This is a genomic window from Actinoplanes sp. NPDC049599 (assembly GCF_044465625.1).
Classification (GTDB): domain Bacteria; phylum Actinomycetota; class Actinomycetes; order Mycobacteriales; family Micromonosporaceae; genus Actinoplanes.
This window is the reverse complement of the sequence record NZ_JBITLX010000011.1, coordinates 99,215-156,885: the sequence shown is the minus strand read 5'-3', so window position 1 is coordinate 156,885 and position 57,671 is coordinate 99,215. Positions and strand designations below refer to the sequence as shown.

Here is a 57,671-nt window from a genome sequence, read left to right as displayed (position 1 = left end):
GGTGATCTCCAGTTCGCCGGACGCTGGGAGGGTCAGGAACCCGCAGCCTCGAGCCCATTCGCGCCCACTCTCGCCCTGCTCGAGATGGCAGAGGAGGTGTTCGCCTTCCTTGGCGGGTAGGACGAACTCGCCGTCATCGTCGAGGGGGCGATCACCCCGCCGGCCTGGGTCACCTGGTCACGACTGACCCGTGCAGATATGTACCGCAGGTTCTGTTGGTCGATGGGCTTGTTGCCGGTGGCGCTCCACAGGTCGTCGACGGCCGCGGCCGGCACGGCGATGATCCAACCTTTGGTGATTGGCGTGTCGGACCCGCCGATGTCGCTAAGGACGACGGCCGTGCCGGTCAGACCGTCGGCGGGCGGGTCGGTGCACGCGGCCAATAGCGGTGCGAGCAACAGCACTCCTGCAGCTCGCACCACTACGGATGTCCGGAACCGGGGTCGGCTCATTTCAGGGTGAACTCCGCCTCGTACGTGGACCCGTCGACCAGCGTGATCCGGAAGACCCGGCTGGTGGCTGCCCATGTCTTGGGAGTCTGCACGTTGAGGTGCCAGTGCGGGCCGGACTTGACCATCTTGTAGTTCGCGCCGTCGGTCAGGAATCTGACCGAGGTGACGGTGCCGGCGTTCACGCCCGGGCCGGAGATCGACCACTTGAGCGGGATGGTGCTGCCGGCCTCAACCTGTCGCTCAACAACCGGATCCAGCACCTTGCCAACTAAGCCCTGCAATGGCCAACTAACGGTCGCAGTCACAGGGCATCAGTTCCCGGGCTGCTACGAGCCACAACCCGGCGACTTGCCCTTCGGGCAAAAGATGAGCGTCGATCGGTGCAGGCCGCCGCCGATGCCGCTATCAGGCAGAACAGGTCCCGCTATCCGGTGTTGGCGATGGTCGCAGCATGCCCGCGAACCCCTTCGTCGGAAGGCCCGACGTCATGCCAGCACCGCCGCCCGTGCGGCCCAGCGACACCTGCCCGATCCCCGACGACATCACCGACCGGCTGCTCTACGCCCTGGCCGTCGATGTCGCCGCCGCCCACCAGCCGCGCCCGGACGGCACCTGCCCGAACCCGCAATGCCACAGCCGGCAAGGCCCGTGCGCGCCGCTACGCAACGCCTACCGCGCCGCCGACGCCGCCCGCCGCCATCCAGGTCCTGACCGGCCAGTACCGCACCATCCGGCCCGCGGACACGCCCGCGTGCCGGCCATCCTGCCGGTGGAGTCGTCGAGCGGGTTCGCTGCCGAGCCCGAAGCCGGTCAGGTGCCGCACGTCCCGCCCGCTGCCGGGCCTGGGCAGATGCCGCGTCCGTTCGCGGTGTTCCGGCGTCCACCCGCTGCCTGACCACATCCCTCCCGTCCACGGCACCTCACCATTCCGGCCGGCAACAGCGCCACCGCGAGGTGCCTCCACCATCGGAGACGTTCATGAACTTCCTTGCCCACGACACACTCGCCGGATACGCCCGCACCGCCGTCGACCTGCGCAGCCGCATGGTCGACTACCACCGCAGCCCGCTGTCACATGACTGGCTCGACGCCTTCATGAGTACCCGGCTCGCCGACACCGCGCAGCCGCCGACGCCGAAGGTCCTCGACGCCATCCGCCGGATCAGCGCCCTGCCGTGGCGAGACGGCCAGCCGTACGTCGTGGCACCCGCGATGACCGCGGTCGTCACCGCCGCCGCGCAGGCACTCGACCTCACCGGCGAGGTCCTGCCCGACGACATCGCCCCCGACGACCGCGGCGTCCTGCTGCTGCCCGAACCGGTCTACCAACGTGACCGCACCGGCGCGGTCACCTCCATCGGCGCGATCACCTGGGCCAGAACCACCACAGCCACCACCGGCGCCGCCAGCTGGTTCATCTGCGGCTGGGCCGACCACCACGACCCTCTCGACCCCGCCGCCGCCCGCCGCCGCGAGCAGATGGCAGCCCGCCCCGACCTGGCCCGCCAGTTCGGCCCCTACGTCCTGGTCACCCTCGACAGCCTGCCGATCGGCCGGCCCATCGCTGCACGCCCCGACCTGCCGGTCATCGACGACGCCGACATCGACTGGCAGAACGCGCCCGACGGCCGCTACGTGCTCGACGAAGCCGCCATGCACACCAAGGTCAGCGCCGCGCTGGTGTACGCGTTCTGGCGCATCCAGGCCCAGCCCCTGGCCACCGTGGCCGCCGCACCGGCCGACCGTGCCACCCGGCGCCGCGCGGTGCGTGCCTCGATCCGCCACGACACCCGCGTGGTGATGCTGCGCCGCACCAACCCTCTCGCCGAGCCCGGCGACGGCGACCCGAGATGGCACTACCGCGTCCGGTTCTTCGTCCGCGGGCACTGGCGGCGGTTGATCGACCGCGACGGCAACCCGTACCGCATCTGGATCAACGCCCACATCAAGGGCCCCGACGGCGCGCCGCTGCTGCTCGGCGAAAAGGTCGCCGTCCTCGCCCGCTGAACCTCCGCACCATCGCCCACCGGCCGAAGACCGCGCGACGCCCCCCAACCGGCCCCGTCCGCGCGGCCTTCGCCGTGCCGCTAAGCAACTCCCTTGTCACGCCGCCATCGAGGAAGTGAGCCAGCCATGACCACCCGTGCACTCGCCGGAGTCGCCGGCGCGTTCATCGTGATCGTCCTGCTGTGTTCCGGGCTGGCCACCACCGTGATGTTCGGCGGTGGCGACCCCGCGAACGCCGGTTGCACCTCGACGGGAGGTACCGCTGCCGGCGTGTCACCGGCCGGCCCGCCGCCGTCGGGTGGTGTGGGCCCGGTCGGACGCTGGGACGGCGAGCAGGTCGCCAACGCCGCCACCATCATCGCCGTCGGGCAGGCACGGCAGGTACCGGCACGCGGCTGGGTGATCGCCCTGGCCACGGCGATGCAGGAATCCCAGCTGATCAACCTGCCCGGCGGGGCGGACGACTCGATCGGACTGTTCCAGCAGCGACCCTCACAAGGGTGGGGCACCCCGGCCCAGCTGCACGACCCGCAGTACGCGGCCACGAAGTTCTACCAGAAGCTGACGACCATCGACGGCTGGCAGGCGATGCCGCTGACCGTAGCCGCCCAAAGCGTTCAGGTGAGCGCCTACCCGGACGCCTACGCCACGTGGGAATCCGACGCCACCCGGCTCGTCGGCGCCCTGTCGGGTATCACCACCGGCGTCTGCGGAATCGCGGTCAGCGATCAGGGCTGGACCCGGCCGGTGCACGGCACGGTCGGCTCCGGGTTCCGCACCTCCGACCGTCCCGGCCACGACGGTGTCGACCTGATCGCGGGCAAGGGCACCGCGATCCACGCCGCGTCCGCGGGGACGGTCAGCCGGGTGCGGTGCAACGCCGTCGACACCCGCACCGGCGGCGACTGGGGCTGCGACCGCGACGGTGACCCGAACCTGACCGCCGGCTGCGGCTGGTACGTCGACATCGACCACCCCGGCGGCATCGTCACCCGCTACTGCCACCAGCTTGTGCGGCCCTACGTCCACGTCGGTCAGCACGTCAACGCCGGCGACGTCATCGGCATCTCCGGCAGCAGCGGCCATTCCTCCGGGCCACACCTCCACTTCGAAGTCCACCTCGGTGATCACAGCGCGGCGACAGCAATCAACCCGGTGAGATTCATGGCTTCCGTCGGCGCCCCACTGGACCAAGGTGAGCGATGACGCATCGGATGCAACATCCGGCAGCCGCGACGAGAGCGTGCCTGGTGCTACCGGGATCATTGTCTCGGCTCAGGCGCAGGTCATCCTTCCCACCTGGGTCGCATCCGTGCCCGGGAAGCGATCCATCTGGAACACGGCCCAGACGGAGCTGTCACGCCGACTTCACGTCTTGCGAGCAAGCAGGTATCCCTGCGGAGTCGTCTCCTGCTCCTCGGCGGGCCGGCCGCCCCAGAACACCGTCTCGAATCCGGCCTCGGTGACCCGGCGCTCCATCTCCTCCGGCGACAGCCAATAGGCGTCGAACTCGACACCACGGCCGATGCTGCGACCCCGACGCCGGAGCTTGCCGTCTCCGGCCTTGAACGCCGTCACCAGATAACCCCCCGGTTTGACGACACGAGCCAGCTCGCTGAACGCAATCGCCCTGTCAGAAGGCGGCAGGAAGAGCAGCGAATACCAACAGACCACCCCGGCCAGCGAGGTGTCCTCGAAGGGCAAGCCACGCAGGTCGGCAACGTCGAAGGAAAAGTCCGGGTAGTCACGACGCGCGACACGCACCATCTCGGGCGAGAGATCGACCCCGCGGGGGATCAGGCCCTGCGCTGCCAGGTAAGCAGCGAGCCTCCCTGTCCCGCAACCGATGTCCCCGATGTGGACGCCCAAGCCCGCCGCAGCCGTGAGCTCGCAAAACAGGCCGAGCACCGCCCGCTCGATGGGCATGCTCTCCAAAACACCTGCTAGGCGGTCGACATAGAACTCGGCAAGCCCATCGTGCGCGGCCCTCAGCTCTTCGGTCTTGGCGTCCATCGGGCGAACCATAGCGGCCGCACCGGTGACAGGCGCCCAGGGGCCGCCTCGGCGATCGGCGAATACCGCACGGTTGGAATATCGCCGCCTCCCGGCAATAGCCCACCACCGCCGTCTCCCATTGTGCACCGAATAACTCACGAAACCGATGTCCGAGTCCTCGGAAGAGAGGTTCCACCATGCCAGAATCAGAACCCGCCACTCGCGTCGACAACGGGTCCGCACCCACCGGCATCGACTCGTCTGGCGGCGCGGCCGATGCCCGAATCGGCTTGCCGGAGCTCCTCGACGCGTTGCGCATCATCGGTGGCGCCGACGGTCGCGACGCCGCTGAACACTGGATGCGGCACCACCTCGGCGACATCACGGCTCCTATGGCGCAGCGCATCCTCGCCGGAATCGACAGCGACTCCGTGTATCTCGCAACGCTGCCTGACTCGCCGTTGAGTGACGAGAATTGGCCGCCCTCCGACGGCTCCCGGAATATGAGCCTCACACGTCCCGAAGTACTGGACGAACGCGAATGGGAACAGGCGCGTCAAGCCTTCCTCGTCGCGTTCACCACGGCGGCGAACGCCGAACTTGTCGCGGTTCTCCGTCGCATAGCCGACACCGCCTAAAAGGCCACCGGTCAGCAATACCCCGCATCAAAGAGAAGCCCCGCGCGTCCCAGGGACCCGGGCCGCCGTGAATCCCGATGGGAGTTCCACCATGACCGACTATCAGCCGGGGCGACGCGTCGCCCTGGTCCACACCGACGACCCCTACACCGACCTGCGGCCCGGTGACACCGGCACTGTCGTACGCCACGACCAGGATCAGCACACCGTCGGCATCGCCTGGGACCGCGGGTCACGGCTGGCGATGTGCCTCGACGGCGGTGACCGGATCCGGCTGCTCGCGCCCGTACCGGACGATCCCACGCCGGGCTGGACCGCCGTGCTGCGGCAGCTTCGCGTCCGGGGCGCCGAAGCCGGCCGCGATGTCGCCGACGACTGGGCCCAGCAGACTCTCGCCGGGCTGCCCGCCGACGGCGCACAGGCGGTGCGTGCGCACATGCTCGCCGGGATCGACGTCGGCGATGCCGGTGTCCTCGCGCTGCTGCCGACGTTCACCCCGCCGCCGCGCTGGGCCGGGCGCGACACGGCCGAGGTCCGCTACCACGACGCCGTCGCCGACAGCGCCCACCACCTGCCCGCCAATGCCGCGCCGGCACCGGGCTGGAGCGAACTCAACAACGACCAGCGCGCCCAGACCGTCACCGCGTCCCGCGACAGCTTCAACGCCGCCGTCCGCCAGCGCATCAGTGAACTCTGCCGCCCGCAGAACCCTCCGGGATCAGCCCGGCCCGAGTGAAGCCTCCGTGCCGACCTGCCCCCGCCCAGGGCCCCACTGCCCTCGGCGACGTCGGTGACTGCCGCCGACGACCCAACCCCCATTCATGCCCGGCCGGGCACGGCCGTGGCCGACCTGAAAGGACCGTGGTGACCGAATTCCGACCGGGTCAGCGCGTCGCGCTGACCCGCACCCACGACATGACCAACCCGCCGCACGTCGGCCGGCAGGGCACCGTGCTCACCTACGAGCCCGCCGCCCAGACGGTCACCGTCCGCTGGGACGACGGCACCATCACCGAAATCCGGCTGGCCGGCGGAGACGGCCTCGCCATCCAGCCCAGCCCAGTCCCGATCGGCGAGGACATGTGGCAGCAACTCCTGGCGAGCGTCACGGCTCGCGGCGCCGGCGACGGTCTCCGGGCCGCCGACGCCTGGAGTCGTGGCCGGACCGGCTGCAGCCCGGAGCAGGTCCGCGGGACCGCACGACAGATTCTGCAGGTGCTGGACGATGACGAGGACCTCGACGAGACCTTGGCGCCGCAGTACGACGCCAGCGGCTTCGCTCTGCCGCCGACCAGTCGGCAGCTGTCGCGACTGCTCGCCGTCGGCGGGCAGGCCGGGCAGCCGGTCCCACAGACCCGGTGGCGGCAGGCGGCCTGGACGTACCGCGACGCGTTCGAGACCGCGGTGCGCGAGCGTTCCGGTGGCTGGGCCCGGCGCACCCTCATCCCGCGGGCCGGCGGCCGGGACCTGACCGAACTACGCCCGGATCAGGTGCGCGTCGGCCGGGTCGGTGTGTTCTCCGGCGAGTGGATGTGGACCCACCCGGACGACGGCCCCGACTTTCTGCGGATGGGCTTCGTCGGCACCCTGATCGACCGGTGGAACGGCTGGGCGGTGTTCTCCTGCACCCGGCCGGTAGCCGAGGCCATCGTCGCCGAGCAGCAGCACCGGCGCGCCCACGAACTGCAAATCCTGGTGGCAGGCGGGATGACACCGCAGCAAGCCCGCCGGGAGGTCGACACCATGCTGGCCGACCTGCACTTCGACGGCGAGGTCATCGTGGCCGACCAGCGGGTCAGGTCCGACGACCCGGAGGCGATCGAACGGACCGCCCCCGATCCAGATGGCCGGTACGTGGTGATGGGCCGCAACTGGTGCTGGGAAGCGGTCGACCCGTACCGGTGTGACCACATCGTCGGGGAGCTTCCGGACTCCGGCGGCGAGCAGGAGTTCGTGGTGCTGACGCACACGCCGGGGATGCGGCTGCCACACGACCGGCTGCGCCTGCGGGTGGACGGACAATGGCCGGTCGCCGCAGGCATGGCCTTCGTCGGCGGGCTGTGGCTCGACGGGCAGCGGGTCGCCACGATCGGCAACGACGCCGCCGGCGGTGGCGCCGACCTGGTGATAACCGATCCGGCCGCGACCGAACTGTTGCGGGCGTTCCTGGCGGGCTGCCGGTTTCACGGCGGGCCGGTGGATTGGCCGCGGCTGCTGGACGCGTTCGCCGACGAGGCATACCTGACCGGCGCCGTCGGGCAGGCCACCGCCGGGGGTACAACGCTGGTGCGCGAGGTCGACGACGCCGGCTGCACCCGGACGGTGCGGCTGATCGCCGCGCAACCGGCCGGCTGGGACGAGCTCACCGGTCTCGCCGCCGACCTGGCCCGCACGGGTAGCGGCCGGTGGGAGATCTGGACGGGCCGGTCCTGGTTCTCGCTGCCCACCGACATCGGCCACGGGTCATGACCCGGCCGGCGGAGCCGACCGGTGACCCTGCGCACGAGCACTGGGCGCTGCTGCTGACGGGGATGCGTGCCGCCGGCGCCCGCGCCGGTGCGGATGCGGCCGACTGGTGGGCGCAGGACACCATCGGTGGCCGGGCCACCGGCGACACGACGGCGGTGGCCCGGCGGATCGTGGAGAGAATCGACGCCGGTGACCCGCAGATCGGCGACCGGCTTCCCACCTTCGCCGGCAGCGGTGCGTCCGGTGACGTGCCCGGCGAAGCCGATCTGATCTACGAGATCGGCGCGGATCGGCAGCGGTGGACGCCGTCGACCAGCGCGCGGTGGGATCAACTGGTCGCCGCCTACGCGATGAGTTTCGATCAGGCGGTTCTCGACCGGGCCGGGCAGCTGTGCCGTGACGTGCTCGAGCCGGATGACGAGCCCGACTCCGACGACGGCGTCGCGCTGTCGGTCGGCGACCCGGACACGATGCGGACCCGGCTGCTGGCCCGCATGTGTGACACCTGCATCTTCCGGCCCGGCAACCTGATGCACCTGCACCCGGGACGGCTGCACGACCTGATCGCCCAGGCCCGAGACGGTGACGGGTTCATCGTCTGCCACAGCACCCTGCCCGGCATGGCCCCGGACGGGACCGACCCGGCGGTCTGCCGGGGGTTCGCCGACCGCTACGACACCCAGGCCCTGCAGATCATCGGCCGGCTGTTCGGCTTCGACGAGATCGAACCGCCGAACGTCCACCACGGCTGACCGCACCCCGGCACCGACCGAACCTGACCTCGGCCATCGACTTGATCAATCGGTGCGCCGGTGCGTTCATCGTCGGCGACGAACCGACCCGCCGGATCTACCGAGATGTCGCGGCGCCGTACGCGCCGTGACCCAACCACTGGCACCACCCTGCGGGTGTGCGGCCTCTCCGCTGCGCCGGAACCCCTCTTTTGTGACCGGGGGTTCGGGCGAGCGCGGGGTGGACGGCAGCCCGTCTCCGCTGTGCGCGGTTTGTTCACCGCCCGCGCATCCGGAGACGGATGCGCGGGCCTGACCTGCGAAAGGACCCGTCCCATGTCCACACCCACCACACCGCCACCCACCGCCGGCTCGGATGCGACCGCGGCCGCAGGCCGTCGAGGCTCCCTCTATCCCCGCGTCGCCCTGCACCTGGCCGGCCACCCGGACGCCCTGCTGAAGGTCGGCGAGATCACCCGAGCCATCGGCGCCCCCTCCTCCGGAGCGGTGTTCGAGGTGCTGAAGAAGATGGCGGCGGCCGGGCACGCCACCCACGTCCGCGACCCGCACCACCGGTTCCAGATCACCCAGGCCGGCGTCGACGCCGCCGCCGGCATGCCCGCCGGCGTACCCGGCTCCGGCGGCCGGACCGGCAGCCGCAAGCCGCGGCCGGCTCCGGTCGCCCGGCCCAACGGCACCCTGTACCACCCGCGCCGGCTCGGCCAAGGCTGGGACGTCGAGGTCCTGCACGACCTCCGGACGCAGAAGATCCCGGTCCTGCTGTACGGGCCGCCCGGCACAGGCAAGACGGCCATGCTCGAAGCCGCCTTCCCCGACCTGCTCACCGTCGCCGGTACCGGCGACACCGTCGTGGACGACTTCCTCGGCTCCTACAACCCGATCCCCGGCGGCGGCTATGAGTTCGTCCACGGCCCCCTGGTCACCGCCATGCGCGACGGCCGGCCGCTGCTGGTCGACGACGCCACCCTCATCCCGCCCCGGGTCCTGGCGGTGCTGTATCCGGCGATGGACGGCCGCGGCGTCATCACCATCCCCGCCCACGGCAACGAACACGTGCAAGCCGTCGACGGGTTCTACGTGTGCGCCGGGCACAACCCGGGCGTGCACGGCGCCGTGCTGACCGAAGCCCTCGCGTCCCGGTTCACCGTGCACCTGCACGTCAGCACCGACTGGGATCTCGCCCGCCAGCTCGGCGTCCCCAAATCGGTCATCGCCGCGGCGCAGGACCTCAACAAAGACCTGGCCGCCGGACGGGTCGGGTGGGCGCCGCAGCTACGCGAACTGCTCGGCTTCGTGAAAGTCCGCCAGCAGCTCGGCCAGGCCACCGCCCTGGCCAACCTCGCCGGCATCGCCCCCGAGGACGCCCGTGACGACGTGGTCGCCGCTCTGGCCCGCCACACCGGCACCACGATCACCGCCCTCGCTGTCGGCGTCCGCTGACCACACCGGAAGGAGGCACCTGATGTCCGACCCGAGTACGCACCGCTCGACCGGCCGGCCGGTCGCCACAGCCGATGACGCCTGGAAGCCCTGGTCGCAGGCCTGGACCAAGCACATCAAAACCTTGACCGGCCGGACCGACCTGCACGTGCTGGTCGCTCCCGGCGCAGGCGGCGGCGCCCCCGAGTGCTTCTACCCCGCCCTGCGCCGCGTCGAGGTCGACGCCACCTACATCGCCGACAACCCCGCAGTCGCCGACCCCCGGCGGGTCGCGCACCGCAGGGTCGTGCCCACCGGCTACGGGCTGCTCGTGCACGGCGCCGCCCACGCCGCCCACAGCCACTGGACCGCACCGCCCGGCACACCACCGATCCTCGCGCACGTCGCCGACCTGCTCGAGGAATCCCGCGCCGAAGGCCGCCAGCGGCAACGCCGCCGCACCGACCGCCGATGGCTACGGCACACCGCCACCGCCCTGCTCGACCCCGGCACCGCCCCGGTCGACGACCCCTGGCACGCCGGCACCCTCGCCGCACTGCTCCTCGCACGCGTCGACGCCCGCATCATCACCAGCAAAGACGTCCGCACCGTCCGCGCCGCCGTCACCGACGTCCTCGGCCGCCGACGGCTCACAGCACTGCGCGAGATCTGGCAACAAGCCCACACCGTCGACGACACCGACGCCCACACGATGATCGACCTCGCCCGCCGCTGGTGCCAGATCCTAGGCATCGACCCCGACCAGCAGCACACCGTCCCGGCCGCCGATCCCGGCGAGTTCCCGGGCCGGCTGGCCCAAGCCATCACCGACTACCTGGCCACCGTGGACAGGCTCACCCCGAGCCAGCACGCCGCCCGGATCCTGCAACACCGGCACAGCCCACCGAACGACTGGCGGCGCAGCGACCCCACCGAACAGCAACGCCGGGCCGCCCGCGACCTGGCCGCCCGTATCACCCACGCCCGGACCCGCAACCCGGAACCGGGCGCCAAATCGTCACTGATCCCTCCCGGACGGCTCCGCACCCGACACGCGATCACCGCCGACGCGCAGACTGCTCAGGGGCAGCTGCCCACAGCCGCGCCCTGGCAACAGCGCACCCAGCTCCCACCGCCGAAACCGACCCTGCACCTGGGGATCCTGGCGGACCTGTCCGGGTCGATGGAGCCCTACGCCGACGAACTGTCGTCCGCAGCGTGGATCTTCGCGCACGCGGCCCGCCGTTCCGAAGCCGTCACCACGACGATCGGCTTCGGCAGCCACACCAGCGTGCTCGTCGCGCCCGGCGCCAGACCGCAGCAGGTGCTGCACATGATCGCCGACCAGGCCACCTCCACGTTCCCGGAGGCCGTCAAGGTCGCCGACCGGCTGCTCGACCTACGCCACGGGCGCACCCTGCGCATGCTCGTCGTGGTCTCCGACGGCCGGCTCGACGACATTCCCGCCGGCCAGAAACTGATCACCACCCTGCACCGGGCCGGCTGCACCGTGCTCTGGCTGCAACCCGCCAACCTGCCCAGCCACACCTTCACCGACGCCACGACCCTGACCGTCGCTAACCCCGCCGACGCCGTCACCCAGATCGCCAACGCCGCAATCGCCGCACTTGAGCGCACCTGACCGACCCCTGCCTGGAACAACACTGCGGCCGGAGGCTACGGCTGATGCACACGAGCCCGGTTTGTCGGGGGCCAAGATCTAGTCTAGCGCGGCCACACACACGTCTCTTCATCATTTTCAAGGTCGCTTGGAATCACGCTGTGGGCTGAACACCTGGTCGAGGGAGTTGCCGGCCGTCGCCGTACCCGAATTCGGCCCGTCGTCCGGCAGGGATCCGTGATGAGCGGACGGCCACAAGGCAGCAGTCACCCACCCGGGTGAACCGGCGAGCCGCTGGCGACGCTGTTGCTGGCGGTCCCGGCGGTCGGTAGGCGGGATCGACAGTTGATGATCTAAGCCCGTATCGTCCCGGGCGGCATTCACGATCACGGGGGTTCGGCATTGAGCAAGCTTCGTCTTATCGCGATGGCCGCAGTGGCCGGTTCGTTGGTCATGTCCGGGTCGGTGCCCGCCCTGGCCGCTGATTCATTTGCCGATGTCGATGCGCCAGTCGTCACCTCCACCGGTCTGGTGGACGGGCAGCTGGTCGGGCGGAGTCAGCGACTTCGTCCCGTCTGGACGGACGACACCGGCGTCACCCGGGTAGAGGTCATTCTCAACGGTGCAGTGCTGCGCATTTACGCGTCGGGGCAATGGGATCAGGGTGTCCACCTGCCGGTGCCGGCCAGGCTGCACGACACCGACGCCGATGTCACCATCCGGGCGTTTGACGCCCTGGGAAACCACGGCGAGGCGACCAGCCACGTGCGCGTCGACGCCGAGGGCCCGCAGGCCACGCTCTCGCCGCCGTTCGAGTCGATCGTCGGCGGGGTGGTCGCCCTGGTCGCGACCGAGGCGTCGGACGATCTCGCCAAGATCGTCCTGTGGGATCACGCGACCGGCCGCGAGGTGGCGAAGGCGACGAGCGCTCCGTGGACCATGACCTGGGACACGGCCGGGCGCACCGGTGTCGCCCACGTCCATTTCGAGCTCACCGACAGGGTCGGCAACGTCTCCTTCGCGTACGGGTTCTACGGCCTCGACAACACCGGGCCGACCATCACCGGGTTGCGATTCCCGCGGCAGGCGGATCAGACCGTGGTGAACGGACGCATCAGCGGCCGGTCCCGGCTGGCCGCGATGATCGACTCGATCTCGCCGCTGGACCGGGTCGAGTGGTGGGTGGACGGCACGCTGCGCTCGACCTACCCCGTCGGTGGGTCTGGCTCCGGCCCCGAGCCGTTCTTCGACTGGGACACCGGCAAGGCGAACGGCACGGCCGTGCTGGAGGTCCGCGCCTACGACGTCCTGGGCCACCGCGCGTCGATGACGCGCACCATCGTCATCGACAACATCGGCCCGGCGATCACCTCGATCACCCCGGCCAACCGGGCCCTGGTCCGCGGCTCTGAGATCCGGACCACCGTGCAGGGAACGGATCCGTCCGGGATCCGCGAGGCCTATCTGCTGAACGCATCCAGCGTGCTCAAGGCGCCCTACACCGAGTTCGCCTCCGCCGGTAAGGACGGGCTGCGGACGCTGACCTGGACGCTCACCGACAGGCTCGGCAACGACAGCACCGCCAAGCGGACCGTCATCGTCGACAACACCAAACCGAAGCTGACGATCACCAAGGCGCCCGCCAACGGTGCGAAGGTCAAGAAGACGGTCAAGGTCACCGTGTCCGCCACCGACCGCAACGGCATCAACCGGATCGAGCTGCTGATCAACGGCAAGGTCGTCGCCAAGGACACCAAGGCCGCCTACACCTTCAAGGTCAACCCGAAGAAGTACGGCAAGAAGATCAAGGTCCAGGTCCGCGGATACGACAAGGTCGGCAACGTCACCAAGACCGCCACCCGTACCTGGCGGCGCTGAACCCGGTCCCTGCCGAGCGGTCTACGCAGGCGCAGTGCCGCGAATCCAGGCCCAGGCCTCGTCCCGACGTCGTGTCAAGTGCGGCCAAGCAGCGACGGCCATCGGCAGTGGACTGCCGGCCGATCTTGGCTACGCCCCGTGACCGTTCGTCGTCGAGCTGTGATGAAGGGACTTGTGGGCTATAGCCGATGCTCTATATCGTGTGGGCGGCGGTGATCTTGCTGAGGAGTATCGAGTCCTCGGGAGCGGCGCCGCTGACACGGGGGATTTGATGACGCACGGCATTCGGCCGATGGGCCGCCGTTTCTACCTGTCCAGAAGCAGTGCGGCCCTTACGCTGAGGGTTGCGACCGCCGGACTCATCACTGTGACCACTGGTGCTTTCGTCGCACCGCCCGCCTCGGCTGCACCGGTGCCGGTCACCGTCTCCGCGACGGCTCCGACGGAGGCCGCCGACGAGGCCACCGCGATGCATCTCGCGTGGAAGAACCGCAAGCCGGTCGAAATTCTCAGTGAACGAACGGAATCGTCGGAGACATTCGCACAGCCTGATGGCACCCTCAGGGCGAAGACCTTCGCATCTCCCGTTCGCGTGCGCCGCGGCGCGGGGTGGGCCGCGGTGAACACTGATCTCGCAGTGGCCAACGGTGTCGTCGTCCCCAAGGCAGCCACGTTGGACGTCCAGTTCTCCAACGGCGGCCCGGGCCCGTTGCTCACGGTCACCCGCGAGGGCAGATCCCTGACCATGACCTGGCCCGGCACACCGACCTGGTCCGGCACCCTGCCCGCGCCGAAGCTGTCAGGCGACACGGCGACCTACGAGGAGGTCATGCCTGGTGTCGATCTCCAGCTGACCGCTCACGTCGACTCGTTCAGTCAGGTCCTGGTCGTCAAGACGCCGACCGCCGCGGCCAACTCCGAGTTGCAGCACCTGCGGTTCGCGCTGACCACGCGCGGCGTCGCGCTGGAGCAGGACGTCGACGGTTTCATCAGGGCGGAAACGCCGGAGGGTGACCCGGTCTTCGTCTCCGACGGCGCCCGGATGTGGGACAAGCCGCAAATGCCGGGTGGAACGCTCTCCCGACGGACGAGCGCCCTGGGCGCCGATCCGGCCGGCGCGGTCCTTCCGCAAGATCCTGAGCCGCGGCGTGTCGAGGATCTGCCGGTGCACTTGGACGGCAGGTCGCTGACGGTCGTGCCGTCGCAGCAGATGCTGACCGATCCCGCCACGGTGTACCCGGTGTCGATCGACCCGGGGTTCAATGGTGGCAAGGAGATCTGGACGCACGTCAGTCGTAAGAACCCCACCAAGTCGTACTGGAGCGACAAGTCCACCCGGGGTGACATGCGTGTGGGTCAACTCTGGCAGAGCTCGTCCGACGATGACTGGCGCACCATCGTGCAGTTCGACGTGACCAAGCTCAAGGGCTCGACGATCAAGAGCGCGGCCGTACTGGTCAACGTGCGGCACAGCGCCAACTGTTCTCCGTCACCGTTCCAACTGTGGCGTACCAACGCGGTCGACAAGTCGGCGTCGGTGACGTGGAACAGCACCAAGGGCAAGTGGTGGAAGGCGCTGGGTTCGGTCAACGCGACCGCGAACAAGAGCGCGTGTCCGAAGGGCAATGACGAGGTCCGGTTCAACCAGACGGCGGTCAAGTCAGCCTTCCAGGACGCGACGAAGTACACCACCATCACGTTGTCGTTTCGGGCCAAGAGCGAGTCGGACGACTATCAGTGGAAGAAACTGATCCCGGACTCGGCGTACCTCGACATCGTGTACAACCACACCCCCGGCAAGGCGGGCAGCCAGGCATTCAGTCCGTGTTACGCCGCATGCGGCAACGGCACGGCCGTCACGTCGACGCCGAAGCCGACGCTGAGCATGAAGGCAGCCGACGCCGACGGCGGCAAGCTGACATACGTATACGAGGTCTACGCCAGCAACAAGAGCACCCTGAAAGCCACGTCTGCGAAAACCATGACCGGGATCGCGAGTAACAGCCAACGGCCCTGGACACTGAAGACCGCGCTGGCTGACGGACAGTACTACTGGCGCGGCAAGGGCTGTGACAGCTACATCTGCGGCTCGTATTCCGACTGGTTCGGATTCAAGGTCGACACGGCGAACCCGAACAACCCGAAGGTCACCAGCGAGAAGTACCCGGCTGTCGGCTGGAACGGCGGGCCGGGCGTGCCAGGTGTATTCAGATTCGCCCCGGGTGGGTCCACCGACGGTGTGAAGACCTACACCTACTCATTGAACGGCGCCAAGGAGGTGCAGGTGTCCCCGTCGTCGACCACCGGTGAGGTCGAACGGGAACTTGTGCCGACCAAGGACCTGACGAACACGTTGCGCGTCAAGGCGATCGACACAGCCGGGAATCTGTCGGGAGCTGCCGACTACCTGTTCAAGGTTCGCCCGGTGGGCGATGCCTGGTACTGGTCACTCGATGAAGGAACAGGCACGACCGCCGCCTCGGAACCAGTGGGCAACCGCCCGGCCATGATCACGGGTACGGGCACCGCCTGGTCGGAGGCCGGTAAGGAAGGTGAGTCCGGCCTGAATTTCGCGGGCGCTGGTGATGCCGCCACCTCCTCGACGGTGCTCAACACGCTCTCTCCTGCCGGCTTCACCGTCGCCGCATGGGTACGTCTACCCGCCCCACCACCCGCCGACGGCGAATCGGACCCGGGCAGCGACCCGCAGCCCGAACCCGGCCCCGGCACCGGTGACGACCCCGACGAGGAACAGAACCCGCCCGACGACCAGCAAACCGAAGAACCGTCGCCGCTGCCGGCGGGCAACCACACCGCCGTCTCCCAGGACGGAGTCCACACCTCGATGTTCCAACTCGGCTACCGCAGCGATGTGGACACCGACGGCGACACCGTCAAGGACCCCGCCTGGTGCTTCACCGTGGCGGCCACCGACACCACCGGCGCCCCGACGACGAACGCCTGCACCGCCAGCTACGTCGAAGCAGGCGCCTGGGTACACCTGGTCGGCATCGTGAACCCCATGACCAGCCGCATCCAGTTGTACGTCAACGGCACACCGGCCACCGACGGCGTGCTGGTCGAGCAAGCCGGCACCGCCACTTGGGAAGCCACCGGAAAGTTCGCGATCGGCCGCGGCTGGACACTGCCGCTCAACAACCGATGGGTCGGCGAGATCGACGAGGTCCACGCCACTCCACGTGTCTGGACCGAGCAGGAGATCTACCAGAAGGCCCAAGCCGAGGAAACCCCGGAAGCCTGATCCGAACCAGATCCCGTCCCGGGCATCGCCATACGGTGCTGCCCGGGACACCTTCACCGACTTCAAGTGTCATGCCGGCCCGCGTCGGCACATGGGGGACCGCCGCGTCGGCGGCTGACAGGAGACTGATGTGACGGCGAACGCCGCTCTTTCCCGCGCCTACCGGCATGTGTGTCGTGAAGGCGCCCAGCCCTTGCGGATGTTCCTGGCTCTGCTACTGACAGTCGGCATCGTCGGACAGATCCCGGCCACTCCGGCAGCTGCGGCCGCGACAGCTGCCAAGCCCACCGACGTCAAAGGCATCAAGGTGACGCCGGTGGTGGCGAAGCCGCTGCCGGAGTACACCGCCGAGGACCGCGAACTCACCGAGGCTGATCTGCCGCCCGATCCCGAGGTGCCGGCCGAGGAGCAGCTGGTTGACCTCACCCAGCAGGCCTCGACCCGGGTACGAGCCGGTCAGCTGCCCGTCTCGGTCGCACCGGCTGCCAAACTTCCCGCCTCCCAGAGCTCGGCTGCGCGAGACGGCTACAACACCGTACGGAAAGTCCGGGTCAGTTCACTGAGCCGCAGCTCCGCCGAGAAACTCGGTGTGCGCGGTCTTGTCGTTCGTGTCGGTCGCGCCGACGGCGTACAGCAGGCCGGGCAGGTCCGCCTGGCCGTCGACTACAAGGCGGTAGCTGGCCTGTTCAGTCGTGACGCGCTGAGCCGCCTGCGGCTGGTGCAACTGTCCGATGGCCGGCCGGTGCCGTCGACCAACGACGCCCGCAGCTCGACGGTCACCGCCACCGTGTCCCTGGCCGCGGCGGGTGCGGTGTCCTCGTTCGCGGTGGCCGCCGCGCCGGAGGGTGAGAACGGCGACTACAAGGCGACCACGCTCACGCCTGCCTCGACGTGGCAGGTGTCGCAGCAGAACGGCGCGTTCGCCTGGTCGTACCCCATCAAGGCCACGCCGCCGCCCGGCGGCATGGCACCCGATCTCAAGCTGGGCTACTCCTCGGCCGCGATCGACGGGCGCACCTCCGGCAACAACACCCAGGGTTCGTGGATCGGCGACGGCTGGTCACTCGAGCCGGGCTACATCGAGCGCAGCTACCGCTCCTGCGCCGATGACAAGGGCAAGCAGGACGACAACGAAGCCAACAACAAGGACGTCTACGGCGACGACCAGTGCTGGTTCAACGACAACGCCACCATGTCGTTCAACGGTGCGTCGACCGAACTGGTCAAAGACGCGGCCACCGACAGCGGCCCCGGCGACACGAATGTGCGCTACCACGGGGTGGCCGATGATGGCTCGCGCATCGAGCAGGTCAAGGGTGTGGACAACGGCGACGACGACAAGACCTATTGGCGCGTCACCACCGTCGACGGCACCCAGTACTACTTCGGCCGTGGCACCACCGACGGCGGCACCTCCTCCGGTGAGCAGACCAAATCCACCTGGACACTGCCGGTCTACAGCAACCATCCCGACGAGCCCGGCCATGACAAGGACTTCGCCGAGTCGCGGGTGACCCGGGCCTGGCGGTGGAACCTCGACTACGCCGTCGACCCGAACAGGAACACGATCACGTACTTCTACGGCAAGGAGACCGGCGCCTACGCCCGCGAGGGTGACGAGGACAAGCGCACCACCTACGACCGGTCCGGCTACCTCACCAAGGTCGAGTACGGCAGCCGCAGCGACGCCGCCGCCACGGTGTCCCCGGTCAACCGGGTCGTGTTCGACACCGTCGACCGGTGTATCGGCACCTGCCGCACCAGTAGTGACAAGCCGATCGTCAAGCGGTTCCCGGACACGCCCTGGGACCAGTACTGCGACCAGGCGCCCTGCAAGACGCAGTATTCGCCGACGTTCTGGACCAACCGGCGCCTGTCGGAGATCAGGACCCAAGTCTACTCCGGCAGCGGCGCCGCCTACACCACGGTCGGCACCTACAAGCTCGCGCACGCCTACCTGCAGGCCGGTGGTAACGAGAGCACCCCGATGTGGCTCAAGAGCATCACCCACACCGGCAACGTGACCAGCGCCGGCGGCCCCGCGGTCACCGACCCGGCCGTGGTGTTCAACCCGAACGCCGACGTCATGCCGAACCGGGTAGACACCCCCAACGGCCATTCGAGCCTGTTCCGCAGTCGTATCGAGACCATCACCACGGAGTCCGGCGCGCAGATCGGCGTCACCTACTCCCAGCCCGAGTGCGACGACATCACCCTGCCCGAACCGTGGGCCAACACCAAGCGCTGTTTTCCGCAGTACTACGCCGCCGAGGGCGAAGACTCCAAGATCGACTGGTTCAACAAGTACGTTGTGACCCGGGTCGACGTCTACGACAACACCGGTGGCTTCGATCACCAGCAGACCAACTACGACTACCTCGACAGCCCCGCCTGGGCCTACGACAATTCCGAACTGGTCAAGCCGAAGCGCCGCACCTGGGGCCAGTTCCGCGGCTACGGCAGGGTGCAGATTCGTACCGGCGTCGACGACGAGGTCCAGTCTCGGACCGAGTACCGCTACTTCCGCGGCCTCGACGGCGACCCCCAGCCGACCGACGGAGAACTGCCACCCAAGGGCACGCCACGAGACGTAAAGACCGAGGATTCCCTCGGCGGCAAGGTCACCGACCACGAAGCGTTCACCGGCATGCTCCGGGAACAGATCGACTACAACGGCACCGACTGGGTCACCGGCACCCTGAACACGCCGGTCGCGCAAGGCCCCACCGCCTCCGCCGGACCGTTGAAGGCCTGGAAGACCCACCTCGAGACCGTCCGCAAGCGCACCAAGTTGGCCAACGGCACGACCCGGTGGACCAAAACCATCACCAAGGTCAACGACGACAACCTGGTCAGCGAGATCAACGACCTCGGCGACGAAGCCGACGCCGGCGACGACCGCTGCACCCGCACCGAATACACCCGCGATGAACTCGCCTGGATGCTCGACCGGGTCAAGCGCAAGGTCATCGACGGAGCAGGCTGCAGCACCGCCAGCAAACCCGAACACGTCCTCAGCGACATCCGCACCTACTACGACAACCCCGACACCTACGGCGCCGCCCCGACCCGCGGCCTGCCCGTACGCGTCGACCAGGTCGACCGCTTCGACGGCAGCACGCCGATCCTGGTGACCGCCAGCCGCACCGGTTACGACGCCACCGGCCGCGCCACCAAACAGACCGACGCGCTCGGACACGTCACCACCACCGAATTCACCCCCACCATCGGTGGCCCGGTCACCCAGACGAAGAACATCAACGACCTCAAGCAGACAGCGACGCAGACGTTCGACCCCGCGCTGGCCGTGGCGACGAAGGTGACCGACGCCAACGGCCTGGTGACCGAGTCCAGCTACGACGGCAACGGACGGCTGCTGGCCGTGTGGGCGCCGGGACGCGACCGCGCCACGTTCAAGACCGATCCGTCGGTCAGCTACACCTACAACCTCAGCAAGACCGCACCCAGCACCGTCATCACCAAGAACCTGATGCCGTACGGCTCGAAGAACTACCGCACCACCGTCGCGCTGTATGACGGCATGCTGCGGCTCCGGCAGACCCAGACGCAGACCCTCGCCGGCGGCCGGGCCGTCGCCGACACCGTCTACAACACCCGCGGTTTGGTCGACTGGACCAGCAGCCCCTACTACGACATCGACAACTCTGCACCCAGCACCACCCTGGTCACTCCTGTACGGCGTCCTGAAATCCCTGCGGTGACCGCGAACGTCTACGACGGCGCTGGCCGGATCACCGATGCGATCTTCAAGGTCAACGGCGATGAGGAGTGGCGCACCCACACCGACTACGCGGGGGACAAGGTCAACGTCACCCCGCCCGACGGTGGGATCGCCACGACATCGATCACCGACGCCCGCGGAAACCTGGCCGAACTGCGTCAGTACAAGGACCCTGCCAAGGTCGGCGGCGACGACGCGGCGACTTTCGAGAGCACCGTTTACCGTTACAACAACCGCGACGAGCTGACTTCGGTCATCGGACCGGGTAAGAACACCTGGACCTACCGCTATGACCTGCGGGGCCACAAGATCGCCCAAGAAGATCCTGACGCGGGTACGACGACCAGCGGTTACGACGACGCCGGTCAACTGAGCTGGACCAGGGACGCCCGCGGCAAGACGCTGTACTTCGACTACGACGAGCTCGGCCGCAAGACCGCCGAACGGCAAGGCGCCGCGGACGGCCGCAAGCTTGCCGAGTGGAAGTACGACACGCTCCCCTACGGCGTCGGTAAGCAGACCAGCGCCACGCGTTATGAGTACGACCAGGCTGGCAACGCCTCCGCGTACGTCACCGCCACCACCGGATACGACACCGCAGGCCGCCCGAAGGGCACCTCGCTGACCCTCCCCAGCACCGACAGCGACCTGTGCGTGTCCGGGGAGGTCAACCCGTGCACCTTCACCCAGACCCTGGGATACCGACCCAACGGCACCGTCGAGAAGGTCACCACCCCCGCCGTGGCGGGTCTGCCCGCTGAGACGGTCACCACGCTGTTCAACCCGATCGGTCTGCCCAACGGACTGATCGGCAAGCAGATCTACGCCCAGGAGATCGTCTACAACCAGCTCGACCAGCTCATCGGCCAGAACCTCGGCGAACACGGCGCCCGCATCGCGTTGACCTACGGCTACGACGACGCCACTGGACGGCAAAGCACCTTCAACGCCGTCCCTGAGCTGAAGAGTGACGTCTACAACCTCGGCTACCGCTACGACGACGCCGGCACCATCACCGCCATCACCGACACCCCCGACGCCGGGCAGCCGGCCGAGACCCAGTGCTTCCAGTACGACCACCTCAAACGCCTCACCGAAGCCTGGTCCCAGACCGCCGCCACCTGCCCGGACACCATCAACTCCACCGCAATAGGAGGACCCGCCTCATACGGCAGGTCCTACACCTACGACGACTCCGGCAACCGCAAGACCGAGCTCATCCACCAGACGACCAAAACCACCCGGACCTACAACTACCCGGCCTCCGGCGGGCCTGCAGGCAGCAAGCCGCATGCGGTCACCTCGGTAACCGCAACCGGCGGCAGCACCGCCACCCTGCAGTACGCCTACGACGCCACCGGCAACACCCAGTGTCGCCCCACCGGAACCGCAGCCAACATCTGCAACAAGGACGGCACAGCCGGGACCGCAAGCCAGGCGCTGACCTGGAACGACCAGGGCAAGCTCAGCACGAGCACCGACGCTACCGGCACTACCAGCTACAGCTACGACACCACCGGCGACCGGCTGATCCGCCGCGACCCCACCGGCACCACCCTGTACCTGCCCGGCGGCCTGGAGATCCGCAAGCCGAAAACCGGCTCGGCGGTAGGAACCCGCTACTACGGCCACGCCGGTGCCACCATCGCCGTCCGCACGCCGACAGCCCTGACCTGGATGGTCAACGACCACCAAGGCACCGCGACCGCCACGGTCACCAGCAACACCAACCTCACCGTCAACTGGCGCCGAACGATGCCATTCGGCGACGACCGCGGTACCAAACCCTCCACCTGGGCGGGCGACAAGGGCTTCGTCGGCGGCACCCGTGACAACACCGGCCTGACCCACCTCGGCGCCCGCGAATACGACCCCGCACTGGGACGCTTCATCTCCGTCGACCCGATCATGGACCTGGCCGACCCCCAGCAATGGAACCCCTACTCCTACGCCAACAACACCCCGATCAGCGCAGCAGACCCCACCGGCCTCAAAGCCGACTGCGGCACCGGCGGCGTCCACATGCCCTGCACAGGCGGCGGCAACACCGGCGGTAAAGACGACGACGAGGGGGACAAGGGCGGGGACACCGGCAACGGCGGAGACAACGGCGGCGGCAGCAGCGGCGGTAACAACGGCGCCGGTTCATCCAGCGGCAACGTCGCCCAAGCCGTACCCGCCGTCCAACAGAAAGAAAAGTGCGGTTGGTTCGCACCGGTCTGCAACGGCTGGCAACGCTCCATGGAATGGGTCCACGAGAACCAGGACACCCTCGGTCAGATCGCCATCGACCTCGCCGAGATTGAACTCGGCCTCTTCGCCATGGAAGGCGGGGGTGCGCTTGCAGCGTCGGGTGGTATCGCTATAGCGGGTTCTTGGGGAAGCCTGTCTGTCGCTGCTGCACCCGCCGTCGCACTCGGAGTCGGCATCGCCGTCGGCGGAGCTGGGGCTGCCGGACACGGTGCCAAAAACCTCGGGCAACACATCGACGATCTGCACTGGAGCAACAGGGCGACAGGTGCCGGCTCAGGGTCAGGCCAAAGCGCAAAGCCCTCCGGCGCCAAAGCGGTGGAGGATGGCGACTTCGATCACGTCCGGAGCCGCCATCGCGAGGGAGGTGAGGAACAGGGACTTGACGACAAGGCAGGCATATTCACCGGCAAAGAAAAAGATCTTCGTAAAAGACTTGCGGAGGCGGTTGACAGGGGGCGGGGAAGGCCTAATACGCCCGATCCGGCGACTAAAGAACCTCGGCCTGGAACTGTATACGAGTGGGACTTTGGTGTGCCCGTCGGCCGCGCAGGCAGCGGAAATGGAGGTGGGGAACTCACCCGAATCGCTGTAGTCGTCAACGACGGTAAAATGGTAACCGCGTACCCCTACTAGGTTTGAAGGTCAGCATGGTGATCGTAGACTTCGTTGTCCCTGACTTCGATTCAGTATTAGGTCGAAGCTGGGTCAAGGCCCTTGAGGGGGACGCGCAGTCCATCCAGGCCGCAACGCTCCAATACAAGTTGTTCTACTCGCAAGTCGAGTTTTCCATCGATGGCGTAAAGTTTCTATCGAAGGGCAGCTTTGTCCCGCTAGTCGACTTGGCTCTCGGGATGTCGGGCGTTGTCGATCGCCTGGCCGGTAACTCTGATGGCGCCCTCGACTTCACCGAGCATGACGAGGTTATAAGGTTCGTCGTCAGTGGTGAAGACGTGGAAGTCGTCTCGTCGAAAAGTCCGGCCTCTGCCGCTGCGAAAAAAGCGGACACTATTGACGCATTGACCTCCTTTGTGGAGCGGGCATACGACTCGATAGTGGCCTTCCATCCGGCGATATCGGAGAATGCAACTGTGGCTCGTCTACGTCATGCGGACTAGTGCCCACGCCGTTCAATTGTGCGGTCGGGTAGATCGTCAAGGCATGTCTGATACGTAAAGTAGCGGAGCTCCGGTACAGGCGGTGTCGCCCTAAGGCTTCCCCGGCCCTGGAGCTCCGCTGGCTGACAGTCGCCATAACTCGGACGGTGCGGGTCGCAGCGAAGGGCTCGCGCCAGGTCATCTGGGCGAGTTGAACCGGCTGGTGCCGTTCGAAATGGTCGATGGTTCCTGTCCACGAGCAGGCGTACCGAGTCCCGTGTCCGGCTGCTATCGGCCCACTTCGAGGTGTAACTGCTGCGCCAGGAATGCCGGCAGATGTGGTCCGAACTGACCAGCGCATTTGCAGGGCCTGCCGCTGCCGTCGCCGATCGGCAGCGCAGTACGCAGGCCGTTCACTTCGCCTACACGATTGCGGCTCGATGGGTCCGTACCAGAGCCCCAAGATCGGTGTTTCCGGCTCTTCGGTGAGTAGGCTTCGGCGGCCGGCCAGCGGTCACCGAAGGTGATGGTTGTGTCGTTCGGAGGCGCCGGTGTGGCTAGTACGGCAGCCGCCGTTCGTGAGGTGACCTCGGATCCCGCGGAAATGAAGACGGCCACCGCATGATCGTCTGTGCGTTGTGGACACAACATCAGACCTTGCGGTGGCCGAGAGCCACAGCGTAGAGCCTGCCCAGTGGCGACGAACCATCGACCTGGTGACCGGGTCGTTTGCGGGACGGTTCGCCCGGATCGAACCTCGCCGAGCGGCCGCGGGCTTCGTCACCGGCCTGCTCGCCGACCTGGAGATCAAGACATGCTGGCAGTTGGCTGAGCAGGCCGGGCATGCTCGCCCGGATGCGATGCAGCGGCTGCTCTACCGGGCGAAGTGGGACGCCGACGCCGTGCGTGACGATGTGCGCAAGGTCGTCGTCGACCGGCTCGGTGACCCGGACGGGGTCTTGGTCGTCGACGAGACCGGCGATCTGAAAAAGGGTGTGCACACCGTCGGTGTCCAGCGCCAATACACCGGAACCGCGGGACGCATCGAGAATGCCCAGGTCGGTGTGTTCTTGGCTTATGCGAGCCGACACGGTCATACCCTGATCGACCGGCGGGTCTATCTACCGACGTCCTGGACCGGCGACCCCCAGCGGTGCGAACAGGCCGGCGTGCCGGACGACATCGCGTTCGCCACCCGATCCGAACTGGCCGACGACATGATCACCGCAGCCGTCCAGGCCCTGGTCCCGGCCAGGTGGGTCGCCGCGGACGAGGCCTACGGCAACAACACTCGGCTGCGGGGTGCACTGCGCAAACTCCGCCTGGGTTACGTCCTGGCCGTCTCCTGCGATCATCTCGTGCCGATCGACGGCGGCAAGACCCGCTGCCGCGCCGACCGGCTGGTGGAGAACCTGCCCGCCACCGCATGGACCCGCCGCAGCGCCGGCGACGGGTCGAAAGGTCCCCGGTTCTACGACTGGGCCTGGCTGGCCGATGTCGGCGCCGACGGAGATCCCGACGACGACGGCCGGCACAGTCTGCTGATCCGCCGCAACAACACCACCGGCGAGCTGGCTTTCTACCGCTGCTGGACACCCGGCCCGGCTACCCTCGCTCAGCTCGTGCGGGTGGCGGGAGTTCGCTGGATCGTGGAAGAAAGCTTTCAAGCCGGAAAGGGCCAGGTCGGGCTTGACCAGCACCAGGTCCGCCGCTGGACGTCCTGGCATCGGTTCACCACCCTCGCTCTGGCGGCCCTCGCCGTTCTCGCGATCTGCGCCGCCGATGCCCGAGCATCAGATCGCCACGCTCAGCCCGGCATGATCGAGCTGACCGTCAACGAGATCCGCCGCCTGATCAACGTCCTGCTTATCCGGCCGACCCGGAGTATCGCCTACCGTTTGCGCTGGTCAAACTGGCGACGCCGCCACCAAGCCCGAGCCAGACGAGCCCACTACGCCCGCCGCCTCCCCCTCGAACTTCAACCATGATCACGAATGGCGGCTGCCGTACTAGTCATGCCGCCTGTCCCTTCCGGCATACCCGATGGTTGTCAGGCTGATCGCTGCAGGCCGGCGATCAGCTGGTCCGTCAGCGCGACTGTATCGTCGGTGGGCTCGGTCTCGATGTCGGCCAAGGCCCGATCGAGGGCGCGGCGCAAGGTGCGGATGGCGTCGGTGTGGCCGAGGGCGGCGTGGGCGCGCATGGCTTGCCGGTAGAGCTGTTCGTTGCAGGGGCTGTGGCCGATGGCTGCCTCGAGTACCCGGATCTGTGCCGCGGGGGCTTCGGTGAGGGCGTCGGCTAGGGCGAGGTGAGCGTCGAGGGCTTGTTGGCGGATGGCTTCGCGGTAGGGCTCGGCCCATTCGTAGTCGGCGCCGTCGGCGAGCGGCCCAGAGTAGGCGTCGACGGCGCGGTGGAGTGCGTCGATGCGCTGTTGCGGGTCGGTGGCGTGGTGGGCTTCGCGGATCGCGGCGCGCATCCGCCACAGGTCGATGTCGATGGTGTCGGGGTTGAGGGTGTACCTGCGGTGGGGGTGGGTCAGGTAGGTGGCGGGACCGCCGATGCGGCGCATGACCGCGCGCAGGTCGGAGACGTAGGTGTAGAGCCGTTCGGGGGCCTTGCTGGCTGGGGCGTCGGGTAGCAGATCGTCGAGGATGGCTTCTGTGGTGGCGCTGCCGTCGTGGACGGCGAGGTAGACGAGCAGTTCGAGGGCTTTCTTGCGGGGTAGCCGGTCGGGGTTGGTGGCGACGATGCCTGCCTCGCCGAGCACGGTCACTGTCACGTGCCCCGCCATTCCGGAGTCGTCCGTGTTCTGCGGTGATGACGGCGGGGGTTCGCTGGTGAAGGTGGTCTCGGGGTCGGGCCATTGCAGGACCGTGTCCAGGTCGGTGTAGCGATCGTCGGCGGGCACCTGGGGCTTGTTCGTCACGGCCGACGCCTGCGGTGGGCTGGATACGGGCTCCCCCGTGTCGGATTCCGCCAAGGGTGGCGCGACTTCGCCGTCGCTAACGGCAGTCAAACCGGTGGGGGTGAGCCGCCACCGGGTCTGGCCGGTGTCGGTGCGGAAGATCTCGGCTTGACCGGCGTGTTCCCATTGCACGAGGTGGGCGGTGGCTGCAGGGAAGGGCAGGTCGAGGTGGGCGCCGATCCCGGCGGCGGTGGCGTCGCCCAGGTCCGCCAGCGCGGCCAGGACCCGGCTCGCGACGCCACCGGCGGTGGCCAGCGATCCGGGCGCAATCTCCTCGGTGGGTTGGCGTGGCAGGGGCTCGACCGAGGGAGGCGTCCGTGGTAGGCCGGTGTGGGCTTCGGCCAGGGTGGTGATCACCGCGGCGGTCTCGTCGGGAGTGAGAACTGCGAGGCGGTCGACGTCGGCGGGATGCCGGCCGTGGCGGCTACCGGTGCCCGGTGTGGTGGAGCCGTCGGTGTCCACGATGACGGTGTCACCGGCGGGCCAGTCGCCGAGTAGGACGCCGTGGATGTCGAGGCGTTGACCTTGGGCGAGCAGTGCGGTGATGCGGGTGCGTTCGTGGCTGCCGGCGGCGTCGGCCAACAGCAGCATCGGTGGGGTCGGCTCTTCGTAGGGGTCGGCGGTGCGCATCGCGGCGATGGTGTCGACCTCGTGGGTGTAGACCAGGCGGCTGCGGTGCAGGATCTCCTGCTCGAGCAGGGTGAGGGCTCCGGCGAGGTCGTCGGTGACGATCAGGCGTGGTGTGCGGGGCAGGGTGACCGCTGCTGTGCCGAGCAGGGTCGCCGCCGTCGTGGAGGGCAGCACGACCTGGCCGGGTGGGGCGTGTGGGTCGCTGTCGGCGAGTGCGGCGGTCAGGAAGCCGCGGGCGGCGGGTTCGGCGCCGGGGCCGGTCAGACCGAGCCCGGATGCCGGCCATTCGACCGCTGCCGGGTTCGTCAACGCCGGGACCACGGGACGGCCGCCGGCCTTTCGTGACGGCTTTCCCCGCCTGTCCTGTTCGCCGTCTGCTGCCGTCGTACCGTCGGGTTCGTCGGCTTCGGCCGACTCGTCGTCGCCGACCTGATCCACCCGGCTGCCGTCAGGAACGCGGAGAGGACGGGTAGCCGTGGCGGAGACCGGCGCCGCCGAACTCACCGCGGCATCGGTGTCGCCGGACTGCCGGTTTTCTCGCAGGCGGCGTCGGATCTCGGTGACCACCGGCGGCATCGGCGCGAGGTCCGCGTCGTCCAGCGGGAGGCTGGGTGACAGCGGGCGGCTGGTGTAGCGGCGGCGCCGGTGTGCCCAGACCAGCGTGATCGCGGCGGCGACGGCGGTGGCGAGGCCGAGGTCTAGCCAGCTACCGCTGGTCAGCGACACCCCGGTCTGCGGGCTACGGCCCTGGTCGACCTGCGACTGCGATGCGGCCGCCCCGGCGGAAGACACGGATGAGGGTGTCCTGGTAGGGGCGGAAGGTTCGACGACGCCGTCGCGTTCACCGGCTGGTGACGGTGCCGGACTCGGGTGCGCCGATGTCGAAACCGGTCCGGGGGTCGGCGTGGTGGGTGAGGTCGGCTCGGGTGCGGGCTTGGTGGCGCGGGTGGGCAGGGTGAGGGTCCAGCCGGGTTCGATGTGGTCGCCGCCGTGCATGCGGGGGTAGCGGTCGGTGTTGAGACGGTAGATCTGCTTCCAGCGCTGGGCGCTACCGAGTCGGTCCGCGGCGATCCCCCACAAGGTGTCGCCACGCCGGACCGTGACCGTCGATGACGACTGCTCTGTCCGGTGCTCATCACGGTGCACGGTGCCTGTCGTGGCGGTGGCGGTGGCGGTGGCGGCGTGGACCATGGCCTGCGGGCCGGGTGGGACGCTGTCTTGCGCGGCGACGGGGATGGCGGCCTGCGGTTGCGGGACGCCGACGGCTGTGGTGACGGTGGCGGCGCCCAGTAGCGTCGCGGCCAGTCCCTGTACCGGGCCGGGGAGGTAGATCGTCAGGCGAGCCCACCGCCAACGCCGCACCCGGGCCCCCATCACGCCGAGGACCGCGGCGACCAGCAGCGCCCAGATCAGCCACGCGCCCGCCTTGACGGTCGCTGCGACGTACTGGGGTTGCATCGGGTCGTCCAGCCAGTTCTGGATCTGCAGCGAGGACGGCACCCGGTCGGGTAGCGGGCTGCCGCCGATCGCGAAGAGCAGCAGCGGTACTGCGGCGAGCAGCGTCACGACGGTGATCGTCGTCCGGATCGCCGCCATCAGGCGGATCATCTCCTACCCCCTCCTGTCGTTGCCGCCTCGCGGCTCTCGGGATCTCCAAGAGCTCGTTTCGCCGGCCGCCGTCGGTGCGGTCACTTGACCGCGTCTCGGGTCTGAAGCGGTGTTGCGAGGCTAAGCAGGCAGTGACCCCGGCAGGAGCTTTTGAGCGCTCACAACCACTCACAACGACTCACACAGAATTACAACCCCAGGTCAGGGCCCCGCAGCCCCCCGAGCCTGGAGTGCGCACGTTTAGCGAATGTGGAGTGACTGATCGTCGATCTTCTGCTTCACTGGCTGTCGTGCATTCACGGCTGGCGATCGATTACGGCGCTGCCACGGTGCGAGCGGTCCTGGTCGCGCCGGGCGGTACGACAACACTGACCCTCGACGGCACGGGCGAGATGTCCACCGCCGCCCACATCACCGACGGCGGGATCGTCACCGGAGCGGCGGCATGGCGGCAGGCCGCCACCGACCCCGACGGCCTCGTCGTGTCACCGCTACGCACCGGCACGGGTCAGGTCACCGCCGGTGGACAGCAGGTCGAGGTCGTCGACCTGGTCGCCGCGACCCTGCGGCAGGTCGCGGCCGAAGCGCAGCGCGTCGCCGGGGAGCCGGTCGAGGATGTGCGCTTGGTCGTCCCGGCCGGGTGGGGACCGCGGCGCCGGACCTGGATGCGTCACGCCGCCCGCGGCGCCGGTCTGGCCGTGTCCCGCCTGGTCGAGGCCCCTGTTGCTGCCATTGCCCGGCTCGACACCCGCACCGCAGCCGCGGGCCTGCCGGGTGACGGCCGTCCGGCGCTGGTGATCGACGTCGGCGCGGGCTGCGAAGTCACCGTGGTGCAACGTGATCCAGCCGGCGCCGAGGTGGTGTCCACCCTCGCCGATCCCGACGCCGGCGGCGACCGCCTCGACGCCGCCCTGGTCACAACGCTCACCGCCACCGAGCTGCACGACATGCCGGCCGGGCAGCGGTGGCCGATGCTGATCAACATCCGCACCGCCCGGCATGCACTGTCCGAGCAGGTCGCGGTGACCATGCCGATGCCCGACGGCCAGCCACCCATGGTCATCAACGCCGGTCAGGTGGCCGAGGTCGCACGGCCGGTGTTCGAACGCGCCGGTGAACTGGCCGCGCAGGCCCTCGACAACGCCGACCTCACCCTCGACCAGGTCAGCGGCGTGCACCTGATCGGCGCCGCAGCCGTCACCCCCGGCGCCGGCGACATGATCGCGGCGAAACTCGGCGCCACCCCCGTGCCGGGGCAGCATCCTCACATGGCGGCGGTGCTGGGCGCCGCCGACGCCACCACCACCGAAGCCGCCGCGGTGGAGGAGCAGCAGCTGCCGCTGCCACCGGTGCGCAGGCTGATCACCCTCGCCCTTCCCGGCATGGCATCACTGGTCCTGTTCGCGTCCTACATCTTCTTCTCCGACGACTACCGCCTCGGCTACCACAACACCACCGCTCCTCTGGCGGACTGGGGCGTACCCGCCGTCGCGGCCACCCTCGCCATGATCTGCCTGCTCCAAGCCGCCGCGCTGTTCGCCGCCCTGCTCGACCACAACACCCCAACCACCACGGAGCAGCCGCCCGGCAGGATCAGCGGCGGCATCACCATCGCGCTGCTGGGCGGGCTGGCTACCGCCACCATGTACGCGATCACCGCCGGCCTGTACTTCAACCAGCCCATTCCGCGGCTGGCGCAGGGCATCGTGCTGACGGTCCTGCCGATCGCGGTGTTCGCCGCGGCCGTCGCCGTGCTCGCCTGGCGGCGCGGCGTCACCCCACCCGGCGGGTGGGACGGCTTCCTCACCTTCCCCGCCACCTCGATGATCATCGCCGTCGCCGGGATCGTCGCGGTGAACCTGTGGTACACCGTCGCCTGGCCTTGGTATTTCGCGGGCTGGTCGGACGGCATCGGCCTGGCCGGAGGCCTGCTGATCGGGGTCGCCGCTGCCTGCACCCTGGTGCGGCATCCCGGCGCCCGGCTCGCGCTGACTGTCCCGGTCGGCTTCTTCACCGTGATCATCTCCCGTACCGGACCCGCGCCGCTGGCCACCATTTGGGCGCTCGCTGTCGCCTGCTGGTGGGGCGTACACGTCTGGGGGCTGCTGCGCACCCCACCGATCCGGCGCTGACACGGACCTCTGACGTCATGCGCTGGATGAACCGCCTCGCCACCGCGCTGCTCGTGCTCGCGGTCGTCGCCGGCCCGCCGCTGCTCGCCGGGATCTGGTTGCAGCACCGGTGGCAGACACCGACCCGCGCGCAGATCGCGGCATGGGCCGAGCAGCCGTTGACCGCCGGCACGATCATCGCCGGCTGCGTCGCCGTCGCCGGGCTCGCCTGGCTCCTGCTCTTGACCCACCTGACCCGGCAGGCTCTGACCGGGTGGCGCCGGCGCATGCGACGCCTGCGCCGGCTGCCCGTACCCACACCCGCCCAGATGACCGCCAGTTCCATGGCCGGCGTCGCCGCGTTCACTCTGCCCACCGCCACTATCGACCACCCCCAGCCGCCGGTGGCCAGCGACACCCCACAGCTCCCGGACCCGGCAAGGCCCGACGTCCACAACGACCGACCGCCGCCAGCCCAGCCGGGCGTCGCCCTGCCCGGTGGCGGGTGGATCCCGTACCGCACCGCCGCAGCGATCACCGCGCTCGCCGCCGCGCTTTGGTTCCAACGGCGCCGCCACTACCGGCCCGACCCCGGACAGCCCCGCGACCACCACGACGATGCCGACCTGCAACCACTGCCCCCCACCGTCGGCACCGTCGCCGCCGCGCTCGCCGACAACACCACAGGAGCCGACCGCACACCGCCACCCCAGCTTTCCAAGCGGCTGCCCGAGGGCGTCCTACTGCTCACCGGGCCAGGCGCCGCCGCATCCGCCCGGGGGCTCATCGTCGAGGCCGCATTATCTGACAGCTCCACAGTGTCCATGCATCCCGACGACCGTGGCGCCCTGCTGCCCCTCAGTGGCCCGGCAGTCGCAGAGCTCCCGGCAGGAACCGGTGAACACGTCATGGCCCGCACCGTTGTCGTGTTCAGCGAAGGCCCGGTATCGGTTACGCATCGCTGGCATGTCGCCAGCGACGGCACCGCCACCGGCTCTGACCTCACCGAGCCGCGCCGGCTCTGCACCCTTAATCCGCAAACAACCGCCGACCTGCTGACCTTCATCCGGCGCTCGCAACAAATCCCACCCAGCGTGAGCCCACCTTCCCCAATCGCGCCCAGCCGGCCGCCAGCGGCTGGTCCGGAGCCGGCCCCGGCCACCGACGCGCGCCTGATGCTGCTCGGCAGTTGTCACCTGACCGTCGCCGGTGAGCCGGTCCGCCTACGACGCACCGCTGGCCTGCAGGTCCTGGCCTACCTCGCCATCCACCCCGACGGCGCCACCCGCAGCGAACTCACCCGAGCCATCTGGCCCCACCTGCCACCGGCCACCATCAGCCAACGCCTGCACACCACCCTGGCCGACCTGCGACAACAACTACGCCCCCTCCTCAGCGACGATCCCATCATCCGACGCGACGACCGCTACAGGCTCAACTCCCGCCGCATCAGCAGCGACCTGCACCCATGGCGCACCGCCGTCAACGCCATGACCCACGCCGTCAGCACCACGGACCGAGACCAGGCCTGCCGAACCGTCATCGACCTGCACCGCGGCAACCTCGCCGCAGAACACACCTGGCACTGGCTCACCCCCATCCGCGAACAAACCCGCCGCACCGTCATAGACGCCTACGCCACCCTCGCCGAACACGCCCACCCCGACCAAGCCCTGCCCTTGCTGCAACGGGCCATCACCATCGACCCCTACAACGAGGCCCTGCGCCAACAGGCCGCCGGCCTTTTGCGCGCTACCGGTGACCATGCGAGCGCCATCGAGCTGATCGAGCGGCTTCACCAGCGGATCGCCGCGGAAGAACACTTGCGGCGTTGACCGGCCCCCTCGTCCCTTGCGCACTGAGGCGCACCACTGATGCCTCATAGCACCCGGTCGTGACTCGCGTTGTGCCCTCATCCGAACCGGATGCGACGATGGGGCCATGGGCGTACAGCGGGGCGACCGGAACTTCCGGGACGTGATGCAACTCTGTGCGGCCATCAGGCAAGCCGAGGGTGTCCTGTTTCTCGACGGCGAGACCGCTATCCAGTTGAGGCAGCACCTCGCCGTCATCGACGAAGCTCTGATCGAAGGCCGCTTCGGTGAGGCGCAATTAGTTAGTTCACTGAAGGCAGTCCGCTACATTCTGATGGAGTCAGCCGACGGGCCGATCGCGCCTTTCCTTGCTGATTCAGTCGCCACCATAGTTGGCGACGGTCACGGGAAAATCTTTTTCAAGCCGCCATCATGAGAAACGAATCATCAACATAAAAATCTGATCATTCACATGTCATAATAGCCGCTGATTCACGAGGGTCGTTGACGCAGTTGCTTGCCCGCCATGCCGTGATTCCACTGATGATCGAGCACTACCCGGCCCAGGTGGAACCGACTCGGTCGATGAAGCCCGCAGTCGTCTGACCGAATTCTTGGAAGGCGCCGACGGTGACGACGCAGTCCTAAGCCGCAAGCTCGCCTGGTGCTCGTTACAGCCGACTTCGACCGCGAGATCACCACAGCCGTGCCGTGGCTGTCTGACGTCTACGGGCTGGATATCGGCTGCGTACCGCTGACACCGTGCAAAGCCGGACAGCGGCGCCTGATGGATGTCCAGCAAATCATCCCGTTACCGGAAGCTAGTGAGCCCCACCGTTTAGATCCGCCGCAAGCAGACCCAGGCTCGAGCAGCTAGCACGGATGGCCGCGACTGGACTTTGGTACGAGGTCATCACGCCTCAGGGCCCCCAGTGGTCCCGTGCGGAAACGATGGGCGGTGCCCACCATGGCTACCGCTCTGCACAACGCTGGCGCGACTGCCCATCAGTTCACTACCGCCATACCTCGTTCAAGGTGCCTGCCGGTCGACGGCATTTTGACCGGTGACGACCCTGCCCGGCCTTCCTGGCCGCCTATCCGGGATCAGTCAAACGCCTCGGTCGCTGGTTTCACGACGCGCCCCTGCACACCACGGGCGCACGTCGGGTGATGTCCAAGATGTAGGGCACTAATACTGAGCCGGTACTCGACCGGCTCGTAGCCCTGGCCCCTACCCCGGACTTCGGCTACGACCCCGTGGACGCGCCCGGGCCTGAACCACAGTCCCGCGGCGTGAGCACCGGCCTCCTGATCGAGTGTTTGCCCGCCGGCTCAGCGAGACTGACATATTACCGCGAAGTGTCACTTAAGCTACAAACGTTCCGCCCAGCACGCCGGTGCGGACGTGAGGCACACATCCGGTCGCTACTCGTGCCGGGCGCGATATCCGCGCTCATCGCTGCGCGCCGCGGCCAGAATGTCGTACCGGGGTCTTACCGTACTCGTGCGCAGAGGGGGCCGACTGTGGTGAGAGCCGGGAACGACGATCAGACCTACTGGGACTGGCAGCACAAGCTTGCGGGCACCCTGCTCACTAAACGCTCAGCCGATGAACCCTTCGTCTTCTTCGTTGATGATGAAGAAATTGCCCGGTTGTGGCCAGCCCTGGGGGATCCAGTGGACTCACTGAGATCCTCTGTCTGCCGTCAACTGCACTGGCAGAGCGGCGAAAGCCTCTTCCGCCCACTGGAAAAGATCAACCGGGACCGCCTTCCGGACACCATCCCCCTGACGCTGCCCATCCTGGCGGTGTCGGTGCTGGCTGCCAGCCGCATGAGGCGCGATGCGGTGTTCCAGGGCAGCGCCTATTTCATCAGGCTGGCCCAGGCACTGCGCCCGGAACTCACCGGTGCGCACCTGGAAGAAGTTAGACATCGCCTTTCTGGCGGCTTCGGGGTAGTTGCTGGTTTCTGGCAAGAGTTCGACCGGTGGATCCGGCATTCAGGGCAGTACGGCTTCAGCACGATCCAGGAACATGCACACCTCAAGCGCATCGGGTTCCCGCTCTCGCAGGCGCTCTTGCGAGAGTCAGACAGGATGCTCCTCACGGGGTTTTTCGATGCGCTTGAGTTGGCCGAACAAGGAGTTCCTTCCCCAGGAGCACTCACGTCCGCGTTACGCATCTGGACTAGCCGCTCCCGCGGGCTTTCAGAAACGTTTCTGTTTGCGCTCAGCGACCCGACCCTCTGCCCGGTGGTCACGGACGAGGTAGCACGCCTCGCCCGGAACTGGGACCGGGTAGTCCGAAGCCCGGGCGGCAAGCGGCGCCTGGACCTGCGCGTCGTCATCGACCTTGACGACCTCACTACACGCTGGACTGCAGCCCGCCTCCCTGATGTCACCACCGACACCCTCAAAACCATGGACGGCCGCTCGTTCACGGTCACCACACCGGAGTGGGGCAGCCAGTACACCGTCGCCGATGCGCCGCCACCAGCAGAGCTGACAGGCAAGCGGATCCAAGCTCAAGGCGAGCTCTGCTCCGCCGTCGTGCAAATACCGGAAGTCTTCGCCGCTCGTGAAAACGCAGACGCCGGCGGCTGGGTCGCTACCGACGGCATCGAACCACGCGAGGAACATCTCCTGATCGTTGCCGCCGAATTTGACGCGGCGGTAACAGGCCTGCTCGAGGAAGCCGCGGAAGCAGGATGGAAACAGCTCCCGCAGCGCACAGCTCACGCACTCCTGCCCGGGCATAGCCTGTACCGCCGGGTGCGCTTGTCGGATCCGGCCGCATTCGAACGCGGGATCAGCGGGCTGTCGCCGAAACTCATGCGCGCGCTGCGACCTGAGACGCCCCCGCGGCCGCGGCTAGTCAACGGCCTGAAGGTCGCATCCAACCTCGGTAGCCGCCACTACCTGCGCGGCGGGGAGCCAGACCTGCTACTTCCGGCAGGCCCTGAAACACGCCCGGTCGCCGTCTCCCTGGACGGCGCCGAACAACATCCGCCTTTCCGGGCCACTGGCTTTGCCATACCGCTCAGAAGCGTCGGTCCCTTAGCGGCCGGCCAGCACGAAGTGATCGCCGACGGAGACAGCCTTGTCTTCTACGTACACGACACCACCGACAGCGCGGACAGCCCCTCCGCCCACGCCACCATGGGGTGGCATCTAACCTCCGAGTCCGCCCGGCTGAGCTCGTCGGGACCCTTCGATGTGGCAGGCGCCGACACCTCAGGTGCCTGCCATGAACCCCGCCTTCTGCGCAGAATCAGCAACTGGCACGTCGTTGACAGGCACGGGCGCAGCCGGAAGCTGAACGCCCCAGCACCGGCCACCTGGACCGCGGCCAGCAACTTGCCGTCCTCGCAGTTCTACGAATTCATTGCCTCGCCCGACGACGTATGGCTCATAGAATTCCGCCACGGCAGCGCGCGCAAGCCCGAGCTCCTGCGCTGGCAGGACCCCATCTCTAAGCCGGTCGATCCTGCTGACCGGGAGATCTTGGCTGCGATCAGCACGTTCGCCGCCAGTGACCGGCTCCTCAGCCACTTCCTGAAGGTGCTGCAGCCATGAACCCTGGCGATCTGTTTGCCCGCTGGATGGCTGAGGTAGGGCGGGGCAGCACTGACCTGCTCAAGACCCGGCTCCAATGGCTAGCCAGCACTCTGAACCAGGGCATCAGCAGCACGGAGCCGGGGCGCTGGCTCCGCGACGCCGCAGCACTCGGTCACCTCGAAGTCGACTGGGTGGCCGGGCAATGGCGGGCTGCACCGCTCGTTATCACCAGGATCCCAGCCGGTGACGGCCTGGCGATGGTATGCGGCCTGCGCACCGAGGTAACCGATGCGCTGCTCCAGCAAACCGAGCTCGAACTTCACTGCATCGAACACTCCCCGGGCGACAGGGAACTACCACGGCCATCAACCATCTTCGCTCAGTACGACCCGGGAATAGACCTCGGCACCGTTGCTCAGCAGATCCGCGCGACCTACGTGCCATGCTCGGCTGAACTGCTGGCTACCAAACTCCCGGTAATCTCTGCATCCGTAGAAGCGGCACCGCCGGCTCGTGACAATCTAACCCTGGAAAGCTTCAATCCTCGCCAGCTCCAGTGGAATGACGCGACAGGCAATAGGACCCAGGCGGGAGCGTACCGGTACAGCCTGCACGGACATACAGAATTCCGCTGGCATGACGGCGAGACGTGGTGGCGAACCGACTGGTCCGGCTGCGTCTATCTGGCCCTGCGCGCAGACGGTATCTCTGCAATGCGGTGGCGCCCTGAGGGCCCTGGCGCTCGTACCGGCCGGCTTTTCGTCGACTGGGGCGCACCCCTGCCGCCGCTGCAGCAGCGAGCTGCGGTTCTGTGCAGCGGGCTCATGCCGCGCTTCGCTACGTCCGCACGGAGCGCCGCGTACGAAAACGTACCGCGGGTGATCGCCCAGCGGATCGCTTTTTCAATGCATCAGCGGCTCGAGGACACGTAAGGAAGATGGCATGACCATGGATCAGTCCGGCCTGTCGGTGACGGGAACGTTCGACCGGCTTAAAGATGCGTTCTTCCGCTACTACGACACGCCTTTCGGGCTGAGTGACAGAAGACTGCAGGACGAACGGCGAGAGCTGTTCGACCGCGACGGAGGTATCTATCGCAGGCCTATGGTCGAGCTCCGGCCTGAATATGTGTCTGCAGGGCGGACCCTGGACGAGTCTGTCAAGCTTGCTGGGGCACCGGCCGACCTCGCCGAGTTCGCGGCGGCTGGGCTTATCCCACCGGATCGACCTCTCTATGAGCATCAGGAGAGCGCCCTCACACTGGGTGTGGAGCAGGGCCGCAACGTCGTCCTCACCGCTGGAACCGGTTCAGGTAAGACCGAAAGCTTTTTGCTTCCTATCCTGGCAAGCCTGCTCGACGAATCAGCTGCCTGGCAGGGTGGTCCGGCTTCCTATCAGCCATGGTGGAAGAGCAACGCGGGATTCATTCCCCAGCGCCAGGGGGAGCATGGGCGCGCTCAGGCCGTCCGGGCGATCGTCTTGTATCCCATGAATGCGCTCGTCGATGATCAGCTGATCAGGCTACGCCGGGCCCTGGACAGCGACGGGGTTCGCTCGTGGCTCGATCAGCATCGCAGAGGACACCGGTTCTACTTCGGCCGGTTTACTGGATCCACACCCGTTACCGGCTCTAGCAGCAACGGCCGGGCTGTGGAGGAATTGCGCCGCTATCTGAGAGAGGTAACGAAGCGATCAGAGCGTGCCCAGGCAATCGGCGGCAACGAGGTGCCGTACTTTGTGCCCCGGCTCGACGGCGCTGAAATGCGCAGCCGCTGGGACATGCTGGATGCACCGCCCGATGTCCTCATCACCAACTACAGCATGCTGAACGTCATGCTGCTGCGTGAACGCGACGGCCGCTTCTTCGACAGCACGGCCAAGTGGCTCAAGGCCGACAAGAACCACCGCTTCACCCTGGCTGTGGACGAGCTGCACACCTACCGCGGGACAGCTGGCACTGAGATCGCCTTGCTGTTGCGCAACCTGATGAACCGGCTTGGCATCCCGGAAGGATCGCCGCAACTTCGCATCCTTGCAGCATCCGCATCACTGGACCCGGTTCGCGACCGCGGGTACCTTCAGGAGTTTTTCGGGATTGATCAGGAGACGTTCGAGTTCCTTCCGGGCCGCACCGTCCGCCCCGAGCCGCTGATGGCGGATATCAGCAGTAGCGCACAGGCCCTCGTTAGCACACCCGATGCTGCACAAGCTGTCGAAGTGGCAGAAAAGCACGGCGCCCATCAGGCGCTTTTCAGTGCTTTCTACTTCGATGCAGAAGGCCGGCAGCGCCCGCAGCCCGAGGCCAAGTCGGAGGAGGATCTCCGGAGGATCCTATTTCCCGGGGCCGACGCTGGTGAAGCCGACCGTGCGCTAGAGCGCCTGCTGACGGCCGCCGGGCACGCCGAGAACCGTAGCGGCTGGCCGAAGCTGCGCTCTCACTTGTTCTTCCGTAATGTGCCCGGGGTCTGGGCGTGCACCGACCCGTCCTGCCCGGAGGTTTCCCCACCACAGCCGGACCGGACTGTCGGGAAGCTGTATGGGGAGCCAGCTACCCGCTGTAGCTGCGGCTCGCGGGTGCTGGAGCTGCTCTACTGCCAGAACTGCGGCGACGTGATGCTCGGAGGTTTTGTTGCCGAGGGCGTTACCGCGAAAGACAAGTTTGAGGCGCTGCTGCTCGCTGACATCCCTGAACTGAGCCGGCTTCCTGATCAGGTACGCGTCGACCGGACAGCCGGTAACTACTTGGTCTACTGGCCACGGGAGCAGGCGCCCGAGTCCGACCCCTCGCAGTGGGTAGCCGACAGCGGCAGGGTTCAGTACGCGTTCAAGCCAGCCATCCTCAACCCCGCCTCAGGCGGGCTGAAAACGTCACGGCAAGGCCAGCACCGCACCGGCTGGCTGTTCCACGTCCGCACTACCAGCAAACAGGGTGCGGCATCACGGGACATCTTCTCCCTGCAGCCCTACCCCACCAAATGCCCCAATTGCGCCGACGACTGGGAGATTAGGTACGGCCGGGACGGCAAGACGCTGCCCCATACCGATCCGGCCCGGCAACGGTCCCCCATCCGGGGAATGCGAACCGGTTTCGAAAAGATCAATCAAGTACTCGTTACTGAGCTGGCGTCCCAGCTACCGGAGCCGCAGCGCAAACTCATCGTCTTCACCGACAGCCGCCAAGACGCCGCGAAGCTGTCCGCCGGCCTCGACCTCCGGCACTACCAGGACTTACTGCGCATCCTGCTGTATGAGCACATCGCGGAGGGAACCGGCGATGATGTATCGGACGCTAAGAAGTGGGTGACCGGGCAGGATAAGAGCCCAGAGAAGTTCGCGGCGATTAAGCGGCTACGGCTTAAAGATGATGCAGGGTACGCACGGCTGAGCGACCTCTGGCTCGGCGCGCCTGAGGAGGTCGGCGGAGAGCAAGCTTCCCTGGAGGCATCGCTTGCGGGCCGGCCTACCCTCAGGGCGGCCGCCGCGAAACTCGGCGACCAGCTCCTGGCCATGGGAATCAATCCAGGCGGGCCCGCACCGTCGGTAAGCGAATTTGTCTCAAAGACCGGAACTACAACACGCTGGTCAGAGGCGTACGACTGGACCGCCCCGACGCCCCGGCCGCGCGCAGGCCTGAGCCTGCAGCAGCAAGAACTCAAAGAGGAGGCTTCCTTCCGGCTCGGGAGTGAAGTTGTTCAGGGACTCTTCTCCGGAGCTGGGCGCGACTTTGAGTCACTCGGACTGGGCTGGCTCACCCTCAGCAGCGACACCCAGCCGGCCGAGATGGATTCATCGAGTCCCGCTGCTATCGGCAGGGCCAGTCTGCGTGTCCTGGCTGACTTGCGCCGATTCCAGGACTTACGCGAAGGCCAGCTCAAGCCTCACAAGAAGCTGCGAACCTACTGGGAGGCAGTCGCTGAGCAGCTGTCTCGTGACCCCGCCGAGGTAGCAGCTATAGCGGAGGGCTTCTGGGGTGACGCCGTCAAGGACTACATCATCAACCCCGCGAAGGTTGTCCTGCGCCCAGCGGAAGGCAAGGCCTGGGTGTGCCAGGTATGCCGGCGCCAGCACCTGCACCGCGGTGCCGGCCGCTGCACCCGTTGCCGGCGGGAGCTGCCTGTCAGCCCGGCTGCTGTCGAAAGCTCCGCCGACTACTACGCATGGAAGGCGGTCAACGGCCTCGGACGGTTTCGGCTGCACTGCGCAGAGCTCACAGGGCAGACCGACCGTGCCGACGCCCAGTCGCGGCAATCCCGGTTTCAGGGCGTCTTTCTCAGCACCAGCAATGAGGAAGATCCACGCCCTGACGGCGTCGACCTGCTCTCGGTCACCACGACCATGGAAGCGGGCGTTGACATCGGCGCGCTGGAGGCGGTCGTCCTCGGGAACATGCCGCCTACCCGGTTCAACTATCAGCAACGGGTAGGCCGGGCGGGCCGCCGGTCCTCACCAGTCGCTGTCGCGCTGACGGTATGCCGGGGGCGCAGCCATGACGAGTACTACTTCGAACGGCCGCACCTGATCACCAACGAGCCGACTCCCAAGCCCTACCTGGCCCTGGAGCGGGAGGAAATCTTCGTCCGTGCCCTGCATAGCGAAGTCCTCCGGATGGCATTCCTCGACCTCGGCCCGCAGCTTGCAGCTCAAGGTCTTGACCTAACCCACAATGTTCATGGCCAGTTTGGCCTGGTCGATGACTGGCCCGTCACCAGGCCGCTGGTCGAGTCATGGATCGCCGGGCACCACAGTGACATTGCCCAGGCTGCTGCTGCCCTCGCCCGGCAGGGCCCGCCAGAGTTGCGGAGCATCGACTGGGCTGGCCGCGTTCAGCAGGTACTTGTACAGAACGTGACCCACGTTGTCGGCAAGCCGGTTGGGCACGCCGAACTTAGCCAGCGGCTCGCCGAGTCGGGCGCCCTGCCGATGTTCGGCTTTCCTACCCGTGTTCGCTATCTGCATCTGCGGCGACCCACGCGCACATATCCCTGGCCTCCAGCTGGCACGGTCGACCGCGACCTTGCTATGGCCGTCTCGCAATTCGCCCCCCTCAGCGAAGTTGTGCGCGACGGGCGGGTCTACCCCGTTATTGGCGTGGCAGCGTTCAAGCCCATTGGGAACAAGCCACAGCCCGAATCCGACTCGCTTGGCCTTGAACGAATGGTGGCGGTGTGCCGCGCCTGCTCACATGTAGCCGAGCTGGAAGCGGGCGACTTGCCCGAACAGCCCGGCCCCTGCCCCCGGTGCTCCGCCCCGCCCGGGGTGTACGCCGTGGTGCCGTTGCGGGAACCGCTGGGATTCCGGGCGGGCCGCTACGAGGACTTCGATGGCAACTTCTCATGGTCAGCCCGGGCGATGTCTGCCAAAGCCAGAACAGATCTCGATCACCTTGCGCAAGCGCCTCAGCCCGGCATTCGCGCCTACAGCGGGCCCGGCACACGGTATGTGGTCAACGACAACGGAGGAAGCCTGTACCGCTTCGTCCCCGCAGCATCCGGCCTTGGTGACTGGGGAGGATGGGTGTCAGTCGATGCCATCGAGCGCGGCAAGGCATCACCCGGCTCCGCGGTCGCAGGAGCAGAACCGGTCAGCGTTGCACTCGGCGCAGTGCAGCCCACAGACTTCCTGTTCATCGGTCCCGACAAGCCCGTCATCACCGATGAAGGACTGCGCCTGAACCTGGTCATCGGCGCACGCCAGCCAGGCGGTGCAACCGACGTCGCCGACGGGCGCCGTGCCGCATGGTACTCACTGGCCTTCCTGTTCCGGACAGTTGCCGCGGCGGCATTGCTTGACGTCCAGCAGATGGAATTCGGCGCCGGCATCTACTCTGGCCTCGCCGACGGTGAGCCATCTGCCATGGCGTTCCTGTCGGACACCCTCGAAAACGGCGCAGGCTTCTGCACTTACCTGGGCTCACCCGATGTATTCCCTAAGCTGCTCGATGCCGCAGAGAACTATCTGGATGAACTGCGCGCGCCACACCACGCTTCCGAGTGCACGGCGTCGTGTTACCGATGCCTGCGCGACTACTCCAATATGGCCTACCACGCCCTGCTCGACTGGCGCCTGGCAGGCGATCTGCTCACCGTCATGCGGCACGGCAAACTCGCCCACGATCTCGGGCGAGAGCGCCTGCTCCTGGCCAAGTGGGCCGACGCCTATGGCGCCGAGGTGCAAGCCGGCGACGGCGCTCCCGTAGCGGTCCTGCGGGACCACCCCCTCTTCGGAACAAGTGCAATCATTGCCCGCCACCCTCTAGAGGCGGCCGAGCAGACACTGATGCCGGCCAGGCTTGCCATGACTGCGGCAACGATGGAGGCAACGGTGACAGGACTAGACCGAGTCGTCTTCGCGGACTCGTTCGCCCTTGACCGCAACCCCGCGCACGTTCTTGATCTGCTCGAGGAGGCAGACGCAGAGTGAGCACAGTGCAGCATGAGGAGCCGGGACACTGGCTATCCCCCAGTTCAGCGGCCCGGCTCCTCATCTGCCCGGCATCAGTAACGACGCTGCAACCGCAACCATCAGCACCCGCCAGCGCACAACCGGAGAACGCAGGCAGCCTGGTGCACCTGGCAGTCCAGTCCTGGATCAACGCGGGGGACTGGCAGGCCGACGACAGCACCGCCCGCCTGAGGACCCACCTGGCAAACGCCCAGTCCGCTCACGGCCTCAACATCGGCGCTGTCCCCGGCGGGAGAATGGCAGCCGCCCGCCTCCAGCTGCGCGCCCCAGCGCTGGCCGACACTCTTCGACGCCTCGCTCAGCACGCACGCATTCGTGCCGAAGTACCGCTCTATAACGCCGCAATCAAGCTCTGGGGCATCGTAGACATCCTCATCGAATCAGACTCGCTGGCCATAATAGATCTTAAAACCGGAGACGCTACAGAAAAAGCCGGGCCGGGGCAGCGCACCCGCCACCAGCTACTGGCATATGCAGCACTAGCCAGGGCATCACAATCCCGGTGGCCAGCAACGCTAGCGGTATTCAACCTTCATCATGGCTACCAGCCCATCTCGTACAGCACGAGTGAGGCAGAAACGCTCGTTCGCAGAATCATCGCCGCCCGGGCCGCCTGGGTGAACGGTCATCGTGCCGCCATCCCCCAGCAAGCCCACTGCCGGTCCTGCCCGCGGCGGCTCAGTTGCGGCCCATACTGGCAGGCCAGCGCACACTGGACGGATGAACCTTCCGTGGAGGGTACGGTACGCCGTGCCGTGGCCGCCGAGAACGGCAAGGTAGCCCTGGAGCTGGACACCGTGACCGGTCCAATATGGCTCACTAATGTAACGATCAAACCCGGAAGTGAGTACCTCATGGGATCTCGTGTGCGGGCGATTCATGTATCGGTAAGCCAGCGCAGGGAAGACGGCTCACGTATCTCGCTGCGGGCGACTGAACGAACAGATCTCAAGATTGCTTAGTTGGTCGTGGTGATTAGTGGCTTGTATATCAGGGCGCCGGGAAGGCGGCGGTAAGCCATGCCCGCACCGCATCAGTACTGGTATAACCGTGGGCGCGCAGCACCTCGACGATATCGCGCCCGCAGATAATCACAATGGGGGTGCTCATCCTCGCGGACCTCCTGGTATGCCTGACCATGGACGTAGGAGGTCGTCACAAGCACGCCGAACATGCGGTGCCGGATCCGGGATATCAGCCGTGAGGTCTCCTTGACGCCTACGGAGTTGGCGGGGCGTTGCACTTTGCTTCTAGGACGAAGTCCAGTGATATCTGGTCGGCGAGCGGGCCCAGTTGATAGACGCCTACAGCGTCGCGGCCGTAATCCCGGCTGGCCCGGGTGACGGCTGCCGCGCCCGTGGCAGGGGCTATCATCCGCCACAGCTGAAGGGCGCATGCCTCAAAATCGGTCCACCTGCCGTCGAAGTGATCTCTGATGGCGGCCAGGATGCTCTGGCCTTCCGGGTCTGCGGGTAGCTGCTCGGCCCGGCTGCGAACTACCTGTTGCTGGGGCGATCAATGCGCTGTAGGCGCGGCCACGAACCCATTCAGCCCATTGCGGTGGGCAGTGCTGGCTCAGGGGCTGCCCGCCGAGGATGTCGTTGAGCCATGCTCGCGAGACGACGGGGACGTCGAGCACAGTGAAGTGGGCACGGTAGTTCTGGAACCGCTGCCCACCTGAACTGCGCCATATGGCTTGCAGGTCGTCGTCTGAGCTCATGGACGCCGCCCCCGGGGCGAGGAGACCGCGGAATCGCACGCTGCGCCCTTTCGGGCCGGCCTTGGCAAAGAGCAGGAACGGGGGCACGCTCAGCCGGGCGCGGTCGTCGCCATGAGCTGCGTCGAATGCATCCCGCAGGATGATGTTTCCCCGGCGCGGGGTGTCGTGGAGCGGGCTGCCCGGTGAGCGGTTGTCCCCGAAGTAGGTGAAAACGCCAGTCTTTACGTCCAGCACGTCTGGCCAGTCCGGGTTGTCTCCGGACGTGTAGAGCACTGCGAGCCGGATGCCCCCGCGGGTGGGAGAGCCCCGATAGCGGAAGCCGCCCTGGTTGCCCACTGGCAGGAGCCTCTGGAGCGGGTCGTCGGCAGCGGTACCCGACACGCCACCCTCGTAGACGGCATCGAGGACCAGGTCGGCGACCGTAAGTGCGCCGAACGGAACGGAACTGCGCGCAGAGGTCACCGGCTCAGGATACGGATCACTTCAGCGCGCCGGCCGCCTGAATCGCTGGCTGCCGCCTTGTGGCGGCTCCTGAGGTGCCTGGTGGCGAGTACACCGCGGATCCGCATCCTGGCGGCCAGCAATGGCGTGCCCGGCGCGCAGACGCCGGAAGGCGGGTGACAGCCGGGCCAGCCTCCGGAAGAATTCCGCCTTATGACTCTGCCAGTAGCACTACCAGGTTTTGACCCAGCCTTAGACGAAGTCGCCGAGGCGATCCTGGCAGCGGATCCCACCGGCCGGCGCACCGGCAACGTCATGCGCCAGTCCTTCGACCAGCTCTATGACGGGGGACGCACCGGGGTCTACCACGTTGATCAGCTTTCCCCTACCCAGAAGACGCATCTCGGGACCTTCGTCGAGGTCAACATGGCGAAGGAGTTCAATTTTGAGACAGTGGGCGTGAAGTTTGACTACCGCATCGCTGGCCATGACGTCGACGCCAAGTTCAGCCTGTCCGGCGGCTGGATGCTTCCACCCGAAGTCATCGGTCACCTTTGCCTGGTGATGCAGGCATCCGACGACGAGGCCCGCTTTGACATTGGTGTTGTCCGTGCGTCAGCCGAGTGGCTGACAGCCGGCGGCAACCGGGACAAGAAGGTTGCCCTGCGTGCTGGGCACCGAGACAAAATTACCTGGATCCACCGCGGCGCAACGATGCCACCGAATGTGCTCGCAACCCTGGCCCGGCCGGATTTGGACGTCATCCTGTCGAAGAGGTCCGGGCAGCAAAAGGTCAACGAAGTCTTCCGCCGCGCCCCCGGCAGGCGTATCAGCCGTGCCGCCATCGAGACACTGGCGATGCAACGGGATCCGCTGAAGAGAGTTCGCCGGAACGGCGGAGCGCGCACCCCGCTCGCGAAAGAAGGCATGATCATCATGAACGGCGACTACACCTGGCAGCGTGACATCGTTGAAGCGCTTGGAGCTGAACCTCCGCAAGACGGCGAATTTGTGAGCCTCCACATCACCCCCGCCGAGCCCGGCTGGACAGGACCGCAGACCGTGATCGAGGGCCGGGCGTGGCGGCGTGGCACTCCCGCCGAGGCGCTCGCCAGCGCAAGCGAGCTACCCGAGGTGCTTCAGAAAGCCGGCGAGACGGACGCCGGAAGTTAGGCCAAGTGAGCTGGGACGATGCCGGCGAGGGCGGGGCTACAGCATGGTGTAGGCCCGCACCGGCTCGACAGCTCAACAGCGGCGAAGCCCGGCTTGGTGGCTATCACCGCGTACAACGAGCACTGACGAGCGTACAAACTCATCGCAAAACTTTGACGCTTAGCGCATTGGCATTCGGAACATGCCGCCGCCGCAGGGTGCCTCTTATTACCCGCTCGCCGGACTGGCGATGCTGGCCATTCGGCTGATGTGAGCCCTTTTCAGCGAAGCGCGCTACCAGGTTCCCTCAAAAGGGACGGCCCGCCGTGCCACGACTTGACGGCTGCCCGGTCATCGCGGATCGTCCAGTCAGCAGAAGCGAGGATGGCATCAGAATGATGCGGCGGTACCTAGGACGTAAGCCTCAGCATGCCGGAATCGCCGGGGCCGCACCGGCGGCCACTCACGGCGCACCAAGGGAGTGTTCAGGTAAGGCGGCGAACCCTCCACCACTGGGCCTTACCCAATGCCACAGGGCAGTAACGCTACGTCAGTTGCGACACGGCTCATAACTGGCAGCCCTATCGCACGCGCGTTCGGGTAAGTGCTGCAAGATACACAAGAAGACTTGCCGCAGGCGGGGCGCCGAGACCAACAGGGAGAGCAGTGACTGACCTGAGTGTCGTGGAGATTTGCGCTGGCGCAGGCGGTCAGTCGCTAGGCCTGCACCTGGCAGGCTTCCACCACAAGCTCGCCGTGGAGCTAGACCCGACCGCAGCTCAGACTCTGTCGGTCAACCTCCAGCGGCTTCAGCCCGACGACGATGTCAGCGAGATCGTCAAGGTAGGCGACGTTGCCGATGACGACGTGTGGGAACCGGAGAAGTACGCCGGGAAGGCTACGCTGCTCGCCGGCGGCGTACCGTGCCCCCCGTTCTCGGTCGCCGGCAAACAGCTGGGCTCTGCCGACGAGCGTGACCTGTTCGCCTGGGCGGTAGAGGCAGCCGGGCGCATGCAGCCGGAGGCAGTTTTGCTGGAAAACGTGCGCGGGCTCAATGACGCCCGGTTCGCCGGCTACCGCCAGGCAGTCGTCGACCGCTTCGCAGCACTGGGCTACACCGCCTTCTGGGAACTTCTGGAGGCCAAAGACTTCGGTGTGCCCCAGCTGCGGCCCCGCATGATCCTCGTTGCCCTGCGCCCGCAGTATGTCGAGTACTTCGCCTGGCCCGAGAAGTCAGCCGTCACCCGCACCGTGAGTGAAGTTCTCGGCAACCTGATGGCAGCTAACGGCTGGCGGGACGAATACCTCGCCAAATGGATGACCGCAGCTGACAAGATCGCCCCCACCATCGTCGGCGGCAGCAAAAAGCACGGCGGCGCCGACCTAGGCCCCACGCGCGCGAAGCGAGCCTGGGCCGAGCTGTGGACTGACGGGCATGGCCTGGCCGACAGCGCACCAGGCGAGGACTGGCAGCCTGAAAACCATCCCCGCGGGCCGAAGCTCACCGTCGAGATGGTTGCCCGCATCCAGGGCTGGCTTGGCGAGGAGTACAGGTGGGACTTCGAAGGCAGGAAGACGAGCCGCTACCGCCAAATCGGTAACGCCTTCCCCCCGCCTGTAGCACGCGCAGTGGGCGAGTCTCTCGCCCAGGCGCTAACTCGCACGCAGAAGTCAACGGCGGTTCCCGCACCGCGCCGGGTACACGACGAGGTGTACCGGCTCCTACGCGACCGCGACGAGCCCCTCACCGCCGAGCGCATCCAGCAGCTCCTTGGCAGCACGATGACCATCGAGAAGATCACTCAGCGCATCGAGTCTCTCGCCCGCGACTTCACTCTTGAGGTGCAATCACGCGGCGGCCGGCGAACCTACCGGCTCGGCGAATGGAAGGCCTTCCGCGGGCAGGACGACCATGACCGTCACCTTGCCTTCGCCGAAGCCAAGATCAGAGCCAAGGTCAGCTAGTTCAGCCGGTACAGCGCCGCAGGCGATGCCATGACCGGCCCGCCACAGCTCCGGCACGGGCCATCGACCTGGCCCGTGCCAGACGGGGTAGATTGCTGCAACGCGGCAGGGGCACAGTAGGCACATGTCTCCTGGCACACGCGAGCAGGCATGGGCTGCGGGCCGCTACCCCCAGCCCATGAACGAGGGCCGGTCGCGGAACATGCAGGCCAACAAGCGCACCGGCACCAAACCCGAGATTCGCCTGAGGGCGGCGCTTCATCAGCGCGGCTACCGGTTCCGCAAGGACCTGCGCATCGACCTGGACAACGCCCGGGTACGGCCGGACATCGTCTTCACACGCAAAAAGATAGCCGTCTTCGTCGATGGCTGTTTCTGGCACCTATGTCCTCTGCACGGGCGCCAACCCAAGGTCAACGACTGGTACTGGGGCCCGAAGCTACAGCGAACCGTCGAACGAGACCGCGCTGCCACCGCTGCCTTAGAAGCGGCCGGATACAGCGTCGTGCGGATCTGGGAACACGTACCGATCGACACCGCGATAGAAGAAATCGAACACGCTATGGCCAGGCGTACCGTAATGCCTTGATTCCGGGCAGTCCTCATAGCCATCGCTGCAGCCTCCAGCAGTCCCACGACATGCACTACCAGCGCAACCCCGGCGAGGCGAGGCAGGAACCGCGCCGTTCCAGGTCTCGCACGGCACACCGCGGTTGCGTTAAGTAACGAGCGTGGTGGCTGACAGTTTGCGGTGGAATACAATTTGTTGTTGTAGTAGTGAGCAGCCATCTTCCTCCTGCGTGGCGGTTCGCTTCGACGTGGTGGAGGGACCAGGATGGCTAGCATGGTCGCGGCTCGGCGTGGGCAGCAGCGCAGCTTGGCCAGGATCTTCCAGGTCTTGAGCGTGGCGATCGCGCGTTCACCGCGAGCGCGGATCTTCGCGTGAGCCCGGTTCACGGCCTTCTGCCGGCGCGACAGCTTCGGCCGGAAACAGCGCCGCTTGGAAGGCGTGCGCACGCTGCCTCGGGCGCCTTAGCAGACCTTGTCGGCGAACGCCATCACGTCCGCGTTGGTCAGAGCATCGATGATGCCGTAAGCGCGGGCCGCCGTTAGGTCATGGACGGCGCCCGGCAGCGTCTGCGAGGCCCACACCAGCCGTCCCGCGGCATCGGCGATGACCTGCACGCTCATGCCATGACGCTTGTGCGTTCCGTGTAGTAGGGCTTCTGGTCAGCGACTGCCGAATCGCTATGCCGACACCTGCTGCGACTCCCATCTCCCCGGAGACTCTTACTCTTGGTTCGTTCTGCTCTCAGCCGTGCTAGTTCATGGCTGCGGGAAGCCCAAGGGTCCGCCTCACCTTGGCCTTAAGGTGTTCGCGATCGTCGAAGCCCATCATCCGTGCTCGGTCATACAGGTCATCTAGCCGATCGCGACCGCGATACCCCTGCTCAAGCCAAGCCAGTAGGCGCTCTAGCTCTGGTCTAGTCAAGTTGCGGACGGAGGGCAGGAGTTCTTCAGGTGTCTGGGGGACCCGCATCTCGTTGCGCACAGGCTCATTGCAACGCTTGCATTCCGTGCGCAAGTTGTTCAAGTCCTGTGAACTTCCGCCTGCCTCTCTGGACCTGATATGCCCAACCGTGAGGTAAGCGGTTCCGAAACCATCAGGGTAGGGCTCATTGGGACCGATTCCGCAAATTACGCACCGCCATCCATCGCGGTCAAGAACTTGACGCCGAGTTCGCTCCGACACGACGTTACGGGGCGGACGTGCGCCTAGCGCCGGGTTCCAACCTTTGGCATCTAGCCGGTAGGTAGCGGAGGGCAGACTTCGATCGTCCTTGTTTGATGGAAACTCCCAGCCATCCTTCCGTAGCTCTCGGAACCGGCGATTGAGGTGTTCCTGATCGTTCGGCACGACTTCACTGCCTAGGGCCTCGCGCAACATGCGAATAGTAAAGTGTTCGCCTAGGTCGAGATTGAACGCCATCCATGCTGCAAGCTTCTGCTCCGCACCAAACAGCAAATTGGGCTTCCCGGGCGTGACTTTCAGCTCCCACCAAAGCGCCTGTCGGCCGGTGCGGCCCTCCTCTGCGAACGCTTCCGCTGGGTAGTCTTCGTTGTCAGGATCGAACATTTACCCTTCCTAGCCGACATAGCCTTCCGTCGTGTGCCGAACTGCTCCACCGTTTGGCTGGTCATGAACCGGTCGGCGCGATGCCGGATCGCCTAGAACGAGCCCCCTTGCCTACGGTGGCGTGCGGCTACTTGGGCGCCGCCGGCACGGCAGCCTCGCCGACAGAGCCGGAACGTTTCACTGTCCACTCGATTACGGAGCGCCCGTGCGGCGTCGCCGTCGCAGGGGCCGCCAGTGAGAGGAAGACAGCAAGATCGCCGGGGTCTGGTGACGCGCCAAGGTCGCCGGGCGTGCACTTGCTCTCGCCAGCGGATGCGACATCGGCGGCGACAGAGATAAGAAGCGTAGCCCGCCGTCCCTGCGGGTCACGGAGCTTGTCGGCCACAGCGTCCGGCGATGGCGTCGCCTTCCCGGCAATCCGCTCGAGGGCATCGCGGTGTTTGGGGTCGCTGCCGGAGAAGTCGATACGCGGGTCGGGCCGGCGCCCTCGGGTGATAACGGGTGATTCGCCCAGGCCAGGAAGCGTTAACAGCGACGCTGTCGTGGGTAGGGGCCAAATGACGGCGATGTCGTTGAGACGGCCTTCCTCGACCAGCTGGCGATAGAACCGCTCAACGGGCTCGATCACCTTCTTGAAGTCTTCGTGCCACTCCAAACTGCCGAGGATCTTGACAAAGCCGGTGGCGGCAATGATCCCGACCTTGGCCTTGAATTGGCGGATCGGTTCTTCTGGCTTGGCCCGTGTCGAGGTGAAAGCTTTGTCTTCCTTGGCGGCTGCCAGCACGGGGAGCATACTTTCATAGTTGGCCTTCTTAGCATTGCTGTCCTTGCGCGGAGGCAAGCCGAGATAGTCCTTGAGTTTGCCGGAATCGCCCATCGTGTTGACGACGGCGTTGAACATTTTGGAACGACCGGCTGGGCGCAGGTAGGGCAGGTGCTGGCTGACGATGGGCGGTACCTGCCAAGGTTCGAGGGTGGGTGTTCCGTCGTCTTGGAATCCTTCGTAGTCGCGCAGCCGATCGCGGAAGGCGACTTCATCGCGCATGAGGCCTTCGAACGCTTCGTAGAGGTCGACTCGGCGGGGGTCGAGGTCGGGGTCGCGGCGGATGAAGAGGCGGACCAGGTCGCGGTAGCCCTGGCGGAAGCCGAACCATCGACCGGCCTGCATCAGGGTGTCACCCTGCAGCGCCTTACGGGTGTAGAAGGACACGGTGAGTCCTTCGACGGTGAAGCCTCGGCTGAGTTTGGCCCCACCGATCAGGATGCGCCAGACGCGATTGCGGTCGAAGTCAAGGGCTTGCTGATGCTGCTGGACCGCTGCGTCACTGTTGACGATTAGGACTGGATCACCGTCTTGCTTAATGCGTGTAGTGGCTTCGCCGATCGGCTCGATGAGCTGGTCGAACGAGCCTGGCACGGGGTAGCCGTCAGCGCGCGCGGCACACACGCGGCGGTAGTCGGACTCCCAGAGTTCGCGGAGACGGCTCAGAGATGATGCCTCGCCGTAGTGGTTGTCCTTCCAGACCTGCCGGACAAGGTTTGCAATTTCGCTCTGCTTATCGTTGCGGACTGCCTCGTGCACCATCATGGTGTGATGGCGGTAGCTGCCCGCACCGGCCTTCTCACGGAACACCTTGATGGCGCCGGCCAGGACGAACGAGTCGAGCGCCAGCTTCACCTCGGCCTCTCGTTGTGCATGTTGTTCCGGCTTATCGGCCTCGGGTGGCGGGCCGACGCGGCGTATGTAGGCGGCCTCATTGGAAGTGGCGGGATCCGTCTTGGCGGCGTCGCTGTCCCAGCTGGTGTCGTGGAAGTCCTGCACACCCATGTAGTTGGGCGGCCGGTCGAGCGCGATGATGAAGTTCTTCGGGAAGATGTCGCCTGCGTCGTCGGGGTCGACGAAGAAGTTTGCGAACGGTGTCGCGGTATACATGATGAGCTGCGCGCGAGGGAGCCGCCCCAGCAGATCGGTGATCGCTGCGTTGATGGCGGTCCGGTCTTTGCTCTTCTCGGGGTTCTTAGTGTTGATGGACGCCAGGTCCGACTCATCATCGATGATCAGCGCCGGGATATCGCCGAGAACATTTTTAAGCGGTTTGAGGTCCTGGGCCAGCTTCCGGAGGACGGCTGCGTTCTTCTTGACGACGACGAGCCGCACGTCGGCGGACTTGAGATTCGCCGGGTCGTAGAACGGCTTCGACGGATCGCTGAGATGGACTTTGAGGCTGGTCAGGCCCTGTTTCAACCGTTTGTAGTCGTCGTTGAGCAGGGTGAGCCGCTCGATGCCGGGAAATCCTTTGGCGATGAAGTGCTCGCCGTGCCGGATGAACGCGTCGGCGAGCCAGTCCTCATCCGTGGCGTAATCGAATTCGGCGGCAGCCTCGCCGTCGACCAGGGACCGGGTCAGGTTCTCGCGGCCGACGAGTTCACGGTCGAGGCGGCGCTGTGTCTGGGACCTCAGCAGCTCGATGGTGCCGGTCATGACGATGACAAGCCGGTAGCCGGCGTCGATGGCCTTCGCGATGACGCCGGTGAAGTTTGCTGTCTTGCCACTCTGGACGTAGCCGACAACGAGGCCTTTGCTTTGATACTGGTGATCTGATGTCGGGTCAGAGATTCTCTGGACAACGTTGGTGGTGGCTTGATCGAGGGCGGCGACGGATTCCGCTGGCCAGCCTTGCTTTTCGAGCAGATAATCGCGGTAGTCCGGCCAGTAGAGCGCCCACTGGTCGCGGCGTTTCTCGGTGTACCAGGGCTCCCACTTGGTGCTGATCACGGTCGTGCGCATGGTGGCGACGGGTGCGATCTCGTCGAGGCGTGCGGCGGCCTCGGCCGGCAGCTGCAGCAGCTCGTAGGCCCGCTGGCGGCGCTGCTGGGTGCGCGGGTCCGTCGGGCTGGCTGGAGCATCCCAGGCGGGCTCGTCTTCGAAATCCCAGTCGGCGAGCGCAAGCGCGAGCTGCCGCACGGCGTGGTTGTCCTGCTGGTTGTGCGCTTCCAGGAGCTTCTGCAAGTCGTCGGCGGTGACCAGGTCGTGGTCGAGCCGGTCGATGTTGATGCGCCGCAGGAGGGGGGCAGGTCCTTTGCTCTGTAGGCCTGCCACGGCAGCGGTGAAATCTGATTCCCAGTCGGTGATAGCGGGCATCATTGCCTTCCCGGTGCGAAGTGGACGGCGGGCTGTGGCGGATCACCGCGGTGAAGGGTGGTGACGTCGATGGTGTAGGTCGCCCCGGCAATGAGCTCGGGGCGGGCGCACCCCTGGTCCACGGCGCGGCGGTTGAGCACGGGAAAGGTGCCGTCGACGAGGTACGCGGCCGGGATGCTGCGCAGCTTGTGATGGCTGAGGTAAGAGGCTCGGTCGCGTTCGCGCCAGCCAGCCTGTTCCAGCGATGCTTCCAGGGCAGGACTCGCCGTGCCGGCCGCATTGATGGTGTCGTCAACCAGCTGGGTAAGGGTCCGGCCGGTGGTGCTGGTGGCGGCAGTGAGCTGGATGGATATCAGCCACAGCGCGGTTCCGGGTGACGGGTCGAGTTGTTCCAGGCTGCCGATGATGTGGCGCCGCCGCTCGGTCGTGGTCGTCTTGACCTCGAAAGCAGCGCCTGGGAACACGAAGTCGTGTTCGTGAGGTGCGAAGCCTTTCCACGCTTCGACAGCTGCGCCGCTTTCCATGGATTGCAGGCAGGATTCGAGAAGAAGCAGCTCGCCGTACAGACCGGTTTGGCGTTCCGGAGACAGGCTCCCGGACCGGGCCAGCAGATCACCGAATGTCGCCAGGGCCGACGGGATCGCAGAGGCGAACCGGAGCTGATACTGCTGGATCATGTCTGCGATGTCGCTGAGCAGCAGGTACGCCTCGTGCCCGTTCGCGCCGTACTGAACCACCACCTGGTCCCATCGGGTGCCCTGCTCGCTGATAACTCGAGTACTGACGTACTCAAACGATGACAGGTCCGGCTCCCCGGAGCCCGCGTGAGGGGTCCGCAAGGCCATCTCCCTCCGTGGCGGATCAAAATCGATCCGGCAAGGCGGAGAGCCCGGAATGACAATGGCAGACGGTGAACCCGCAAGGTAGCTCGCCACAGCCTCGCGGGGCAGGTGGCGACCGGCCTGTGCCAGGCTCACCGGTACGTCTCCCCGCGGTAATCGAGCTCTGTCTGCACAGCCGTTCCGAGCACTTCGTTCCAGATGTCAATGAGGTCCTTGTCCCGTGACCCCCACTGCTGGCCTTTGAAGTGCTCCTCGGTGAGCAGGAAGACCAGTGTCTTCAGTAGCGGGGCGTCGCTGAGGCCAGTGACGCCGCCGGTCAGCATCTGCCGGTAATGCTTGTTCAGGTAGATCACTCGTGCTTCGCGATCCAGTTCCAGGAACCGGTTGCGGGCGAGGGACTTCCACCGGATCTCCACTGGGTCCTCGTCGGCGCGCAGCGGTATCTCTGCCCGGATCACGCGGCGGATGTCTTCGTGCAGGCCCTTTGCCGGTTCCGCGACGGGCTTGCGGCGGTGGTGGCGGCGCCGAGACTCGGTGAGCACGGACTCGGCGCGGGCGATGTAGTCGGCGAACGACCGCCGTCCCGCGCCGTCGGCGGCGCTGTGAGCGTGCAGTACTGCAGTGTGGAGCTCGTGCGAAAAGCCAATCCCGCTCTTCTCGGGGTTCATGCGCACGAGGTCACCAAGCTGTCCGAAGTCATCAATGACGACCCTGGCCAATGCCCGGTTCTTATCTGCAGTGATCACGTGATTCCAGCCGCCGGCTTGCAGCAGGCGGTCGTTGCGGTAAATGAAGAAGCCTTGTGAGTCCGCCCCGTCGCGGCCGTAGAGACGGTAAGCGGGACCGCTGAACTTTGGCGGGACGATGTAGCAGTGCAGCTGGATCTGGTGCTTGCCAGCTGCGGCGACGAGCGTCGCCGGGTAGCCGCTGACGGCAGACGCTGGAAACCCGAGAGGGTCGACGGCGGCGATCGGCTCAGGCGGCCCAGCTTGATCAAGGGTTATATCAAACGCCTCAATGTCGATCCGCAGCCGGCCAGCGGAGATCAGCCGGTGGTAGGTCAGGCCGAGGTGCATCCGCAGCAGAGTCCGGGAGTCTTCGAGCCAGTTGCTCAGCCCTCCAACGGTTGAGCGCGGGAACCGGGTATCGGTCCACCTGACGGCGGTCCCGGTCTGCGCACCGATTCGACTGAGATACCTGTCTAGCTCGGCGCTCAGCGTGGCGGGGTCGAGCACATCGCAGCCGTAGTCACGCTGCACGTCGTCCTTGCGCAGCCGCCTGCCGTGATAATCACCGGGCTGCCGCGTCGTCATCACCGTCAGCGTGGCGGCATGGCTGAAGGACGCCGCCTTCAGGCCGATGCCGAAGTGGCCCTGATCGCTGCTGGCGTAAGCCCGCTGGCGGCCCAGCCGCATCGCTTCATCGACCTGGCCGCCAGCCATGCCCCGCCCGTTGTCGATCACCGTCAGCGCCACCGGATGGTGGCCATCCGTGTCGAATCTGATTAGGACCCGGTCCGCCCCGGCGTCAACGCTGTTGTCAACCAAGTCAGCAACAGCTGACTGGAGTGTGTGGTGGGTGCCCAGGCTCTTGATCAGCCCAGGGTCTGGCTCCAAGATCTTGCGCTCGAGAACGTCGGCATCAGCACGGATCAGACTCACGCAAACACCCTAGAAGGGAAACATGCCGATGTGGCCCCGATGAAGAAACCGACATCCATAACCGTTCGGGTAGAGATGTCTGGTTGTCAGAGCGAAGCGCCGCTGGCACGCCGTGCGGCAGTCAGTCTCTGCCTGAGGCCTGTTCCGGCGCCCGCTTTGGCCGACCGAGCTCACGCAGCTCTCGGCGCCACCATGAAGCCGGCGTTCATAAGCGGTGCCCCGGTAGGACGTGAATCATACTTACGAACCAGCCAAGGATGGCACAGCGCCGCGGTGCGTCGCCGATCATGCGGAAGCGGCTGGCCCGCGCTGAACTCGTAATCAGTCCTGCAGGTCGTAACCGACGCTCGCAGGTGTAGACCCGTCCGGCACACGAGGACATGTGGCTCAGGGCGAGGGTGCACCGCGGTTAGTTAGGACGGCTTTCCAGCCCGATGCCTGCGCCGATCATGCATGGCCGCAAGTATCCGATACGCCGTTGGCACCGTCGCGGCCAGGTTTCACTAGGATGAGCGGTCGTGACCGCATCTTCCGGCGACGCTCTCCTGGAACCCAAACTGGTGGGCGACATATCCGGCAGGTTCTATGTGCCTGCCTACCAGCGCGGCTACCGGTGGGGCGAGATGGAGGTCGGCAGGCTTCTCTCGGACATCTGGGAGAGTCTCGACCAGCCGTATTACCTGCAGCCTGTGGTGGTGAAGCGGCACGGCGACGAGTGGGAATTGGTCGACGGCCAGCAACGGCTGACCACGCTGTACCTGATCTTCCAGTTCATGAAGAGCGAGGGCCTGCAGAACTCCGGCTCTGATTACACACTGCGATACGAGACCCGGCCCGGAAGCGCCGCCTACCTCGAACAACCCGATCCGGCGCTGAGCCAGAAGAATATCGACTTCTTCCACATCCACCACGCCTATGAGTGCATTCGTGCATGGTTCGCGGCACACGGAAACCGACGCCAGTACGCCGCCAACAAATTCCACGCCGCACTCTACGAGCAGGTACGGGTGATCTGGTACGAGGCGGCCGAGGATCTGGATGCGGCTACGCTGTTCACCCGGCTCAATGTCGGCCGAATCCCGCTGACCGATGCTGAGCTTGTCAAGGCGCTGCTGCTGTCCCGTCGGCGCGGCGACTCGGGTACCACTGATCGTGCGCTGGAGACCGCGGCTCAGTGGGACGTCATCGAGCGAGACCTGCGTGACCCGGAACTGTGGGCTTTCATCACCGGTAAGGCACCCGAGGACCCGACGCACATTAGCCTCCTGCTCGACACCATCGCGGGGGGCCCGGCCGGCCGGGATCGGCCACTGTTCCACACCTTCGAGACGCTCCGAGAACGGATCGCGGCCAAGCCGCAAGAGTTCTGGAACGAGGTGGTCGACCTGCACTCATTGATCCTGGGTTGGTACGAGGACCGGAACCTGTTCCACAAGATCGGCTTCCTGGTGGCCGAGGGCGGATCGTTGCGCAGCCTGATGGAACTCGCCAAGGGGAAGTCCAAGTCGGCGTTCGACGCCGAACTCGACAGCCTCATCCGAGACCGGCTGAAATTGTCCGAGGCGGAGTTGCGGGAGCTCACCTACGAACAGAAGACCCGGACGAACCGCGCTCTGCTGCTGATGAACGTTGAGACCGTTCGGCGCCGCACCCACTCCTCCGAGCGGTACTCCTTCCGGGAACACGCCGCCGGCCGGTGGTCCCTGGAACACATTCACGCGCAGAACGCCGAGCGACTTAACAGCGTGGAGCAGTGGGCGCAGTGGCTTCGACTGCACCGCAAAGCGTTGGAAACTCTCGACGGCGTCGACCAAGCCAAGCGACAAGGCGTGCTGGACCGGCTGGATCAGGCGCTGACCGGCGAGGTCATCACGGAGTCCG

Annotated in this window: 34 protein-coding genes and 1 pseudogene (1 of these 35 cut by a window edge); 25 read left to right on the top strand and 10 right to left on the bottom strand. The window is 66.7% G+C overall.

Going from position 1 to position 57,671, the window contains the following annotated elements:
• Positions 1-32: 32 nt before the first annotated feature.
• Positions 33-404, bottom strand: a complete 372-nt coding sequence (locus ACIBQZ_RS21230) for a hypothetical protein (protein WP_396090443.1) — start codon at positions 402-404, stop codon at positions 33-35.
• A gap of 44 nt (positions 405-448) precedes the next feature.
• Positions 449-757 (bottom strand): hypothetical protein, encoded by a 309-nt coding sequence (locus ACIBQZ_RS21225; RefSeq protein WP_396090442.1) that lies wholly within the window; start codon positions 755-757, stop codon positions 449-451.
• Positions 758-903: 146 nt separating this feature from the next.
• Between ACIBQZ_RS21225 and ACIBQZ_RS21220 the strand changes: the two genes are divergently transcribed.
• From ACIBQZ_RS21220 to ACIBQZ_RS21210, 3 genes are all read left to right on the top strand, one after another.
• The gene (locus ACIBQZ_RS21220) at positions 904-1,347 is read left to right on the top strand and encodes a hypothetical protein (protein WP_396090441.1); all 444 of its coding nucleotides are present in this window, start codon (positions 904-906) and stop codon (positions 1,345-1,347) included.
• Positions 1,348-1,430: 83 nt separating this feature from the next.
• Complete coding sequence (locus ACIBQZ_RS21215) at positions 1,431-2,459, top strand: hypothetical protein (protein ID WP_396090440.1); 1,029 nt, start codon at positions 1,431-1,433, stop codon at positions 2,457-2,459.
• A 126-nt stretch (positions 2,460-2,585) separates the two neighbouring features.
• Positions 2,586-3,665, top strand: a complete 1,080-nt coding sequence (locus tag ACIBQZ_RS21210) for a M23 family metallopeptidase (RefSeq protein WP_396090439.1) — start codon at positions 2,586-2,588, stop codon at positions 3,663-3,665.
• Between the two features lie 162 nt (positions 3,666-3,827).
• Here ACIBQZ_RS21210 and ACIBQZ_RS21205 read toward each other — a convergent pair whose 3' ends face one another.
• On the bottom strand, positions 3,828-4,472 hold the full coding sequence (locus ACIBQZ_RS21205) for a class I SAM-dependent methyltransferase (protein WP_396090438.1): 645 nt from the start codon (positions 4,470-4,472) through the stop codon (positions 3,828-3,830).
• Between the two features lie 179 nt (positions 4,473-4,651).
• On the opposite strand from ACIBQZ_RS21205, the gene ACIBQZ_RS21200 reads away from it, so the two are divergent.
• The 11 genes from ACIBQZ_RS21200 to ACIBQZ_RS21150 all read left to right on the top strand — a co-directional run bounded on the left by ACIBQZ_RS21200 (position 4,652) and on the right by ACIBQZ_RS21150 (position 25,570).
• Positions 4,652-5,092, top strand: a complete 441-nt coding sequence (locus tag ACIBQZ_RS21200; RefSeq protein ID WP_396090437.1) for a hypothetical protein — start codon at positions 4,652-4,654, stop codon at positions 5,090-5,092.
• Positions 5,093-5,183: 91 nt separating this feature from the next.
• The gene (locus ACIBQZ_RS21195; RefSeq protein WP_396090436.1) at positions 5,184-5,828 is read left to right on the top strand and encodes a DUF4314 domain-containing protein; all 645 of its coding nucleotides are present in this window, start codon (positions 5,184-5,186) and stop codon (positions 5,826-5,828) included.
• Between the two features lie 128 nt (positions 5,829-5,956).
• Positions 5,957-7,561 (top strand): hypothetical protein, encoded by a 1,605-nt coding sequence (locus tag ACIBQZ_RS21190; protein WP_396090435.1) that lies wholly within the window; start codon positions 5,957-5,959, stop codon positions 7,559-7,561.
• Positions 7,558-8,313 (top strand): hypothetical protein, encoded by a 756-nt coding sequence (locus tag ACIBQZ_RS21185; RefSeq protein ID WP_396090434.1) that lies wholly within the window; start codon positions 7,558-7,560, stop codon positions 8,311-8,313. Before ACIBQZ_RS21190 ends, ACIBQZ_RS21185 begins: the two co-directional genes overlap by 4 nt.
• A gap of 315 nt (positions 8,314-8,628) precedes the next feature.
• Positions 8,629-9,753: an AAA family ATPase gene (locus ACIBQZ_RS21180; protein ID WP_396090433.1), complete on the top strand. Its 1,125-nt coding sequence runs from the start codon at positions 8,629-8,631 to the stop codon at positions 9,751-9,753.
• A 22-nt stretch (positions 9,754-9,775) separates the two neighbouring features.
• The gene (locus tag ACIBQZ_RS21175; protein WP_396090432.1) at positions 9,776-11,374 is read left to right on the top strand and encodes a VWA domain-containing protein; all 1,599 of its coding nucleotides are present in this window, start codon (positions 9,776-9,778) and stop codon (positions 11,372-11,374) included.
• Between the two features lie 405 nt (positions 11,375-11,779).
• Positions 11,780-13,231, top strand: a complete 1,452-nt coding sequence (locus tag ACIBQZ_RS21170; protein ID WP_396090431.1) for an Ig-like domain-containing protein — start codon at positions 11,780-11,782, stop codon at positions 13,229-13,231.
• Between the two features lie 271 nt (positions 13,232-13,502).
• Positions 13,503-16,493 (top strand): LamG-like jellyroll fold domain-containing protein, encoded by a 2,991-nt coding sequence (locus ACIBQZ_RS21165; protein WP_396090430.1) that lies wholly within the window; start codon positions 13,503-13,505, stop codon positions 16,491-16,493.
• Positions 16,494-16,623: 130 nt separating this feature from the next.
• A complete protein-coding gene (locus tag ACIBQZ_RS21160) occupies positions 16,624-23,121 on the top strand; it encodes an RHS repeat-associated core domain-containing protein (RefSeq protein ID WP_396090429.1) in 6,498 nt (2,165 codons plus the stop codon).
• A 14-nt stretch (positions 23,122-23,135) separates the two neighbouring features.
• Positions 23,136-23,603, top strand: a complete 468-nt coding sequence (locus ACIBQZ_RS21155; protein ID WP_396090428.1) for a hypothetical protein — start codon at positions 23,136-23,138, stop codon at positions 23,601-23,603.
• 686 nt (positions 23,604-24,289) lie between these two features.
• Positions 24,290-25,570, top strand: a complete 1,281-nt coding sequence (locus ACIBQZ_RS21150; protein WP_396090522.1) for an IS701 family transposase — start codon at positions 24,290-24,292, stop codon at positions 25,568-25,570.
• A gap of 62 nt (positions 25,571-25,632) precedes the next feature.
• Here the strand turns inward: ACIBQZ_RS21150 and ACIBQZ_RS21145 are convergent, their stop codons facing one another.
• Positions 25,633-28,785 (bottom strand): BTAD domain-containing putative transcriptional regulator, encoded by a 3,153-nt coding sequence (locus ACIBQZ_RS21145; protein WP_396090427.1) that lies wholly within the window; start codon positions 28,783-28,785, stop codon positions 25,633-25,635.
• 290 nt (positions 28,786-29,075) lie between these two features.
• Between ACIBQZ_RS21145 and ACIBQZ_RS21140 the strand changes: the two genes are divergently transcribed.
• From ACIBQZ_RS21140 to ACIBQZ_RS21110, 7 genes are all read left to right on the top strand, one after another.
• The gene (locus tag ACIBQZ_RS21140) at positions 29,076-30,917 is read left to right on the top strand and encodes an Hsp70 family protein (protein WP_396090426.1); all 1,842 of its coding nucleotides are present in this window, start codon (positions 29,076-29,078) and stop codon (positions 30,915-30,917) included.
• 26 nt (positions 30,918-30,943) lie between these two features.
• Entirely contained in the window at positions 30,944-32,731 is a 1,788-nt protein-coding gene (locus ACIBQZ_RS21135) for a BTAD domain-containing putative transcriptional regulator (RefSeq protein ID WP_396090425.1), read from the top strand.
• Positions 32,732-32,837: 106 nt separating this feature from the next.
• Entirely contained in the window at positions 32,838-33,146 is a 309-nt protein-coding gene (locus ACIBQZ_RS21130) for a hypothetical protein (RefSeq protein ID WP_396090424.1), read from the top strand.
• A 1,088-nt stretch (positions 33,147-34,234) separates the two neighbouring features.
• On the top strand, positions 34,235-36,286 hold the full coding sequence (locus ACIBQZ_RS21125) for a hypothetical protein (RefSeq protein ID WP_396090423.1): 2,052 nt from the start codon (positions 34,235-34,237) through the stop codon (positions 36,284-36,286).
• A complete protein-coding gene (locus tag ACIBQZ_RS21120; protein WP_396090422.1) occupies positions 36,283-37,200 on the top strand; it encodes a hypothetical protein in 918 nt (305 codons plus the stop codon). Before ACIBQZ_RS21125 ends, ACIBQZ_RS21120 begins: the two co-directional genes overlap by 4 nt.
• A 10-nt stretch (positions 37,201-37,210) precedes the next feature.
• Positions 37,211-42,688, top strand: coding sequence for a DEAD/DEAH box helicase (locus tag ACIBQZ_RS21115; protein WP_396090421.1), 5,478 nt, complete (start codon positions 37,211-37,213; stop codon positions 42,686-42,688).
• Positions 42,685-43,692 (top strand): PD-(D/E)XK nuclease family protein, encoded by a 1,008-nt coding sequence (locus tag ACIBQZ_RS21110; RefSeq protein ID WP_396090420.1) that lies wholly within the window; start codon positions 42,685-42,687, stop codon positions 43,690-43,692. The genes ACIBQZ_RS21115 and ACIBQZ_RS21110 overlap by 4 nt, the downstream gene beginning before the upstream one ends.
• Positions 43,693-44,129: 437 nt before the next feature.
• Here the strand turns inward: ACIBQZ_RS21110 and ACIBQZ_RS21105 are convergent, their stop codons facing one another.
• Positions 44,130-44,912, bottom strand: coding sequence for a hypothetical protein (locus tag ACIBQZ_RS21105; RefSeq protein WP_396090419.1), 783 nt, complete (start codon positions 44,910-44,912; stop codon positions 44,130-44,132).
• 192 nt (positions 44,913-45,104) lie between these two features.
• On the opposite strand from ACIBQZ_RS21105, the gene ACIBQZ_RS21100 reads away from it, so the two are divergent.
• The 3 genes from ACIBQZ_RS21100 (at position 45,105) to ACIBQZ_RS21090 (ending at position 48,597) form a co-directional block, all read left to right on the top strand.
• A complete protein-coding gene (locus ACIBQZ_RS21100) occupies positions 45,105-46,064 on the top strand; it encodes a NaeI family type II restriction endonuclease (RefSeq protein WP_396090418.1) in 960 nt (319 codons plus the stop codon).
• Positions 46,065-46,709: 645 nt separating this feature from the next.
• Positions 46,710-48,008, top strand: a complete 1,299-nt coding sequence (locus tag ACIBQZ_RS21095; protein WP_396090417.1) for a DNA cytosine methyltransferase — start codon at positions 46,710-46,712, stop codon at positions 48,006-48,008.
• Between the two features lie 178 nt (positions 48,009-48,186).
• Positions 48,187-48,597 (top strand): very short patch repair endonuclease, encoded by a 411-nt coding sequence (locus ACIBQZ_RS21090; RefSeq protein ID WP_396090416.1) that lies wholly within the window; start codon positions 48,187-48,189, stop codon positions 48,595-48,597.
• Positions 48,598-48,802: 205 nt separating this feature from the next.
• Here ACIBQZ_RS21090 and ACIBQZ_RS21085 read toward each other — a convergent pair.
• The 5 genes and pseudogenes from ACIBQZ_RS21085 to ACIBQZ_RS21065 form a co-directional block, all read right to left on the bottom strand.
• A pseudogene (locus ACIBQZ_RS21085) lies at positions 48,803-49,246 on the bottom strand (transposase family protein); the annotation flags it as partial.
• 83 nt (positions 49,247-49,329) lie between these two features.
• Positions 49,330-50,145: an HNH endonuclease gene (locus ACIBQZ_RS21080; RefSeq protein WP_396090415.1), complete on the bottom strand. Its 816-nt coding sequence runs from the start codon at positions 50,143-50,145 to the stop codon at positions 49,330-49,332.
• Between the two features lie 127 nt (positions 50,146-50,272).
• The gene (locus ACIBQZ_RS21075) at positions 50,273-53,290 is read right to left on the bottom strand and encodes a Z1 domain-containing protein (protein WP_396090414.1); all 3,018 of its coding nucleotides are present in this window, start codon (positions 53,288-53,290) and stop codon (positions 50,273-50,275) included.
• A complete protein-coding gene (locus ACIBQZ_RS21070) occupies positions 53,287-54,264 on the bottom strand; it encodes a PD-(D/E)XK motif protein (protein ID WP_396090413.1) in 978 nt (325 codons plus the stop codon). Before ACIBQZ_RS21070 ends, ACIBQZ_RS21075 begins: the two co-directional genes overlap by 4 nt.
• Entirely contained in the window at positions 54,261-55,790 is a 1,530-nt protein-coding gene (locus ACIBQZ_RS21065) for an ATP-binding protein (RefSeq protein WP_396090412.1), read from the bottom strand. Before ACIBQZ_RS21065 ends, ACIBQZ_RS21070 begins: the two co-directional genes overlap by 4 nt.
• Before the next feature lie 518 nt (positions 55,791-56,308).
• Here ACIBQZ_RS21065 and ACIBQZ_RS21060 point away from each other — a divergent pair.
• Positions 56,309-57,671, top strand: the 5' portion of a protein-coding gene (locus ACIBQZ_RS21060; protein WP_396090411.1) for a DUF262 domain-containing protein. 344 nt of this gene lie beyond the right edge of the window; 1,363 of the gene's 1,707 nt are visible here — the first part of the coding sequence; the start codon lies at positions 56,309-56,311; its stop codon lies off the right edge, out of view.

What these genes read in the sequence shown, in the direction of transcription:
- ACIBQZ_RS21100 (WP_396090418.1), top strand. Translation starts at nt 45,105, where the DNA reads ATGACTCTGCCAGTAGCACTACCAGGTTTTGACCCAGCCTTAGACGAA.
- ACIBQZ_RS21210 (WP_396090439.1), top strand. Translation starts at nt 2,586, where the DNA reads ATGACCACCCGTGCACTCGCCGGAGTCGCCGGCGCGTTCATCGTGATC.
- ACIBQZ_RS21185 (WP_396090434.1), top strand. Translation starts at nt 7,558, where the DNA reads ATGACCCGGCCGGCGGAGCCGACCGGTGACCCTGCGCACGAGCACTGG.
- ACIBQZ_RS21120 (WP_396090422.1), top strand. Translation starts at nt 36,283, where the DNA reads ATGAACCCTGGCGATCTGTTTGCCCGCTGGATGGCTGAGGTAGGGCGG.
- ACIBQZ_RS21180 (WP_396090433.1), top strand. Translation starts at nt 8,629, where the DNA reads ATGTCCACACCCACCACACCGCCACCCACCGCCGGCTCGGATGCGACC.
- ACIBQZ_RS21195 (WP_396090436.1), top strand. Translation starts at nt 5,184, where the DNA reads ATGACCGACTATCAGCCGGGGCGACGCGTCGCCCTGGTCCACACCGAC.
- ACIBQZ_RS21130 (WP_396090424.1), top strand. Translation starts at nt 32,838, where the DNA reads ATGGGCGTACAGCGGGGCGACCGGAACTTCCGGGACGTGATGCAACTC.
- ACIBQZ_RS21145 (WP_396090427.1), bottom strand. Translation starts at nt 28,785, where the DNA reads ATGATCCGCCTGATGGCGGCGATCCGGACGACGATCACCGTCGTGACG.
- ACIBQZ_RS21200 (WP_396090437.1), top strand. Translation starts at nt 4,652, where the DNA reads ATGCCAGAATCAGAACCCGCCACTCGCGTCGACAACGGGTCCGCACCC.
- ACIBQZ_RS21175 (WP_396090432.1), top strand. Translation starts at nt 9,776, where the DNA reads ATGTCCGACCCGAGTACGCACCGCTCGACCGGCCGGCCGGTCGCCACA.
- ACIBQZ_RS21115 (WP_396090421.1), top strand. Translation starts at nt 37,211, where the DNA reads ATGACCATGGATCAGTCCGGCCTGTCGGTGACGGGAACGTTCGACCGG.
- ACIBQZ_RS21215 (WP_396090440.1), top strand. Translation starts at nt 1,431, where the DNA reads ATGAACTTCCTTGCCCACGACACACTCGCCGGATACGCCCGCACCGCC.
- ACIBQZ_RS21135 (WP_396090425.1), top strand. Translation starts at nt 30,944, where the DNA reads ATGAACCGCCTCGCCACCGCGCTGCTCGTGCTCGCGGTCGTCGCCGGC.
- ACIBQZ_RS21090 (WP_396090416.1), top strand. Translation starts at nt 48,187, where the DNA reads ATGAACGAGGGCCGGTCGCGGAACATGCAGGCCAACAAGCGCACCGGC.
- ACIBQZ_RS21165 (WP_396090430.1), top strand. Translation starts at nt 13,503, where the DNA reads ATGACGCACGGCATTCGGCCGATGGGCCGCCGTTTCTACCTGTCCAGA.
- ACIBQZ_RS21170 (WP_396090431.1), top strand. Translation starts at nt 11,780, where the DNA reads ATGGCCGCAGTGGCCGGTTCGTTGGTCATGTCCGGGTCGGTGCCCGCC.
- ACIBQZ_RS21155 (WP_396090428.1), top strand. Translation starts at nt 23,136, where the DNA reads ATGGTGATCGTAGACTTCGTTGTCCCTGACTTCGATTCAGTATTAGGT.
- ACIBQZ_RS21075 (WP_396090414.1), bottom strand. Translation starts at nt 53,290, where the DNA reads ATGATGCCCGCTATCACCGACTGGGAATCAGATTTCACCGCTGCCGTG.
- ACIBQZ_RS21205 (WP_396090438.1), bottom strand. Translation starts at nt 4,472, where the DNA reads ATGGACGCCAAGACCGAAGAGCTGAGGGCCGCGCACGATGGGCTTGCC.
- ACIBQZ_RS21220 (WP_396090441.1), top strand. Translation starts at nt 904, where the DNA reads ATGCCCGCGAACCCCTTCGTCGGAAGGCCCGACGTCATGCCAGCACCG.
- ACIBQZ_RS21080 (WP_396090415.1), bottom strand. Translation starts at nt 50,145, where the DNA reads ATGTTCGATCCTGACAACGAAGACTACCCAGCGGAAGCGTTCGCAGAG.